This is a genomic window from Parahoeflea olei, from assembly GCF_001703635.1.
In the GTDB taxonomy this organism is placed as follows: domain Bacteria; phylum Pseudomonadota; class Alphaproteobacteria; order Rhizobiales; family Rhizobiaceae; genus Hoeflea; species Hoeflea olei.
The window spans coordinates 348,595-405,478 of the sequence record NZ_LQZT01000023.1 but is presented as its reverse complement, the minus strand read 5'-3'; the positions used below and the strand labels follow the sequence as shown (position 1 = coordinate 405,478).

Genomic DNA, 56,884 nt, shown 5'->3' with positions numbered 1-56,884 from the left:
ACATGATTGCAGGAATCCGTCAGTGATCGCCCTGGCACCACCAGCCGGGGCCACCGGCGCTGGTCCCCGCGCCGTGCCGCGCACGCCAAACCGGCACCGCGGGCACGCCCACGACACAAGCCGCGGCGAACCGAGGCCGCGCCGGGCCAAGGGCCGTGGTTCGGAGCGCCAAGGGCCGTAATTCGGATCACACGTGGAAGGTGCGGAGCCGGCCCAGGCAGGGCCGTCCCCGGAGAGGATCAGGCTTTCGGCTTGCGCTTCAGACCGCCCTTGCCGCCATCGGCGGTGACGCGGCGCGTGACATCGGCGAGCGGGTTCTTGGCGCCCTTGCGGTGCGGCTTCGCCGGTTTTGTGTCGGAAACCGCGGCGGCTCCGGCCGCGGGCTTGTCGCGCTTGGGCTTCTTGTCCTTGGCGTAGGGCTTCTTGTCCTTGTCGAAAGGCTTCTTATCCTTCGCATAAGGCTTGTCCCTGGCGGGCGCGCCGTCGGACCGGGCCTCGCCCCTGAAATCGGCCTTAGCCGGCCGCGCGGGCGGTGCGTCGTCATAAGGCCATTCCCCGGCCCCGCCTGACCGGTCATCGCGGGCCGATGGCTTGCGGTCGGCGTAAGCATCGTCGCGCGGCGGACGGTCGTCGCGCTTGCGGCCGCCGGTGAAGGGGCGCTTCTTGGCATAATCCGGCTTCGCCTTCTGGCGCGGACGCTCGTCGTCGCCGGTGCGCGCAGGCCGCTCCGGCCGCTCGGGGCGGGCGGCCGGGTCGAAGTCCCTGTCCCTCTGCGGCCGTGGCGCGCGCGCCGGGGCTTCGGGCACGCCGTCGAGGCGGGTGACGGTCACGTTCTTCTCGATCTTGCGGGTCGGGCCGATCTCGGATTCGAACCGTGCCGCGGCGGCACCGGCGATCTCGACATGGGTTTCGACGTCGTGAATACGGATCGAGCCGATCTCGGCCTTGGTGATGTGGCCTGCGCGGCACAGCATCGGCAACAGCCAGCGCGGCTCTGCGGCCTGCTTGCGGCCGAGCGAAAGCGAGAACCAGACCGCGTCCTTGATCGGCTGATGTTCGCGCGGCGCGCGCTCGGGATAAGTGCCGCCCGGCGCCGTGGCTGGGCCGTCGTCGATCAGTTCCTCGGGCGAGGACCGGCCGGCGCGATGCAGGCGCACCAGCGCGGCCGCGACCTTCTCGGCACCATGGCGCTCGATCAGCGCGGCGACCATCGCGGTCTCCTCTCCGGCGATCTCTGCCTCGAAAGCCGGATCGGCCATCAGCCGCTCGTCGTCGCGGACGAGGATTTCCGCGGCCGAAGGCGGGCGCGCCCAGGTGGCGGCGATGCGCGCATCCGAGAGCAGCCGCTCGGTGCGGCGGCGGGCGTTGTAGGGCACGATCAGCGCGGACACGCCCTTGCGCCCGGCGCGGCCGGTGCGGCCCGACCGGTGCAGCAGACTTTCGGGGTTCTTCGGCAGATCGGCGTGGATCACCAGTTCGAGACCCGGCAGGTCGATGCCGCGGGCGGCGACGTCGGTGGCGACACAGACTTTCGCGCGCCCGTCACGCAGCGCCTGCAGCGCGTGGGTGCGTTCGGTCTGGCTCAACTCCCCCGACAGCGCCACCACCGAAAAACCGCGGTTCGAGAACCGGGCGGTCAGGTGGTTGACGGTGGCGCGGGTGCTGCAGAAGACGATGGCGTTCCGGGCGTCGTAGTAGCGCAGCACGTTGATGACGGCGTTTTCGCGGTCGTTCGGCGCAACCGAAAGCGCGCGGTATTCGATGTCGAGATGCTGCTTCTGCTCGCCGGCGGTGGTCACCCGCACCGCCTTGGTCTGGTAGCGCTTGGCGAGATTGGCGATGCCGGACGGCACCGTCGCCGAAAACATCAGCGTGCGGCGCGGATCGGGCGCCGCATCGAGGATGAATTCGAGATCGTCGCGGAAGCCGAGATCGAGCATCTCGTCGGCCTCGTCGAGCACCACCGCGCGCATCGCCGACAGATCGAGCGAGCCGCGTTCGATGTGGTCGCGCAGACGACCGGGCGTGCCCACCACGATATGCGCGCCGCGCTCGAGCGTGCGCCGCTCGGTGCTCATGTTCATGCCGCCCACACAGGTGGCGATGCGGGCGCCCGCCTCCTCGTAGAGCCAGGAAAGTTCGCGCTCGACCTGAAGGGCCAGCTCGCGGGTCGGCGCGATCACCAGCGCCAGCGGCGCCTCCGCGCGCGCCAGGCCCTCGCCCTCACCGATCAGCGTCGGCGCGAGCGAAATGCCGAAGGCGACGGTCTTGCCCGATCCGGTCTGCGCGGAGACCAGAAGGTCGGCGTCGCGCAATTCCGGGGCCAGCATCGACTCCTGAACCGGAGTGAGGGTTTCATAGCCGCGTTTTGCCAGCGCCCGGGCAATCGCCGGTTCAATGGTCGCAAGGTCTGTCATGTCGGATCTTTCGGACTTCGAGTTCTGGCCCGCCCATGCGGGCGCCATTCGCGGGAGAACTCCGGCGACGGCCTTTGCCGCTTCATAGAGCAGAACGCCGCAATAGGAAACGGGGCCGGGCAAGAAAGTTGCCGCGCGGCCACGGGCGCATGCGAAGGCTAAGGCGCGCGGGCCTTATCCGTGCCGGCGGGCGGCTGCAGGCAGAGCACTGCCAGCGCCGTCAGCGCATAGGCGAATACGGGGTAGGTGAGCGCGATGTCGAGCGCCCCGGGCCAGGGGTCCGGGGCAAGCCCCGCGCCCTGCGCCCGCATCAGGCTCGAGAAGAACAGATGCCCCATGACCGCCACCCCCAGCGAGCCCCCCACCTGCTGGAACGACTGCACCCCGCCCGAGGCCGAGCCGGCATCGCGATCGGGCACGCTGGCGAGCGCCAGTTGAAACAGCGGTGAAACCGCGGTGCCGAGCCCGAGCCCGGCGAGCAGCAGCGGCGGCAGCAACAGCGCCGTGTCCAAAGTCTCGCCCAGCCCCGCAAGGACAAGCTTGATCCAGACCATCGCGCCGGCGAGCATCACCGACCCGAGGAAGATGCGGGGCCGCTGCCAGCGCTGGGCGAGCTTGCCGGAGATCATCGAGGCCACGAACACGCCGAGCGAGAACGGCACCGTGGCCAGTCCAGATTGCAGCGGCGTGAGCCCGTAGCCCGTCTGCAGGAACACCGCGAGCACAAGGAAGAAGCCGGGAACCGAGGAGAAGAACAGGCTGGTGACCAGCGTGCCGACCATGTAGTTGACATTGGTCATCAACGCCACCGGCAGCAATTGCGGGCGGCCGGCGTCAGCCTGACGGGCCTGCCAGCGCGCGAAGGCCCAGGCGGCCGGCACGGCGGCGGCAAGCATCGCGAAGCTCCAGCCGGGCCAGCCCAGTTCGCGCCCCTCGATCAGCGGAAACACCACCAGCAGCAGCGTCAGGGCCGCGAGCAGGATGCCGCCGATGTCGATGCCGACATCGGCGTTGCCTTTCATCACGGGTATGAATTTGAGGCCGGCCAGGACCGCAAACAGGCCGACGGGAATGTTGACGAGGAAGATCGGCCGCCAACCGAGCCCCATCAGGTCGGCATTGATCAGAAGCCCGCCGATGAGCGGACCCAACACAGCGGCAAGGCCCGAGGTGACGCCGAACAGCGCGAAGGCGGCGGCGCGCTCCCTGGGCGGAAAGATCACCTGTGCGATGGCGAGCGTCTGCGGCGTCATCATCGCTCCGCCCACGCCCTGGGCGAAGCGGGCGGCGATCAGCGTCTCGATGCTCGGCGCAAGCCCGCACAGGGTGGAGGCAAGCGTGAAGGCGCCGACGCCCAGCAGGAAGATGCGGCGACGGCCGAGCATGTCGCCGAGCCGGCCGAGCGGCAGCAGGCCGACCGCAAAGGCCATCAGATAGGCCGCCACCACCCATTCGATCTGCGAACTGCTGGCGCCGAGTCCCGCCTGCAGGCTCGGCAGCGCGACATTGACGATGGTCACGTCGATCAGGTTCATGAAGCCTGCGATCAGCAGGACGGCGAGCGCGATCCAGCGGCGCTCATGGTGTTCGTGGCGGGCGTCTGCGTGGGTCTCAGCTGCGGTCATGCGGATCCGGACTCCGGTCGGTTTCGCCGAGACCTAAACCCTCCCCCGGGCGGCGGCAAGACGGCCACCCGCCCTGCCCCGCATCGAACGCGAATTTTCGTGCAATCCGGCGATCCGCAGCGGCTTTTCGTCCGGTGCGAAAGCTGCGTCGGGAACCAAGGCGCTGCCGCGGCGTTAATGTGGCATGAAAAAGATCGCTCTCATCTCCGCTGCAACCGTCCTTGCCCTGGGCGCGGCCGCCATAGCCGCCGACACGGATGGCTTGCCCCGTCTGGCAGCCCTGGACGGCTCCAACTCCACCGCGTCTCTCACCGCCATAACGGTCGGCAAGACCGCGCGGCTCGACGCCGAGCCGGTTGCCGCTCGCCGCCCTGACCGGCAGCATGGCCCCCAGATCCGCGTCGTCTCGCCCGACAGGATGCGTGCGAGTTCCTGCGCCACGGCAAACTGGCCCTATTACCCGCCGGAATGCCTGAAGCAGGCCGAGCCCCTGAAGCAGACCCAGACGGCGAGCCTCTGACCGCCCTTCAGCGAAGGCGGGATGCGCCTCCAGATCCCGCCTTCGCCTTTTGTCCGTGACGCGACGCGCGCTTTTCTCGCGCCCTCGCACTTCCCTTTCCGCCCTCTCCTGCCACGGCTCACGTCCGCTCCCCCGCATGCCGCGGTGACAGACCCCGTTGTCAGCCGCAGAGAATGCTGCTTGTCTGCGGCATGGCCTTCACCCTTCGCCAATTGCAGTATTTCGTCGCCGTGGCCGCCCAGGGCACCGTTTCCGGCGCGGCGCAAAACCTCTCGATTTCGCAATCGGCGGTGACCGAGGCGATCCGCGAGCTTGAAGGCGATCTTGGGGTAGAACTGTTCGAGCGGCATTCGCGCGGGCTCACCATCACCCACAAGGGCCACCAGTTCCTGCGCCATGCGACCAAGATCCTGACCGACGTCTCCGATGCGCGGCGCAGCTTTTCCGGCGACAAGGAGACCATGACCGGCACACTCAATCTGGGCGTGACCTCGCTCGTGGCAGGCTATGTTCTCTCGGACCTGCTCGCGCGCTATCGCCGCGCCTTTCCCGGCGTCACCGTCTCGGCGATCGAGGACAATGGCGACTATCTCGAACACCTGCTGATCGGCGGCGAGCTCGATGTGGCGGTGATCGTGATCTCCAACCTGCGCAACCGCATGGCGCTGCAGACCGAGATCCTCGAGGTCTCGCCCTACCGGCTGTGGCTGCCGCTCGGCCACCGGCTGGTGCCTGCCGAAAGCATCACCGTGGCGGACGTGGCCGAGGAACCGGTGATCATGCTCACCATCGACGAGATCGAGGAAAGCACCGCCAAGCTCCTGAGCGCGATCGGCTCGCGTCCGAAGATCGCCTTCCGCACCCGCTCGGTCGAGGCCGTGCGCAGTCTGGTCGCCACCGGCGCGGGCGTGGCGCTGCTGCCGGACCTGGTCTACCGGCCCTGGTCGCTCGAAGGCGACCGGATCGAAAGCCGCGATGTCTCGGGAAGCCTGCCGATGGTGCAGGTCGGCGTGGCCTGGCGCCGCGGCAGCGAACTGACCCAGACCGCCCGCGATTTCATCGGGTTGTCGCAGGCGCAGCGGGCCGTGCGCCAGCGCTGAGAGGCATCGAAGACCTATGGCGCCGCTTTTGCGCGCGCATATGGCGGATCTGCGCGCCAGCAACAAGCGATGGCGACGACCGGACGTGGCCGCGGGCACGGGTGGACGCCTGCCAGGGGACGGGAGATCGCCGCCTTCTGCTATCGGTTTTTCCGATAATGCCTTTCTGACAAAAGTATTTGTGTAGGCAGGGGCAGCGTATCACTCTTGGCTTCCGACGCCGGCCGTCATCTTGGCGGCGGCATTCAGGGGAGCTCAATCAAATGAAAAAGATACTGAACGCATGCACCGCGATGGCGCTGGCGCTGTCGGTAACGGCGCCGGGACTTGCCTCGGCCGAGATGATGACGGAGGTCGGCCCCGGCGAGGGCCAGGTCAACATCGTCGCCTGGGCCGGCTATATCGAACGCGGCGAAACCGACAAGGCCTTCGACTGGGTCACCAAGTTCGAGGAAGCCACGGGCTGCAAGGTCAATGTCAAGACCGCCAACACGTCCGACGAAATGGTGGCGCTGATGAACGAGGGCGGGTTCGACCTGGTCACCGCCTCGGGCGACGCCTCGCTCAGGCTGATCGCCGGCAAGCGCGTGCAGCCGATCAATGTCGATCTCATTCCCTCCTGGTCGACCGTCGACGACCGGCTCAAGGACGCGCCCTGGCACACCGTCGACGGCGTGCATTACGGCACGCCCTATATGTGGGGGCCGAACGTGCTGATGTACAACACCGAAACCTTCAAGGAAGCGCCCACCTCCTGGAACGTGGTGTTCGAGGAAATGGACCTGCCCGACGGCAAGACCAACAAGGGCCGGGTACAGGCCTATGACGGCCCGATCCACATCGCCGACGCCGCGCAGTACCTGATGTTCCACAAGCCCGAACTCGGCATCAAGAGCCCCTACGAGCTCAACGAGGACCAGTACAAGGCCGCGCTCGACCTTTTGCGCGTGCAGCGCACGCTGGTCGGCCGCTACTGGCACGACGCCTTCATCCAGATCGACGACTTCAAGAACGAGGGCGTGGTCGCGTCCGGCTCCTGGCCGTTCCAGGTCAATCTCTTGAAGGCCGACAAGGCACCCGTGGCCTCGACCATTCCGCAGGAAGGTGCGACCGGCTGGGCCGACACCACGATGATGCATGTCGACGCCGCCAACCCGAACTGCGCCTATCTGTGGATGGAGCATTCGCTGGCTTCCAACCTGCAGTCCGACCTCTCGGTCTGGTTCGGCGCCAACCCCTCGGTTCCCGCCGCCTGCACCGATGGTCGCGGCATGCAGACCGCCGAAGGCTGCACCGCAAACGGTCTCGATGATTTCGACAGGATCCGGTTCTGGACCACGCCGGTGAGCAAATGCGAAAGCCAGGGCGAATGCGTGCCCTACTATCGCTGGGTCTCCGACTATATCGGCGTGATCGGCGGACGCTGATCCGCTCACGCCATGACGGCGCCGGTTCTCCTGCCCCCGGGGTGGAACCCGGCGCCGGACACCTCTCCTTCTTGCAACCGCCCGCCCGGCTTTGGCCGCCTGTCCGGCTCGGAGCGCGGCGACTGATCCGGATCCGCGATGCCCCATGCCGTTTCATTCCAGAAGGTGTCCCGCCATTTCGGCAGCGTCCGCGCCGTCGACGCGGTCGATCTTGAGGTCGAGCCCGGCGAGTTCTTCGCCATGCTCGGGCCGTCGGGGTCGGGCAAGACCACCTGCCTCAGGCTGATCGCCGGCTTCGAACAGCCGACCTCCGGCCATATCGAGATTTTCGGCGAAACCGCGGAGGGCGTTCCGCCCTACCGGCGCAACGTCAACACGGTGTTCCAGGACTATGCGCTGTTTCCGCACCTGAACGTCGCCGACAATGTCGCCTACGGGCTGATGATCCGCGGCGTGGGCGGCACCGAGCGCCTGCGCGAGGCGGAAGCGGCGCTCGAGATGGTCAAGCTTCCCGGTTACGGCGCGCGCAAGCCGGGCGAGTTGTCGGGCGGCCAACGGCAGCGGGTCGCGCTCGCCCGGGCACTCGTCAACAAGCCCAAGGTGCTGCTGCTCGACGAGCCGCTCGGCGCACTCGATCTCAAGCTGCGCGAGCAGATGCAGGACGAGTTGCGGCTGTTGCAGAAGTCGCTCGGCATCACCTTCGTCTTCGTCACCCACGACCAGGGCGAGGCACTGTCGATGGCCGACCGGATCGCCGTGTTCAATCACGGCCGGATCATGCAGACCGGCACGCCCGAAGAGATCTACCGCCGCCCAAAGACCCGTTTCGTGGCCGATTTCGTCGGTTCCTCCAACGTGCTTTCCCCTGCCCTGACCCAGCGTCTGGGCGGTCCGGCGGAATGGGCGAGCCTGCGCCCCGAGGACATCCGCCTCAGTACCGAAGGCGCCGAAGCCGTGGTCACGGCCACGAGTTTCCTGGGCAGCGCTACCCGCGTGACCCTCGACCTCGCGGGCGAGAAGCTCACCGTGCTGCACCCCGCAGGCGCACCCGTGCCGGCACCCGGCGCAAAGGTGCGGATCGCCTGGGACAAGGCCGCGCTGCACCTGATGGGTCCCGAGGCATGAGCGCGAGCGCACTCAAGGCCACCGCCATCCTGCCCGGCCGCGGCGGGATAGGTGGCGCGCTGTCGGATGCGTTCTGGCGCAAGCCGACACTGTTGCTGTTCGTGCTCTTGACGCCGCCGCTCCTGTGGCTCGGCATCATCTATCTCGGCAGCCTGTTTGCGCTGCTGGTGCAGAGCTTCTTCTCGATTGACGAATTCTCGGGCCTGGTGGTGCGCGAGTTCACGCTCAAGACCTATGGCGAACTCTTGCGCCCCGCCAATCTCGACATCATCGTGCGCACCCTCACCATGGCGGCCCTCGTCACCATCGCCTCCGCCATCCTCGCCTTTCCGATCGCCTATTTTGCCGCGCGCTACGCCAAGGGCCGCTGGAAGGCAGTGTTCTATCTCGGCGTGATGCTGCCCTTGTGGTCGAGCTATCTGGTCAAGGTCTATGCCTGGAAGCTGATCCTCGCCAAGGAAGGCATTTTGACCTGGATCTTCGATAAACTGCACCTGACGGTGCTGATCGACAGCTGGCTGGCGCTGCCGGTGGTGGGCGGCAATTCGCTGTCGGTGAGCCCGACCGGCACCTTCCTGGTTTTCGTCTATGTATGGCTGCCATTCATGATCCTGCCGGTGCAGGCAGCGCTGGAACGGGTGCCGTCCAACCTGCTCGAAGCCTCCGCCGATCTCGGCGCCGCCCCGCGCCAGACCTTCCTGAACGTGCTGTTGCCGCTGGCGCTGCCAGGCATCATCGCCGGCTCGATCTTCACCTTTTCGCTCACGCTCGGCGACTACATCATCCCGCAGATCGTCGGCACCTCGCATCTCTATATCGGCATGGCCGTCTATGCGCATCAGGGCACGGCGGGCAACATTCCGCTCGCGGCCGCCTTCACCGTGGTGCCGGTGGTGATCATGGGCATCTATCTGTGGCTTGCCAAACGCGCGGGGGCCTTCGATGCGCTCTGACCGACACACCCGGGCGCCGCTGCGCCTCAAGATCGCGGCCGGCATCGGCCTTGCCTTCCTGCACCTGCCGATCCTGTTGATCTTCCTCTACGCCTTCACCACCGAGGAGAAGAGCTACCAGTTCCCGCCGCCGGGCCTCACGCTCAAATGGTTCGCGGTGACCTGGAACCGGCCCGATGTCTGGGAGGCGCTCGGGCTGTCGGTGCGGGTCGCCTCGATCTCGACGGTGGTGGCGCTCACGCTCGGCACGCTCTGCGCGGCGGCAATTTCGCAGACCCGCTTCTTCGGCCGCGAGGCGATCTCGCTCCTGGTGATCCTGCCGATCGCGCTGCCCGGCATCATTACCGGCATCTCGCTGCGCTCGGCCTTCAATCTCGCCGAAATCCCGTTTTCGTTCTGGACCATCGTGCTCGGCCACGCCACCTTCTGCGTGGTCGTGGTCTACAACAATGCGGTCGCCCGGTTCCGGCGCATGTCCGGTTCGCTGATCGAGGCCTCGATGGATCTCGGCGCGGACGGTTTCCAGACCTTCCGCCACGTGATCCTGCCCAATATCGGCACCGCGCTGCTCGCGGGCGGCATGCTCGCCTTTGCGCTGTCCTTCGACGAGGTGATCGTCACCACGTTTACCGCCGGGCAGCAGGCCACGCTGCCGATCTGGATGCTCGAGGAACTGGTCCGGCCGCGCCAGCGCCCCGTCACCAATGTGGTGGCGATGGTGGTGGTGCTCGTCACCTTCCTGCCCATTCTTGCCGCCTATTACCTGACCCGGGACGGAGACCAGATCTCCGGACAGGGCAAATAACCTTACGGGAGACACGCCATGGATACCCAAATGCTGATCGGCAACCGTTTCGAGGCCGGGACGGAAGCGGAGGAGAAGATCTTCAATCCCCGCACCGGCGAGACCGTCCTGAGCCTCCCCGAGGCCTCCTCGGCGCAGATCGATGCGGCCGTCGATGCCGCCGAGAAGGCGTTCGCCAGCTGGTCGCGCACCACTCCGGCGCAGCGCTCGGCGTATCTCCTGAAGATCGCCGACCGGATCGAAGCGGAGGCCGACGGGTTTGCGGCGCTCGAAGCGCTCAATTGCGGCAAACCGATCAATGCCGTGAAAAACGACGAGATCCCGGCGATCGTCGACTGCTACCGGTTCTTTGCCGGCGCCGTGCGCTGCATGCCCGGCAATGCGGCCGGCGAATACATGGAAGGCCACACCTCGATGATCCGCCGCGACCCGGTCGGCATCATCGCCTCGATCGCGCCGTGGAACTATCCGCTGATGATGATGGCCTGGAAGCTCACGCCGGCGATCGGCGGCGGCAACACCGTGGTGTTCAAGCCCTCCGAGCAGACGCCGCTGACCGCGCTCAAGCTCGCGAAGATCATGGCCGAGATCCTGCCCGAGGGCGTGGTCAACGTCATTCTCGGCCGCGGCGAGAGCGTCGGCAATGCGCTGATCAACCATCCGAAGATCAACATGATCTCGATCACCGGCGATGTCGCCACCGGCAAGAAGGTGCTGCAGGCGGCCGCCAAGTCGGTCAAGCGCACCCATCTCGAACTCGGCGGCAAGGCGCCGGTAATCGTGTTCGACGACGCCGATCTCGACGCCGTGGTCGGCGGCCTGCGCGCCTTTGGCTATTACAATGCCGGGCAGGACTGCACCGCCGCCTGCCGCATCTATGCCGGGCCCAAAATCCACGACAAGCTGGTGGCAGAACTCACCGGCGCGGTCGCAAGCATCCGCTACGACCAGGCCGACGACAGCGAGAACGAGATCGGCCCGCTGATTTCCAAGCGGCAGCGCGACCGGGTGGCAAGCTTCGTCGAGCGCGCCTCCGAGATGAAGCACATGGAAATCACCACCGGCGGCAAACCCGGTGCGGGCAGCGGCTTCTATTACCAGCCGACGCTGATTGCCGGCGCGCTGCAGAGCGACGAGATCGTCCAGCGCGAGGTGTTCGGTCCGGTGGTCTCCGTCACCCGTTTCTCGGATGCGGAGGAAGCGGTGCGCTGGGCCAATGAGTCCGAATACGGGCTCGCCTCCTCGGTCTGGACCAGGGACATCTCCAAGGCGATGAGCTGCGCCGCGCGGCTGCAATATGGCTGCACCTGGATCAACACCCACTTCATGCTGGTCAACGAGATGCCGCATGGCGGCATCAAGCAGTCGGGCTATGGCAAGGACATGTCGCTTTACGCACTTGAGGATTATACCGCGGTGCGGCATGTAATGATCGCCCACGGCTGACGGGCTGAGACCCGATCCCGGGACGGGCTTGACCCTCCCGGGAGAATGACGCAAGTCCGCCGGGGAAACGGCCGCAATAAGGGGCCAGAAACAACCGGAGACAGTCATGGCGCGTCCGCATTTTGTCATCACCATCGCCTGCGACGATCAGCCCGGCATCGTCGCGGCGATCACCACCGAACTGGCCGCGATCGGCGCCAACATTGCCGAATCGAGCCAGTTCTGGGACCGCCAGACCAACCATTTCTTCATGCGCATCGCCATCGAGACGCCGGACGGGGTGGATGCGGAGGCGGTCAAGCGCGCGCTCAAGGCGCCCGTGGCGCGCTTCGACATGCGCATCGACATCAACGATCTCGCCCACCGGCCGAAGATCATCATCATGGTCTCCAAGTTCGACCACGCGCTTCTGCACCTGATCTACCAGATCCGGGTCGGATGGCTCGACGCCGAGGTGGTGGCGATCGTCTCCAACCACGAGGACAGCCGCCGCGTCGCCGAGAACGAAGGCATCGACTTCCACTACTGGCCGGTGACCAAGGACACCAAGAGCGAGCAGGAAGAGAAGCTGCTCGAGCTTGCCACCAAGAGCGGCGCGGATCTCGTGATTCTCGCGCGCTACATGCAGGTGCTGTCCGACACGCTGTCGCGGCGCCTCTACGGCAAGGTGATCAACATACACCACTCGTTCCTGCCGAGCTTCAAGGGCGCCAAGCCCTATCACCAGGCGCATGAGCGCGGCGTCAAGCTGATCGGCGCCACCGCCCACTATGTCACCGCCGATCTCGACGAAGGCCCGATCATCGAGCAGGAAACCGAACGCGTGACCCATGCCATGACGGCGGACGATTTCGTCGCCGCCGGCCGCGACATCGAGGCGCGGGTGCTGGCGCGCGCGGTCAAGATGCATCTCGAATCGCGCGTCATGCTCAACGGCCACAAGACGGTGGTGTTCGGATAGACCCGGTGAACTGGGACGACATCAGGGTTTTTCTCGCCGTCGCCCGCGCCGGACAGATCCTCGCGGCCGCAAAGCGGCTCGGGATCAACCACGCCACCGCCGCCCGCCGGATAACCTCGCTCGAAACCGCGCTCGGCGCGCAGCTGGTGGTGCGCCGCACCAATGGCTGCGGACTGACCGGCGAAGGCGAGGCCTTTCTCGCCCATGCCGAGCGGATCGAGGCGGAAATGCTCTCCGCCCAGGCCAATCTCGGCCGCACCGACAGCGCCATTTCCGGCACCGTCAGGATCGGCGCGCCCGACGGGTTCGGCGTCTCGTTCCTCGCGCCGCGGCTCGGCGCGCTGACCGCCCGCCATCCGGATCTCCGGCTGCAACTGGTGCCGGTGCCGCGCAGCTTCTCGCTGCCCCAGCGCGAGGCCGACATCGCCATCACCGTCGAACGACCGGCGGAGGGCCGGCTGGTGGCGCGCAAGCTGGTGGACTATTCGCTCTCGCTCTATGCGTCCCGGGCCTATCTCGAAGCCCATGGCACGCCGGCCTCGGCCGACGATCTCAAGGCGCACCGGCTGATCAGCTATGTGGAAGACCTGATCTTCTCGCCCTCGCTGCATTTCACCCGCGAGATCCTGCGCAACTGGACGGCGCAGTTCGAAATCTCGAGCGCCACCGGGCAGACCGAAGCGGTGCGTTCGGGCGCGGGCATCGCGGTGCTGCACGACTACATCGCCGCCCCCGACCCCGCGCTGGTCAGGCTCCTGCCCGAACACCGGATCGAACGCAGCTATTTCATGGTTTACCACGAATCGGCACGCGACCTCGCCCGGGTGCGCACCGTGGCCGATTTCATCTCCGAAATCGCCCAGGCCCACCGGGCGGAATTTTCGCCCGCCGCCCGATAACTGGCGCGCGCCGGCAAAACCGCCCGATCCCGCCCCCAGGACTGGGGTCCAAAATGCAAAACGCCTGCCGGGACGAGCCCGGCAGGCGTCTTATGATCGTCGGAACATCAGGCCGGTGCTTGGGAGGAGGATCCCGGCTGGGAATGTTCCGACTACTGCCTCGCCGGACATTTGGGAGGAGGAGGAGGTGTCCGACGCGGCGTTGACCTACATATGATACACATCATGCTGCATTGCAATAGGGTTCGTAAGAAAACTTTAGTTTTCTGTAAATTTGCGTAAGGCGCTGCAACACGGAGTGTTTTTGACCTGAAGCTTGTCAGCGAAAAACGCCACCTACCCAAGATTGCGGCACCGCACAATAAAACCGGGGCACGCGGCCCCGGTTTTATTGGCGATCGTGCTGGCGGACGCGGTCAGGCGGTCTGGATGGCGCCGGGTCCCGGAATCGCGCTCGGCGGGCATTTGCCGGCGATGATCATGCCCAAGAGGTCGTCCTCGGAGGCTTCGGCGACCTTGACGGTACCCACGAGCTGGCCGTTCTTCATCACATTGGCCCGGTCACAGAGCATCTTGACCTGGTGAATGTCGTGATCGATCAGCAGGATGCCGATCCCCTCGGATTTGAGCTGCTCGATCAGTTCCGCCACCATCCGGGTTTCCTGCACGCCCAGCGCCGCGGTGGGCTCGTCCATGATCAGGATCTTGGCGTTGAAATAGACCGCACGCGCTATCGCGACAGATTGCCGCTGCCCGCCCGAAAGGCCCGAGACCGGCGTGTGGAAGCGCCGGAAATTGGGATTGAGGCGCTTCATGATCTTGCGCGTCTCCGCCTCCATCAACGCGTCGTCGACGAAGCCCAGCGGCGTCGTCAGCTCGCGTCCGAGAAACAGGTTGGAGGCCGCGTCCAGATTGTCGGCCAGAGCCAGATACTGGTAGATCGTCTCGATCTTGTAGCTGCGGGCGTCACGCGGGTTGTTGATCGACGCCTTCTTGCCATTGATGAAGATCTCGCCGCCGTCGCGCGGCAATGCGCCCGACAGCATTTTCGTCAGCACCGACTTGCCGGCGCCGTTGTGACCCAGCACCCCGACCACCTCGCCGGGATACAGATCGATGGTGACATGGTCGACGGCCTTGATGCCGCCGAACGACTTCTGCATGTCGCGCATTTCCACGAGAGGCGTTGTCATGTCTTGTCTCCCGTCCGGCGCCGGTAGAGGATGTCGACGAAGACGGCAAAGACGAGCACGATGCCGACCACGATGTTCTGGTAGGGCGCATCGACGCCGACCATGGCCATGCCCGATTGCAGGCTCTGCATGATCAGCGCGCCCAAGATCGCACCATAGATGGTGCCCATGCCACCCGACAGGGCGGTGCCGCCGATCACGGCCGCCGCGATCACGCGCAGTTCGTCGAGCGTGCCTATGTCGTTGGAATGGAAGGTCTGGCGCGACGAGGCCACGACTGCGGAGATGGCGCACAAGACGCCCATGATCGCGAAGATCTTGACGGTCAGCAGACGCGTGTTGATCCCCGCCAGTTCCGCCGCCTCCGGGTTGCCGCCGGTGGCGAAGATGTAGCGGCCGAGCCGCGTGCGCCGGGCAATCAGCGTCATGATGAAGGCGATCAGCAAGAGCAGCAGCACCGAGATCGGAAGGCCGTAGCCCTGAACCAGGCCTTCGGGCATGGTTTCGCCGCGCGCCTCGAACAGCCGTTCGAGCCGGGCGGTCGGGATCTCATAGGCATTGAGAACCGCCACCAGGCCGACGATCGCCGCGGTGGCGACGCCGCCCAGCACGAACTCGGCCCAGAGCGGCTTGACGGGAAACTCGTGCAGCACCCGGTTCCGGCGCGACTGGAAGATCGCGTAGAACGCGCCCAGCACGGCCAGCGCCGCCACCACCCAGCTCCAGGTTTCGCCGAGCGTGCCGTTGATGCCGCCGAACAGCTGGAAATTCTCGTCGAGCGGCCCGATGGTCTGGCCGTCGGTCAGGTGCCAGGCGACGTTGCGCCAGACGAGGAAGCCGCCGAGCGTGACGATGAAAGCGGGAATGGCGAGATACCCGATCAGCCAGCCGTGGAAGGCGCCGATCACCAGCCCCGTCAGCACGCCGACCAGAATGGCAATCGGCATGGTCGCGGGGTGGTTGAGCCCCAGGCCCAGCCATTCCGGCGTGACCAGCGTCTGCGTCATCGCCATCATCGCCGAGCAGGTCGCCAGCAGCGAGCCCACCGACAGGTCGATATGGCGGGTGACGATGACGAACACCATGCCGGTGGCCATGATCGCCACGGATGCGGTCTGGATGGTCAGGTTGAAGATGTTGCGCGGCGTCATGAAACGCCCGTCGGTGAGGAAATTGAAGATCAGGCAGATGACGACGAATGCGCCAATCATTCCGATAAGTCGGGTGTCGATTTCGAGCGCCGCGAAAAAGCCGCGTGGCTTGGCCGGCGGTGGCGCTGCGGGAGAAGTCTCTGTCATGGCCGTCATCCGGGTAGTGAGCATCACAACGTCCCCATCCGCAGGGATGGGGACGTCAGGTGCGAAGCGTTCAGGTGAACGATGGGATCAGTTGCAGGGAGCCGGTCCGCCGGACACGCCCTGGCAGAGGTCTTCCTTGCTGATCCAGCCGGCATCGACGACGGTCGCGAGGTTGTCCTTGGTGATCGGAACCGGCGACAGGAACATGGCCCACATCTTGGTGCCCGACGGCGAGGTCCATTCCTGGGCGCCTTCGATGTCCGACATGGCCGTGCCGTCTGCGAGCTTGACCGCGATTTCGCCGGCATTCTTCCCGAGATCGCGGGCGTCCTTCCAGACGCTGACGGTCTGGGTGCCGTTGGCGACGCGGTTGAGCGCGGCATGGTCGCCGTCCTGGCCGGACACCGGAATGCCTTCCATGCCCTGGGCGGTCAGCGCTGCGACAGCGCCGCCGGCGGTGCCGTCATTGGAGGCGACCACGGCATCGACCTTGTTGTCGTTGGCGGTCAGGATCTGCTCCATGTTGCGCTGGGCGTTGGCCGGAAGCCAGCCGTCGGTATAGGCCTCGTCGACGATCTTGATGTCGCCGGCGTCGATGGCAGCCTGCAGCACTTCCTGCTGGCCGCCGCGCAGGAAGTCGGCGTTCGGATCGGTGGGCGAGCCCTTGATCATCACATAGTTGCCCTTGGGGGCTGCGGCGAGAACGGCGCGGGCCTGCATGCGGCCGACTTCGACGTTGTCGAAGGTCAGGTAGAAGGCGCGGCTGTCCTCGATCAGGCGGTCATAGGCGATGACCGGAATGCCTTCGTCCGCGGCGGCGGTGACGGCCGGGATGATGGCCTGGGTGTCCTGCGCCAGAATGATCAGCGCGTTGACGCCCTGCGACATCAGGCTTTCCACGTCCGAGATCTGCTTGGCGGCGGAGGACTGCGCGTCGGTGGACACATAGGTGTCGCCGGCGGCCTCGATGGCGGACTTGATCGCGGCTTCGTCGGTCTTCCAGCGCTCCTCCTGGAAATTCGACCACGACACGCCGATCTTCTTGCCTTCCGCCGAGGCCACGCCGGCCATTGCGGCCGTCATGACGACGCCGGCAACAAGGGTGCTCACTAGTTTTTTCATCCTAAACCTCCCAAGTGCATGTTCGATGCACCTTACAATCCTGCCCGGCATTCAGGCGCCAGGTACGCCTCTCAAAGGCTATTAATTCAAGCCTCAAAAAAAATCGTGACTCAAAAGCGCTTGCATGTCAACATGACACAAAGTCTAGTCAAGTTGTTGCAATGCAACGTAATTTTTGCACTGCACCCGGACTGTAGGGAGGCATGCCGGGAAAATGACGATGGTGCTTCGTTCGGACGACATGCGACGGCGAAACCGGCTGCGCATCATCCAGATCGTGCGGCGTGGCGGAACCGTGAGCCGCGGCGAAATCGCGCAGGCCGCAGCGCTCAGCCCCGCCACCGTCTCGACCATTTCGGCCGAACTGATCGCCGAGGGGGTGCTGGTCGCACGCAGCGCCGAGACCGGCGCCCTGCCCGGTCGCGGACGGCCGAGCGTCGGGCTTTCGCTCAATCCCCGCTTCCGCCACGCGGTGCTGCTCATCCTCAAGATCGGCGAGGTCCATGTCGCCATCGTCGACTATGCCGGCAGCCTGATCGCGCGCCAGCCTTTCGATCTCGACATGGCCGGGGTCTCGATGGAGGAGTTCCGCCGCACGCTGATCACCGAGATCCGCCAGACGCTGGAGGCGAACGGGATATCGGCCGCGCAGCTCGGCGGCATTTCCATCGGCGTGCAGGGGACCACCGACAGCGCCGGGCTCCGGCTGCTGCGCTCGCCGATGACGCCGCACACCAACATCCCGATGGCCGACTGGCTGGAAGAGGAGTTCGGAGCGCCGACGCGGCTTGCCAATGACTGCGACCTGATAGCCCGGGCGCTGAACTGGCGCGATCCCGAGCGCTATTGCGACAATTTCGCCGCGATCCTGCTTGCCCACGGCGTCGGCATGGGCCTGTTCCTGCGCGGCCGCATCATCAACGGTACCCAGTCCTCGGGCACCGAATTCGGCCATATGCTGCACCAGGCCGGCGGCGCGCTGTGTCGCTGCGGCGCGCGCGGCTGCATCGAGGCCGCCGCCGGCGACTACGCGATCCTGCGCCATTTCAGGGGCGACCCGCCCGACCTCAAGCCCGACCGCCACGTCGAACCATCCGAGATCGTCTGGATCGCCGATGCCGCCCGCAACGGCGATCCGCTGGCGATCGACAGTTTCGCCGCCGCCGGCCGGGCGCTGGGATCGGGGCTGGCCGGCCTGTTCGCGCTGGTGGACCCCTTCCGGGTGGCCTTTGCCGGCCATGGCGCCGCGGCCTTCGACCTGATGGAGCCGGCCCTGCGCGAGGTGTTGCGCAATTCGAACGCGGCTGCGGCGCAGGAGATTCCGATCGATCTCTTTGTCGACGACATGCCGCTGATCCTCGACGGCTGCGGCATCGGCGCGCTTGCGGAGATCGACGCCACCCAGGCCGACAGGGTGTGGGAGACGATGCGGAACGGATGACCGGGCGCGGCGCCCAGCCGGGAGCGGTGACGCGGGGAGCGCGCCGGGCCGGCAAGCGGAGGCGAGCCTCACGGCCGCCTGCCCCGGGGCGAGGCCGCGCCGCGAGCGAGACGAAGGGAGGACAGGCATGACTTTGCGCAAGATGGGGTTCCGGGCGGTCTCGCTCGGCATTTTCATGGGGGTCACGGCCCTGGCGGCGGCGGACGAGCCATGGGCCGAACGCACGCGCGAACTCGACGCGCTTGCCCGCCTGCCCTCCGGGGTGCTGTCGAGGGCGGAGCTCGACGCGCTCACCGAGATCGGCAAGGCGCTGTTCGAGGCCAATTTCACCACGCTCGACGGCGTCGGGCGGCCGGAAGCGACCCAGGCAATCGATCCCACCCGCCGCAAGCATCCGCGCGAGCAGGTGTTCTTTCGCACGGCGGGGCCGGACGCGGGGTCCTGCGCCGCTTGCCACAACAAGCCCGCCACCGGCGGCGCCGGCGATTTCGTCACCAACGTGTTCGCCTCGGAAGGTTTCGAAAGCGCGGATTTCGATTCGCTCGATCCGCAATTCTCCAGCGAACGCGGCACCAACCACCTGTTCGGCGCAGGCCTTGTGGAACTGCTTGCGCGCGAGATGAGCCACGACCTGCAGGCCATTCGCGGCGAAGCGCTGCGCCAGGCCCGCGCCGGGGGCGCGACCGTGCGGCTGAAGCTCGAGACCAAGGGCGTGGAGTTCGGCTTCATCTCCGCCGATGCCGACGGCTCGGTCAATCTCGATGAACTCGACGGCGTCGACACCGACCTCGTCATCCGCCCCTTCACCCAGAAAGGCGTGATGACCTCGCTCCGGCAGTTCACCGTCAATGCCATGAACCAGCACCACGGCATCCAGGCGGACGAACGCTTCGGCGCGCGCTGGACCGGATCGGACGACTTCGACGGCGACGGCAAGGCGCATGAAATGTCGGCGGCCGCCGTCTCGGCGCTGGTCGCCTGGCAGGCGACGCTGCCCGCCCCGACCCGCCAGGTCCCACAGGTCGAGGGCTGGGCCGAGGCCGCCGAGAGGGGCGAGGCGAAGTTCACGGCCTTCGGCTGCGACAGCTGCCACCGCCCGGCGCTGCCGCTCGAAAGCCTCTCCTTTGCCGATCCCGGCCCGTTCGACCTCGCCGGCACGTTGAACGACGGGCAGGTGCCGGAAACGGCGGTCTACGATTTCTCGCTCTACGACTGGGCTGCCGCCCTGCCCCGCGACGACCGCGGCCGTGTGCTGGTACCGCTGTTCGGCGATCTCAAGCGGCATGTGATGACCGACAACCAGATCGACGCGCTCGGCAACGAATTGCTGGCGCAGCGTTTCGTCGAGCGCAACATCTTCCAGACGGCCGAACTGTGGGGCGTGGGCTCGACCGGCCCCTATGGCCACCGCAATGATTTCAGCACGCTCGATGAGATCATTCTGGCCCATGGCGGCAACGGGCGCGCGGCCCGCGACGCCTATGCCGATGCCGCCGAGGCCGACAAGTCGGCCGTGATCGCGTTTCTCAAGACCCTGGTGATCCTGCCATGAGCCCCACCCGTTCCCTTCTCCGCGCCCTCCCCCTTTTCGGCACGCTTGCGCTCGCCGCCCTGTGCGGCCCCGCCGCGGCGGAGACCGGCTTCACTTCCGATGTGCCGATCCTGCACGAGGAAGCGCTCGAAGCCGGCATCGATCACAGCTACACCGGCGGCTGGGAGTTCTTCGTGGGCGGCGGGGTGGCGAGCTTCGATTGCAACGGCGACCGCCGCCCCGATCTGGTGCTGGCAGGCGGCGCCTCGCCTGCGGCATTCTACGTCAACGAAAGCCCGACCGGCGGCGCGCTCAGGTTCCGCCGGCTCGACACCGGGCTCGACGCCGACGACCTGACCGGTGTGCTCGGCGCCTATCCGATCGACATCGACAACGACCGGCACACCGACCTGGTGCTGCTGAGGCTGGGGCGCAACCTGGTGCTCAAGGGCGGGCCCGACTGCTCCTTCGAAAAGGCCAACCGCAGCTTTGCGATCGATGGCGGCCGGGCCTGGTCGACAGCGCTGTCGGCGACATGGGAAAAGGACAACCGCTTCCCCACCATCGCCATCGGCAATTATGTCGACCGCTCGGCGCCGGGCACGCCGTTCGGCACCTGCGAACCCAACCAGTTGCTCAGGCCCCGCCCGGGCGAGACGCCCGATTACTCCGAGCCGCTTGCGCTCGAGCCCGGCCACTGCGCGCTGTCGATGCTGTTTACCGACTGGAACCGCTCGGGCAAACCCGATCTCAGGATCACCAACGACCGGCAATATTACCGCGACGGCGAAGAACAGCTCTGGCAGATGGCCGAGGACCGCCCGCCACGGCTCTACACCAAGGCGCAGGGCTGGCAGCGCCTGACCATCTGGGGCATGGGCATCGCGGAAACCGATTTCGACGCCGACGGGCTGCCGGAATACGCGCTCACCTCGATGGGCGACACCAAGATCCAGAAGCTCGACGAGGAGGCCGGCGAAGACCGGCCGACCTATCGCGACATTGCCTTCGAACGCGGCGCGACCGCGCATCGCCCCTACACCGGCGGCGACCACAAGCCCTCGACCGGCTGGCACAGCCAGTTCGCCGATATCAACAACGACACGCTGACCGACCTGTTCATCGCCAAGGGCAATGTCCAGGCCATGCCGGATTTTGCGAGTTTCGACCCGGACAACCTGCTGATGGGCGGCTTCGACCAGGCCTTCCACGAAAGGGGCGAGGAAGCCGGCGTCGCATTGCCCACGCGCGGGCGCGGCGCGGTGATCGAGGATTTCAACATGGACGGCATGCTCGACCTCCTGGTGGTCAACCGCGAGCACCCGGCGAGCCTGTTCCGCAATCTGGGGGCTGCCACCGACTGGGGCCACCGGCCGATGGGCAACTGGGTGAAGATCGAACTCGACAACGGCAAGATCAATCCCGCCGCCGTCGGCGCGCTGGTTTCGGTGCGCACCGGCACGCGGACCCAGACGCGACGCCTCCAGATCGGCGGCGGCCACGGCTCGGGGCATGCAGGTTTCGTGCATGTGGGCCTGGGCGTGTCCGAACGCGCCACCATTCGCGTGCAATGGCCGGACGGGGAATGGAGCCACCCCTACCGGGTGTTTGCCAACCAGCATGTGCGGATCATCCGCGGCGAGGCCAATGCCCGCTACTGGTACCCGGCCACGCCGTAAACCGCGCCGACCGCGAATCGCGCGGGCGGCACCGGAGGCGGCCGCTCAGTCGATATAGCCGTTGCGCATGGCGTAGGCGACGGCCTGGGTGCGGTTGACCGCGCCCACCTTGCGGGCGACATTGTTGAGGTAATGGTTGACGGTGTGCTCGGACAGATCGAGGATCTGGCCGATCTCGACCGAGGTCTTGCCCGCCGCGGTCCAGAGCAGGCACTCGCGCTCGCGGTCGCTCAGCGGCGAGGCCGTCTTGACCGGCTTGGCCGAGACCTCCCGCAGTTTCTCGTGGATCAGATGCGCATAGAGCGTGAGCTCGGCCGATTCGGTAAAGCCCATGGCCGGGCGCTGGCCCATGAAGCTCACGGCCGCAGGACCATGCTCCGGATCGTAGAGCGGGACGACGAACCAGCAACTGACATCGGCATCGATCCGTGCCGCATCGGCGAGCGCCTTCACCCCCGGGGGCAGACTGCCGCCATCCTGAAACCGGTATTCGCTCGGCACGGAGGTTTCGCGGATCACCGCCGCCAGCGGATTGACGGCGGTCGTGGCGACATCCTCGCATTTCTGTGTGAATTCGGACGGAACCGAGGTGATGACCACCGACTCGGAGAACGGCCCACCCGCGGATCCGGGCCTGTTGGCGACGAGAAAATACCTGAACCCGAACAGGCCGGTGATCTCCCGCAGAAAGCGGAAAATGTCGAACTGGGAGACGCATTGCGCCAGGCGTGCGCGCACCAGTTCCATGTCTTGTTCCCGGGGCGCTTGCGCCGTCAATGCTTCCCCCGCGGCGAGGACACCGTTCGCTTCATGTTTTCGCATAATCGAGCATCTATCCAAACCGGACTGCTGAACCCCATTGCGAAGGGGCCGTCTGGCCCCCCCGCTCTTTCACTCCGGTCCGGGTTGAAGCGCGATCTCGCCCGATCGCGGCCTGCAACCAGCCGGCCCCCTCCCAATCACTCTAATAAAGACTATCCTAATTTCGAACAAATGCAAAACATTGCTGCCCAGATACTTTCGTATTGTCGCGATCCACCGAAAGGCCCTACTGTTCTGGCAGGAAGAGGAAATCACAAAGGGACGACTATGCTTGGATTGATGCAGGAATGGCCGCTGCTTTGCCACAAGGTGATCGACCACGCAGCGCTCTATCACGGCAACCGGGAGGTGGTATCGCGGTCGGTGGAGGGGCCGTTTCACCGGACGAGCTACAGCGAGGTGCGCGCCCGCGCGCTCAAGCTCGCGCAGCGGCTCGACCGCGATGGCTACGGGGTCGGCGACCGAATCGCCACCATGGCGTGGAACACCTGGCGGCACCTCGAGAGCTGGTACGGCATCCTCGGCATCGGCGCGATCTACCACACGCTCAATCCACGCCTGTTTCCCGACCAGATCGCCTGGATCATGAACGACGCCGAAGACCGGATGCTGTTCGTCGACCTCACCTTCGTCAAGCTCGCCGAGATGATCGCGCCGAAGGTGCCGAGCCTCGAGCGGATCGTCATCCTCACCGATGACGCGCACATGCCCGAGACCTCGCTCAAGAACGCGGTCTCCTACGAAACCTATCTCGGCGAAGCCGACGGCGACTTCACCTGGCGCGAGTTCGACGAGCGCACCGCGGCGGGCATGTGCTACACCTCGGGCACGACCGGCGACCCCAAGGGCGTGGTCTACACGCACCGCTCCAACGTGCTGCATGCGATGGCCGCATTGCAGCCGGACATGCTCAACCTGTCCTCGCGCGACCGGCTGATGCCGGTGGTGCCGCTGTTTCACGCCAATGGCTGGTCCACCGCCTTTTCCGGTCCGATGTCGGGATGCGCGATGGTGATGCCCGGCCCCGGCATGGACGGTGCCTCGATCTACGAGATCCTGACCCGGGAAAAGGTGACCATCACCGCGGCGGTGCCGACCGTCTGGCTGATGCTGCTTCAGCACATGGAAAAGCACGGCGGCGCGCTCCCCGATCTCACCCGCGTGGTGATCGGCGGATCGGCCTGCCCGCGCGCGATCACCAAGGCCTTCCAGGACGATTACGGCGTCGACGTGATCCATGCCTGGGGCATGACCGAAATGAGCCCGCTCGGCACGCTGTGCTCGATCAAGCCCGACTACAGCCATCTCGAAGGCGATGCCAAACTCGACCTGCAGACCAAACAGGGCCACCCGCCCTTTACCGTCGAGATGAAGGTCACCGACGACGAGAACGAGGAACTGCCCTGGGACGGCAAGACCTTCGGCCGGCTCAAGGTGCGTGGCCCCGCGGTCTCGTCGTCCTATTACAAGAGCCGCGGTGCAGAGCAGTTCGACGCCGAGAACTGGTTCGACACCGGCGATGTCGCCCATGTCGACCCCCATGGCTACATGCAGATCACCGACCGCGCCAAGGACGTGATCAAGTCCGGCGGCGAATGGATTTCCACGATCGAGATCGAAAACCTGGCGGTCGGCCATCCGGACGTGGCCGAAGCCGCGGTGATCGGCGTGGCCCACCCGAAATGGGACGAGCGGCCGCTCCTGGTGGTGGTCGCCAAGGAAGGCCGGTCCCCCTCCAAGCAGTCGCTGCTCGATTTTCTCGACGGCAAGATCGCCAAATGGTGGATGCCGGACGACGTGCTGTTCATCGACGAGATTCCGCACACCGCCACCGGCAAGATCCAGAAGACCACCTTGCGCACCACGCTCAAGAACTACCACTTGCCGACCGCCTGAACCGGCGGCACAGTGGCGCGGCGTGCCGCTCCGGCCCGGGAGGCGTGTCCGGCAGGGCGCGCGCTTTCCGGTCCAGGCGGGAGGACCAGGCCACGCGGGAGGCGGTCGCTGCGACGACAGGCGGCGCCCGGAGGATGCAGAGCAGCTGCAGGAGCTTTGAATGCCCGAACAGACGACACAGTTTCACGACCTTGCAAACCAATCGGTTCTCATCACCGGTGGCGGCACCGGCATCGGCGCCGCGCTGACGGAGGGATTTGCGCGCCAGGGCGCGCGCGTGGCCTTCATCGACATCGCCGCCGGGCCGAGCCTGGCGCTGGTGGACCGGCTGGCGGGCGAGGTCGACCATGCGCCGCTGTTCATCGAGGCGGACCTGACCGACCTCGACCAGTTGCGCACCGCCTGCGCGCGGGCCGACGAAGCCCATGGCGCGGTCACGGTGCTCGTCAACAACGCCGCGCTCGACGACCGCCACGAATTCCTGGAGATGAGCAGCGACTACTGGGACGACAACCAGGCCGTCAATCTCAAGCCGGTTGCCTTCGTCGCCCAGGCGGTGGCGCCGGGGATGATCGCGGCGGGCGGCGGGGCGATCGTCAATTTCACCTCGACCTCCTACATGCTCAATATCGGCTCGATGCCGTCCTACACCGCAGCCAAGGCCGGCATCGTCGGCCTCACCAAGGGGCTCGCCGGCCGGCTCGGGCCGGACGGGATCCGCGTCAACGCGATTGCGCCGGGCTGGGTGATGACGGAGCGGCAGAAGCGGCTGTGGGTGACCGAAGAGGGACTTTCGGCGATGATCGAGCGCCAATGCCTCAAGCGGCCGATCGAGCCCGCGGACATGGTCGGCCCCTGCCTGTTCCTCGCCTCCCGCGCCTCGGCCATGATCACCGCCCAGGTCCTGATCGCCGATGGAGGCATGATGTGAGCACCTCACCCGCCCTCATCGCCGTCGACTGGGGCACCTCGAGCTTCCGGCTGTGGTTGATGTCGAGCGCCGGAACCGTGCTGGCCGAGCGGCGCAGCCAGGAAGGGCTCGGCGAGGCCGCGAGCCGCGGCTTCCAGGCCGTGCTCGATTCCCATCTCGATGCCCTTTCCGCGCCCGCCGGCCTGCCGGTGGTGATCTGCGGCATGGCCGGCTCCCGGCAGGGATGGATGGAAGCGGGCTATATCGACACGCCGGCGGAGCTTGCCTCGATCGGCCCGGCGGCGACCGTGGTGCCGGGCGCCACGCGCCGGATCATCATCCTGCCGGGGCTGGCCTCGCGCGCGATCGACGAACCCGACGTGATGCGCGGCGAGGAAACGCAACTGCTCGGCGCGCATCTGGAATTCACCGGCGGCAGCTTCTACTGCATGCCGGGCACCCATTCGAAATGGGTGCGCATGGACGGCACCCGGGTGAAAGGGTTCGAAACCTTCATGACCGGCGAGCTGTTCGCCACCATCAGCTCAGGCACCATCCTGAAGCATTCCACCGGCGGCGAAGGCCCCGTGGACGCCCATGATCCGGCGTTCCTGACCGGCGTGCGCGACGGCTGGACCAGGCCCGAGAAAACCACGCACCAGCTGTTTGCGATCCGCGCGGGACAGTTGCTGCACGATTACGGCCAGGATGAAGGCCGGGCACGCCTGTCGGGCCTGCTGATCGGCGCCGAATGCGCCGGCGCAGGCATTCGCGGCGGCGAACGCGTCGGGCTGGTGGCCTCCGGCGCGCTGCAGCGGCTCTATCGCACCGCCTTGTCGGAATGCGGCGTGCACGTGCACGACATCGACGCCGACATCGCGGCGCGGCGCGGGCTGGTCGAGGCCTGGCTTGCCTTCGCCGCCAGCAAGGGAGAACTCGCAAAGGCATGATCCGCATCAAATTCCCCCCCATGAAGCGCAGCCTGGTGGCGATCCTGCGCGGCATCACCCCAGACGAGACCCCGGCGATCATCGACGGGCTGGTCGAAGCCGGGTTCACCGCCATCGAAATCCCGCTCAATTCGCCCGACCCGTTCAAGTCGATTGGCATCGCGGTGCGGCGCGCGCCCGAGGGCGTGTTGATCGGCGCGGGCACGGTGCTGTCGGCCGAGGATGTCGACCGCCTCGCCGACACCGGCGGGCGGCTGATGGTGAGCCCCAATGTCGACGGCGCGGTGATCGAGCGCGCCATCTCGCACGGCATGGTGACGATGCCCGGCGTGTTCACGCCGACCGAGGCGCTTGCGGCCTGCGCGGCGGGCGCCTCCGCGCTCAAGTTCTTTCCTGCAAGCGTGCTTGGCCCCTCCGGCATCGCCGCGATCCGGGCGGTTCTGCCGAAGGATGTGAGCGTCGGCGCCGTGGGCGGGGTCGGCAATGCGGATTTCGCCGCCTATGCCAGGGTCGGCATCCGCACCTTCGGGCTCGGCTCCAGCCTCTACGCCGCCGGCATGGAAGCGGCGGAGGTGGCGCACCGCGCTGAAGCCGCGATCAAGGCCTATGACGCACTCGCGGAGGAAGCCGCATGACCGTCACCCCCATCGCCTTTTCCGGATCGAAGCTCGCCGCGCCTGCCTGCACGCTTGGCGAAGGCCCGACCTATGATCCCGCCACCGACACCGCCTGGTGGTTCGACATTTTGGGCCGCAAGCTCATCGAATACCCGCTGGAGACCGGGGCCGCGCGGGTGCACGCGCTGCCGGTGATGGCAAGCGTGCTCGCGCGGGTCGATTCCGGGCGGCAGGTGATCGCCACCGAGACAGGGCTTCATCTGCGCGACACGGCAAGCGGCCGCCTCGAGCTGATTACGCCGATCGAGGCGGGCACTGCGGCGACCCGCTCCAATGACGGTCGGGTGCATCCCTGCGGCGCGCTGTGGATCGGCACCATGGGCAAGAAGGCCGAAACCGGCGCCGGAACGATCTACCATGTGGCAAGGGGCAAGGTGACGGTGCTCTATCCCGGCCTCACCATCCCCAATGCCATCTGCTTTTCGCCCGACGGCAGCGTCGCCTATTTCGCCGACACCGGAAGCAACCGGATGATGCGCGTCGAGATCGATCCCGCGACCGCGCTGCCGCGCGGCGAAGCGGCGCTGTTCCTGGAGCATCGCGGCGAAGGCGGGCTCGACGGGGCGGTCTGCGACGCAGCCGGCACGATCTGGAACGCGCGCTGGGGCGCGGGCTCGATCGACGCCTATTCGCCCGAAGGCCGGCACCAGGCCTCGCTCAAGGTTCCCGCCACCCGCTCGAGCTGCCCCGCCTTCGTGGGCAAGGCGGCGGACCGGCTGATGGTGACGACCGCGCAGGAAGGCATGTCCGCCGAAGACCTGGCAAACGATCCGGATGCCGGCTCGACCTTCCTGCTCGACCATCCGGTCAAGGGCCGTTTTGAGCCGGAGTATCGGCTGTAGTTCGAGCTTTGGCGGTATTCCGCAGGGGCTGGGATCAATTGCGGCACTTATCTGTCAAGTCAGCTCTGGGCTTTCATCAAGCAGCATAGGGCCGGATGCGGTTCAATTCGCTGCCGATTTCCCGCCGGCGCTGCATCATGTCGAAATCCGCCTGGAGGCCGAGAAAAAAGCCTTCAGACATGCCGAAGAAGCGCGCGAGCCGCAAATCCGTATCCGCGGTGACCCCGCGCTTACCGAGCACGATCTCGTTGATCCGGCGCGGCGGCACGTGGACCGCGCGCGCCAAGGCATTCTGGCTGATGCCCATGGGCTTGAGAAATTCCTCGTTGAGGATTTCGCCCGGATGGGGATTGGGCAGCAACTCAGTAATGGTAGTCGACGATTGTGACATCTCCGGCTCCTCTTTTATCCCATCTAAAGCAGATACGCCATTGGCTGTTGATCCTGATGCTATACCAGCCCGACCAGTGTCCTTTCAAAGCTTCAAGACGATTCCCAGGCGGCACCCGCAGGTCGGAGATGGCCTGGGCCTGATTGAGCAGACGCAATTTGCGCAACGCCGTAGCCTGAATGTCGGAAGGAAGGCGGCGGCTTCGCGTGCCTTCCCAGATGAGTTCCGTTTCAGGATCGCCAAAGCCGATGATCATGGGGAACCATAACGCATTGCGTTATATAACGCAATGCGTTATATCTCACACCTCCTTCATCAACCGGAGCGCATCGTAGATTGCGGCATGGGTGTTGCGGGCTGCCACCGCGTCGCCGATGCGGAAGAGCTGGAAGGCGCCGGTGGCCGCTTCGCCCTTCGGGCCGCCGTTCAGCGCCTGCGGGCGGCCGGCGATGAAGGCTTCGTAGTCTACCTGGCCGCGATTGGACGACTTGGGCTTCAGCTCGAAATAGAGCTCGTCGAGCGGCAGGGTGCCGTGGTTGATGACCACCTGGTCGAACACCCTCGTCTTGGCAAGCGGCATGTAATCGCTGCCGATGACGGCCTTGAGCCGATTGCCGTCGCGCTCCACCGAGGTCAGGCGGTAGGTCACGGTAAAGGTCACCTCCTTGTCCTGCAGCGCGCGCATATAGGGCACCAGGTTCATCGCCATCACGTCGGGGGCGAAGCTGCGATCGGGCGTCATGATCTCGACCGTCGCCCCGGCATGGGCCGCCACTTCGGCGGCCTGCAGGCCGGCATGGTCGCCGGCATCGTCATAGACGAGCACGGACTTGCCCGGCTTGACGTCGCCGGAGATCAGGTCCCAGCTCGAGACCACCAGGTCGTTGCCGCTTTCAAGCACCTCGGTGTGCGGCAGTCCACCGGTGGCGATGACGACGACGTCCGGGTCGAGCGCGAGCACATCCTCGGCCTCGGCCCAGGTGTTGAAGCGGAACTCGACGTCGCGGGCGGCGCATTGGGCCATGCGCCAGTCGACGATGCCAATCATCTCCTTGCGGCGCGGGTTCTGTGCGGTCAGCCGGATCTGCCCGCCCGGATCGGGCTGCGCCTCGAGCACGGTGACCGTGTGGCCGCGTTCGGCCGCCACACGGGCGGCTTCGAGACCCGCCGGCCCCGCGCCGACGATCACCACGCGTTTCGACACATCGGCGCGGGCAATCGTGTGCGGCATCGAGAGTTCACGGCCCGTGGCCGGGTTGTGGATGCAGAGCGCATCGCCCGCCTGGTAGATCCGGTCGAGGCAATAGGTGGCGCCGACGCAGGGGCGGATGTCGTGCTCGCGGCCCTCGACGATCTTTTGCACCAGATGCGGATCGGCCATGTGGGCGCGGGTCATGCCGACCATGTCGAGCTTGCCGCTGGCGATCGCGTGGCGGGCGGTTGCGACATCCGGGATGCGCGCGGCATGGAAGGTCGGCAGCCCGACCTCGGCGCGGATGCGGCCTGCGAAATCGAGATGCGGCGCGGATTTCATGCCTTGGACGGGAATGACATCGGTCATCGCCGGATCGGTGTGGATCTGGCCGCGGATGACATTCAAGAAATCGACCTGGCCGGACGCCTTGAACATATGGCCGATGGCCACGCCCTCTTCCGCGCTGATGCCGCCCTTGGCGGTCTCGTCGGCGGTGTAGCGCACGCCGACCAGCAGCCGGTCGCCAACGCGCGCGCGGATGGCCGCCACCACGTCGAGCGCGAAGCGGGCCCGGTTTTCGAGGCTGCCGCCATAGGGACCGTCGAGCTCGTTGGTGAGCGGCGACATGAACTGGTCCATCAGGTGGCCGTAGCATTCGAGCTCGATGCCATCGAGCCCGGCTTCGGCCATGCGCTCGGCGGCGTCGGCATAGTCGCCGATCACTCGGGCGATGTCCCAATCCTCCATCTTCTTCGGGAAGGCCCGGTGCGCCGGTTCGCGCTGGTGGCTGGTCGACAGCGCCGGCAGCCAGTCGCCCTTGTTCCAGTGGGTGCGCCGGCCGAGATGGGTCAACTGGATCATCACCGCGCAGCCATGATCGTGGCATTCGTCGGCAAGCTTCTTCATCCAGCCGACGACGTCGTCGCGGTAGGCGAGCACATTGTTGAACACCGGCGGGCTGTCCTTCGACACTGCCGCCGAGCCTGCCGTCATGGTCATTGCCACGCCGGCCTTGGCGCGCTCCACATGATAGGCCCGGTAGCGGTCCTTGGGCATACCGTCTTCGGGATAGGCCGGCTCATGACTGGTGGTCATGATGCGGTTCTTCAACGTCAGGTGCCCGAGCCGGTAGGGCTCGAGCAGCGGATCCTTGACTTGCACCATCGGCGGGACTCCTCGGGTTCGGCCGGGCGGAGATCGCGCACTCCGCTCAGGTTGTCAGGCTCACTGGCACTCCATCGTGGAGACGCTCCAGGATTTGTCGGGGGCGGCGATGTCGGCGACCAGCCAGCCGGTTGCGCCCTTGCGCAGCGTCCAGTCGACCTGGGTCGGCTGGCCGAAATTCTCGAAGCGGGCGCTGACCCTGGCGGTATCGCCCTCGACCGTCTCATCGAGTTTCAGGGTTGTGGCGATTTCGTCCTCGTCGAAATCCTGCGCGTCGACCGCGAAGCCGAAATCGATGCAGACGGTCTCGTCGCGGTCCCAGGCGGCATCGGCGGCGTTCAGGAAATCGAGTGCGGGGCTGGTGAAGCGGTCGCGGCTCGCAACGTCCACTTCCGCGCCGATATTCTCGTAGAAATACCGCACCGCCTCGGCGGGCTCGCCGGCGACGGCCGGTCCGGCTGCGATCGATGCCAACAGGGTCAGGATAGGGAACGTCTTGCGCATCTGGTACCTCCGGTTGATGTCCACCCCGTCAATACCATGCATCCGCCATCTGCGCTTTGGTCCGATCGACAAATTCCACAAGGGCCTCGTCAATGGCCGGATCCATCGGCGGGGCCTGGTAGTCGGCGAGCATCTGCTTCCAGCGCGCATTCGCCCGGGTCGCGGCGTCGGTGCGGCCGGCGATGTCCCATTTCTCAAAGGGCTCGTTGTCGGCGATCGCGGAATCCCAGAATGCGGTCTGGTAGTTCTCCATGGTGTGGGCGCAGCCGAGAAAGTGCTTGCCGACGCCGACTTCGCGGAAGGCGTCAAGAGCAAGCGTATTGTCGTCGACAACCACGCCCGCAAGATAGGAATGCAGCGCCCCGCAGAAATCGGCGTCCATCACGAATTTCTCGTAGGACATCGACAACAGCCCGTCGAGGAAGCCGGCCGAGTGCAGGATGAAGTTCGCCCCGCAATGCACCGCCGAGAGCATCGACATGGTGCCCTCGTTCATGGCCTGCGCGTCGGGCAGCTTGGAATTGGAGAAATTGCCCGCGCATCGCAAAGGCAGGTTGAGCCGGCGCGCCAGTTGCCCGATCACCATCGAGCCGATTGCAGGTTCGGGCGTGCCGAAGGTGGGCGAGCCCGACCTCAGCGACATCGAGGAGAGGAAATTGCCGAAGATCACCGGCGCGCCCTTGCGCTCGAGCTGGGTGAGCGCGCAGCCCGCCATGGTCTCGGCGAGTGACTGGGCGATCGCGCCGGCATTGGTGACCGGGCCCATGGCCCCGCCGAGGATGAACGGCACGATCACCGCCGCCTGGTTGGCCCGCGCATAGGCGCGAAGCGCATTGGTCATGGTGCCGTCCCAGACCAGTGGCGAGTTGACGTTGACATTGCCCAGGATCACGCAGTTGCGATCGACGAAGTCGCGCCCGAACACGATGCGCGCCATTTCGATATTGTCCTCGGCACGGCTCTCCGCCGTCACCGAGCCCATGAAGCAGCGGTCGGAATATTTGAGATGGCTATAGACCATGTCGAGATGGCGCTTGTTGACCGGCACGTCCACCGGCTCGCAGATGGTGCCGCCCGAATGGTGCAGCCAGGGGCTCGACTGGGCGAGCTTGATGAAGTTGCGGAAATCCTCGATGGTGCCGTAGCGGCGGCCCTTGTCGAGGTCCATGACGAAGGGAGAGCCATAGGCCGGGGCGAAGACGACATTTTTGCCGCCGATCTCGACACTGTTGGCGGGATTGCGCGCATGCTGGGTGAAGCTCGGCGGCGCCGATTTCAGGATCTCGCGCAGCATCCCGGGCTCGAACCTGACGAGCAGACCGTCGACATCGGCGCCGGCGGCCTTCCAGTGCTCGAGCGCCACCGGGTCATCGCGGAATTCGATGCCGATTTCCGCAAGGATCCGGTCGGCGGCGGCCTCGATCCGACCGAGGCTCTCCTCGCCGAGAATGTCGTAGGTCGGGATGTTGCGCACGATATAGGGCGCGGCCCGATGCGGCAGCGCGGAGGTCCGCCCCGAGGACCTGCGACCGTCGCGGCCGCCCGATCGTTCCCGCCGCGCCGTGCCCGCCGAAGGAGCGGCCATCCTGTCTGTCGCCTCCATCGGCGTGTCCGTCGTATCCATGGGGCATCCTCCTCCGACCCGGCCGTGCGAACCATGACTCTAGGAGCGCGACAGCAGCATGTAACGCTGGAAAATTCTGGGGCTTTGGATAAGCTAGGCTTATGGATAACCTCCGCCACCTGCTGCCGTCGGCCGGCCATCTGATCGTCTTCGAGGCGGCCGGACGACATCTGGGCTTCACCCGGGCGGCGGAGGAGCTGGGCATGACCCAGGCTGCGGTCAGCTACGCCGTGCGCGCGCTCGAGCGCCAGCTCGGCACGCCGCTGTTTCACCGCGCCCACCGCAAGGTGACGCTCACCGAGGCCGGGCGGATCTTCCATGCCGATGTGACGCTGGGCTTGAGCCATATCCGCAAGTCCGCCGAAGACCTGCGCGCGCGCGGCCGCGCGGCAAGCGTCACGCTTGCCGCCTCGACCGCCTTTGCCTCGCTGTGGATGCTGCCCAGGCTGCACCGGCTGCGCGACGAACTGCCCGACATCGACCTCAGGATCCAGACCTCGGACCGGGACCTCGACATCCGCAACGAGCCGATCGAACTCGCCGTGCGGGGCGGGCGCAGCGAGGATTGGCCTGACTATGACAGCGCCCTGATCGCACCTGAGGTGATCGAGGCCGTGGCAAGCGCCGCCTATCTCGAAAAGCACGGCGTTCCCGAAAGCGTGGCGCACCTGACCCGCCACAGGCTCATTCATCTCGAGGAGCCGTATCGCAGCGCCTGCGACTGGCGGCAATGGTTCCTGAGCGCCGGGGTCAATGCGGCCACGGCCAATCGCGGTCTGGCGATCAACGATTACGTGCTGGTGATCCAGGCGGTGATGGAGGGACAGGGGATCGCGCTGAGCTGGCAGCATCTGACCGCGCGGCTGATCGAAACCGGGTTGTTGCGCAAGGTGACGGGACACCGGCTGGAAACGGGCGCGGCATTCCACGTGATCTGGCCGAAGGCGCGGCCGCTGTCACCGCAGGCGGAACAGGTTCTCACCTGGCTGGCAAAGGAAGGCCGCAGCCTTAGCGGATGACGCCGTAGAGCTTGCTTGCGGACTTGGAATCCTGCAGCCCGGCGGCCTGCTGGACCTCGATCAGGCTGAAGCTTCCGGGGGCATCGACGGCCTTGCCGTAGAGCCAGCCCTGCCCCGTCTTGCACCCGAGCGCGCGCAGCTTTTCGGCCTGCTCTTCAGTCTCGATGCCCTCGGCGATCACCTTGAGGTTCAGCCCCTCGCACATGGTCAGGATCGCGCGCACGATGTGCTCGGCGGACTTGTCGACCGTGATCTCGTTGACGAAGCTGCGATCGATCTTGACCTTGTTGAAGGCAAAGTCGCGCAACCTGCCCAGGCTCGACTGGCCGGTGCCGAAATCGTCGAGCGACACGCGGATGCCGACGGCATGGAGTTCGTTGATGACCTTGGCGGCGACTTCGGGGTCGCTCATCATCGCCGTCTCGGTGATTTCCAGTTCGAGCCGGCGCGGGTCGAAGCCGACCCGGTTGATCACCGCCAGCACATTGAAGGCCGTCGCCGGATCGATCAGCTGCGCGGAGGACAGGTTGAACGACAGGAACAGGTTGCTCGGCCAGTGCCGGGCCGTTTCCGCGGCCTTCTTGAGCAGGGTCTCGGTCAGCGAATCGATGAAGCCGCGTTCCTCGGCAAGCGGGATGAACACGCTCGGCGAAACGACGCCCAGTTCGCGGTCGGTCCAGCGCGCCAGCGCCTCGAAGCCCTGGATCGCCCCGTCGGCGAGATTGACGATCGGCTGAAAATGGCAGGCGACCTCGTCGGCGATGATGGCCCTGCGCAATGCCTGCTCGATCTGCGTGCCGCGCCGGATCTCCTCGGCGATTTCCTCGGAGTAGATGGTGATCTGTCCCCGGCCGCGCCGCTTGGAACGGTAGAGCGCGGTATCGGCGCTTTTGAGAAGCTCGGCAAACTGCTCGCCGGCGAAGGGATAGACGGCAAAGCCGAAGGAGGCCGACAGGCGCACATTGCGGTCGCCCAGGTCATAGGGCGCGGACAGCACGTCCTTGAACATGCGACCGATCTTCTCGGCGCCCTTCTTTTCGAACACCAGTGGCAGGATGAAGGCGAATTCGTCGCTCTCGATGCGCGCCACGAAGCCGCCATCGGGCAGACAGGCGCGCAACCGGTGGGCCACCTGGCACAGGATCTCGTCGCCGGCGGCGTGCCCGAACAGATCGTTGATCGGCTTGAAACCGTCGATATTGGCGATGCCGATCGTGAAAGGCGCCGGATCATCCGCTCTCTCGGAAGCAAGCTTGCGGATCTTGTCCATCAACCGCCTGCGGTTGCCGAGGCCGGTCAGCGGGTCCGTATAGGCCACCGCCTGCGGCGTATGGGAGATCGGGTCTATGGCGTCGTCATCCTGGGTCATAAAAATCTGTCGTGTCCGCACGCATGAATATAGGCTCAACCATCCGACAGATATCTTAAGATTGTCCTATAATGGGCCCGCAAGAAGATATCGGTGCATTTCAGCCAGAAAAATACGTTAACCGAGCAAAATCAGCCTGTCGGGACTGTCGACCCACTTCCGGATGATGGTTTCGAGCTTTTCAGGACTGACAGGCTTGGACAGATAATCATCCATTCCGGCAGCAAAACAGCGTTCCTTGTCGCCGCTCATGGCATGGGCGGTCACGGCGATGATCGGGACATGCGCCTGGGTGTCCGCGCAGGCGGTCTCAGCTTCGCGGATCGCCTGCGCCGCCTGCAATCCGTTCATCACCGGCATCGACACATCCATCAGGATCAGGTCCGGCACCGCCGCCCGCCAGGCGGCCACGGCCTCCTCGCCATTGGACACGATGCGGAAATCGACGCCGATGCCTTCGAGGATCTTTTCGAACACGATCTGGTTGACATCGTTGTCCTCGGCGACGAGCACCCGGACCCGCCTGGACGGCGGCTCGGCGGCGGGCGACTGGTCCTGTCCGCCCGTCACGACAGGCGCCGGCGGGTCCCGGTCCTCGCCAGCTGCGGGGACCGCCGGGAGCCGCGCCGCCTCGGGCTGCGGCGGGTGCGAGGCAGAAGGCACAGCCGCCGCCGCAGGTGCGCTCACGGTTTCGGAAGATCGTGAATGCTCGCGACCGAGGCACACCTCGATCGCCTGCCGGAGCATGGGGTGGGCGGTGGTGCGCGCTGCGGGCGCAAGACGGCGGGCCAGTTCGGGCGTCGTCTCGATGCGGCCGAGCGACAACCGCATCGATCTGAGCGTGTCGAGAAACGCCAGCGCCTCCTCCGCGTCGGCGATGGCGATGGCATCGTGCCCGGCGGCAACAAGTTCCGCAACGCGGCCCGCGGCTCGCTGCGGAACATCATCGAGAATGAGGATGCGCTGGGGTGCCCCGGATGGCGGCGGATTGGCGGCGGTCAGGGTCTTGGTCTTGCCGGCGCTGGTCGTGCTCTTGAGATCGTACCGGGAGGTAATGTCGGGATCGCGCCGCAGCCCCTGCGGCAAGGCACTGATATCGTCGAACGACACGGTGACATAATACTGTCCCGGCGTACCCGAGCGACGCGCATGGGTGATGGCGTGAATGACCGATCCGTCCACGCGGTAGATGTCCTCGACCGCGTCGAAGGGCTCGCCGGTTTCGAGCACACGGCGCTCGGCCGCCTCGAACCGGGCGGCAAGGTCCGGCGCGACGAGATCGCCCGCGGTGCGGCCCAGGATCTGGCGCCAGTGCAACCCGTTCACCTGGCAGAAGGCATCGTTGACGATCACGTAGCGCAGGTCCTGGTCCTTGACCATCACCGGATTGACCAGATTGTCGAGAATGTGCTGCGCCAGTTCGGCCTGCTGCCGGATCGCCGCCAGTTCCGCATCCTGGCGTTTCTGCTCGGAGACGTCCTGGATGGTGGAGACCAGGATGCCGTCCGGCAAACGCCGCTTGCACATCTTGATCCAGCGTCCGTCGGCGAGTTTCTCGACGCTTTCATACCGTTCGCGCCAGTGCAGGGCGATCCGCTCGGCGATCCAGTCGTCGCGCGAGATCGAGCGCATCCGGCCGTTGAGCGAACCGAGCACGCGCGCGCCGGCATCGTGGGTCTGGTTCAGGAGATCGCGCAGCCGTGCACCGGGGGTCAGGACTTCGGGTGAGACATCGAAGAAAGTGCGGAACTGGGGGGTGACGGCGATCAGCGTATCATTGCGGTCATAGATGATGATGGCGATATCGAGCGCAGACGCCAGACCCTCGATGGCCTTGGCCTCGAAACATTGCTTCTGGGTCTCGGTGTCGCTCGACGTCATATCAGTCCAAATCCGGTTCCGGGACAGTCGGCCAGCCTTCGGGCGAGTTGGACTGCAGTCCACACGCCTTCCCGACCCGTCCCGGCCGGGCTCCGCATCGGCGGGGTCCGGCACCACAGCCAGAAGGCGTGGACAGACGATGGCACAGGAGGGTTAAATCACGCTTAACCACAGCGGGCGGTTGTGCGATTGCGGGGCACGCGGCCGCTGCCGCCGCGTGCCGCGGGAAGAGCGGGACAGGCAGGGCTCGGACGGCTGGGCAGGACGGCCACGCGCCCCGGTTTATCCACGTCAAAGCGCGGCCAAGCATTGCGCTCGGGGGCGAATCCGCCAACATGGCCCGATGCGCATTCACCAACTGCCCGAGACCCTGATCAACCAGATTGCCGCCGGCGAAGTCATCGAGCGGCCCGCCAGTGTCGTCAAGGAACTGGTCGAGAACGCCATCGACGCCGGCGCGAAACGCATCGAGATCGCCACCGCGGCCGGCGGGAAGGCGCTGATCCGGGTGATCGACGACGGTTCCGGCATGGATGCCGAGGATCTCGCGCTGGCGGTGCGGCGCCACTGCACCTCCAAGCTCGACGAGCGGCTCGACGATATCCGCACGCTCGGCTTTCGCGGCGAGGCACTGCCCTCGATCGGCTCGGTGGCGCGGCTGACGCTGCGCTCCCGGCCGGGCCATGCGCCGCATGCCAACGAGGTTTCGCTCGCCGGCGGCGTGCCCACCCCGATCAAGCCGGCGGCGGCCAATCCCGGCACAACGGTCGAGGTGCGCGACCTGTTCTTCGCAACGCCCGCGCGGCTCAAGTTCCTCAAGTCCGATCGCGCCGAGACCGCCGCGATCACCGAGGTGGTCCGCCGTATCGCCATCGCGTTTCCCGCCGTGCGCTTCACGCTGTCGGGCCCGGACCGGGCCACGCTCGACCTGCCGGCCGTGGGCGAGGATCGCCTCGCGCGCATCGCCCAGGTGCTGGGCGGCGAATTCGCGGCCAACACCATAGCCGTCGACGCCGTGCGCGAGGATGTGGGGTTGATGGGCCATGTCGGACTGCCCACCTGGAACAAGGCCAATTCGCTCGCCCAATACGCCTTCGTCAACGGCCGCCCGGTGCAGGACAAGCAGATCCTGTCGGCGATCCGCGCCGCCTATTCCGATACGCTGCCGCGCGGGCGCTATCCGGTCGCGGTGTTGTGGATCACGCTCGATCCGGCGCTGGTCGATGTCAACGTGCACCCGGCCAAGGCCGATGTCCGGTTCCGCGATCCGGGCCTGGTCCGGGGCCTGATCGTCGGCGCCATCCGCCAGGCACTGACCGAAGGCGGGGACCGCGCCTCGCCCTCAGCGCGCCTTGGCCTCGCCGGCGCCTTCCGCGCGCCCGGCGGGGTTGGCGGCGCGCCCTTTGCCGGGACGGCCGCGCGCCCCTCCTTCGCCGCCGCGTCGGGGCTGCCCCGTGGCGGCTGGCAGCTTGGCCTGTCACCGTCCCGCCCGCTCGAGCCCGCGGCCGCGGGCTTTGCCGAACCCGACCAGCCGGAGATTTCAGGCGCGCTCGCGCCTTCGGCGCGGATCGGCGAGAGCGCCACGCCCGACCCGGCGCTGCAGGCGCATCCGCTCGGCGCGGTGCGCACGCAGATCCACGAGAACTACATCGTCGCCCAGACCGAGGACGGGCTGGTGATCGTCGACCAGCATGCGGCCCATGAAAGGCTGGTGTTCGAACGGATGAAAACCGCGCTGCGGGCGGGCCGGGTGCCCTCGCAGCTTCTCTTGCTGCCCGAGATCATCGACCTGCCGGAGGACGACTGCGACCGGCTCGCCGAACGCGCGGCTGACCTCGCCCATCTCGGGCTGGTGCTCGAGCGCTTCGGCCCCGGGGCGATCGCCGTGCGGGAGACGCCGTCGATGCTCGGCGACACCGACGTGACCGGCCTGATCCGTGACCTTGCCGACGAAATCGCCGAATGGGACAGCGCCGACGGCCTGACCGAACGGCTCGAAGCGGTGGCCTCGACCATGGCCTGCCATGGCTCGGTGCGTTCGGGGCGGCGGATGCTGCCCGAGGAAATGAACGCGCTGTTGCGCGAAATGGAGCGCACACCCGGGTCGGGACAGTGCAATCACGGCCGGCCCACCTATATCGAGCTCAAGCTCAGCGACATCGAGAAACTGTTCTCCAGGCGCTGAGATCCGCCCATTCCGCCTGTCGCCGCCGCGTTTGCACAATGTTGCTTTTTCGGTGGCGAGGCGGCATACAACTCATATGCAAACGGGAGCATATCGACATGAATCGCTTTGAAGGCCCCGGTGCGCGGCCGGCGAAAATACGTTACCTCGACGGGGATTTTCAGATCCTGATGCCCGGAAGCCATGTCGTCTGCGCGATGACCGGCGAAATCATCCCGATCGACCAACTCAAATACTGGAGTGTCGAACGGCAGGAGCCCTATATCGACGTCAAGGCTGCGGTCGCGGCCGACCAGCGCGCGGGTCTGGTGCCGGCCAGCCGGTCCTGAGCGTCGTCAGGCTCCGCTCTGGCGGCGCTTGAACGCGGCAATGGCGGCATCGATGATCGCGCCCGGGACATCCGGGCTGTCGAACGCGAGTTCGATGTCGAGTACGGCGGATTTTTCGGCAAGCTCCAGCGCCCGGCCATGGCCCGAAAGAAGCCGCACATGATCCTTTGAGGTGGTGACCAGGTCGAGCCCGTAGAGCTCGGCCTGCGTCAGCAGATCCTCGATCTCGTCGCCGGTGAAATGGTGATGGTCGGGATAGCTGCGCCGCTGCGCCAGCCGGATGCCGGCCTCTTCCAGCGTCGCGAAGAATTTCTCGGGATCGCCGATGGCGGCGAAAGCCAGGCAGTTGCGGTCGCGCAGGCGGGCGGGCTCGCGCGGCACGACACGGGCCAGGTGGATCGGCTTGGCCGCGCGCGCGGCGAGCCGGATCATCGGATCGGCGCCGCCGCCCTCCCCGATCACCACCAGGCCATCCGAATGGCGCACCTGGTCGATCACCGGCGCGCGGACGGGGCCTGCGGGAAACACGCAGCCATTGCCCACACCACGGCGCGCATCGACCACCAGCAGCGCCTGATCGAACACCAGCCGCGCGCTCTGGAACCCGTCATCCATCAGGATCAGGTCGGCGCCTTCGCGCACCAGCAGTTCGGCGCCCTCGATGCGGTTGGCGGACACCACCGTCAGCGCCGTTGCGGCCAGAAGCATCGGTTCGTCGCCGACCAGGCGCGCGGTGTCATGGGCCACGTCGACCACCTTGGCGTGGCGCACGCCGCCGCCATAGCCTCGCGACAGGAAGCCGGGCTTGTAGCCGTGTGCGATCGCCGCAGCACCCAGCGCCAGCGCGGTCGGGGTCTTGCCCGAGCCGCCGACCGTGAAATTGCCGATGCAGATCACCGGAACCGGAACCGCCTTGCGCACCCGCTTGTCCATGATGCGGCGCGCCACCCGGCCATAGACCCAGGAAAACGGCGCAAGCAGCGCCGACTGGAGCCCGCGAGCCTCCCACCAGAACGGAGGCGCCTCGCTCACCATTGGCCGCCCGCCCGGGACTCCGTGTTCTCGTCGTCGCGCGGCAGCAGCCGGGCTTTCACGGTCAGCGGGTTGATATAGGGCTCGAGCGCGTGGATGGTCGCCTTGAGCGCGCCGCGCATGTCGCGCAGGGTCTTCTCGCCGCCTTCGGCCATGGCCTCGCAGGCCTGCGGATTGGACAGCAGGTAATGCACGCCCTTGGCCAGCATCTCGCCGTCGCGGACAAAGCGCGCGCCGCCGTTCTTGAGCAACTTGGCGTAGCTTTCGCGGAAATTCTCGACATTGCTGCCCGACAGCACGGCACAGCCGAGCATCGCCGGCTCGAGCGGGTTCTGGCCGCCGCCGCCCTTGAGCGACTTGCCCACGAAGGCGATTTTCGTGAGGTTGAGAAAGAGCCCCATCTCGCCGATCGTATCGCCGAGATAGACATCGGTCGACGGCTCGATCAGGTCGCCGCGCGACCGGCGGGCGACGCTCAATCCGCGGCCTGCGAGCATGGCCTCGATCGCATCGGCGCGATCGGGATGACGCGGCACGAGAATGGTCAGTTGCTGGTGGCGCGGCTTGAGCGCGCGGTGGACGGCCGCCACGATCTCGTCCTCGCCCTCGAAGGTGGAAATCGCCGCCCAGGTGGCGCGATTGCCGATCTGGGCCTGCAGCTTGACCAGTTCCTGCTGGTTCCAGGGCGGTGCCGCGGTATCGACCTTCAGATTGCCGGACACCGTGACCGGGCGGGCGCCCAGCGCCAGGAAGCGCTCGGCGTCGAGGTCGGACTGGGCGATGACATGCGACAGGTTTTCGAACAGCGCATCGGCCAGGCTCGGCCGCTTGCTCCAGCGCGCGAAGGAGCGGTCGGACAGCCGGCCGTTGACCAGCACCTGCGGCGTGCGCCGGGCGCCGAGTTCGAGAATGGTCATCGGCCAGATCTCGCTTTCGGCGATGATCGCCAGGTCGGGCCGCCAATGGTCGAGGAAGCGCGAGACCGCGGGCTTCAAATCAAGCGGCACATATTGGTGGATCACCGTGTCGCCCAGACGTTCGCGGGCGACGCCCGCCGAGGTGACGGTGCCGGTGGTCAGCACCACCGAGATGCCGCGGCGCCGGACTTCCCTGATCAGCGGCACCACCGCCGTGGTCTCGCCCACGCTCGCGGCATGGAACCAGACCACAGGACCTTGGGGGCGGTCGATCTTGGCGCGGCCGTAGCGCTCGCTGCGGCGCGACCGCTCCTCCTTGCCCTTGGCGGCGCGGATGGCGAGATAAGGCCCGAGCAGCGGGTAGAGACTCGCACCGAACCAGCGGTAGCCGAACAGCGCCCATCGTGCCCAGCCCCGGCTCATGGCACGATCCCCACAGCGCGCTGCGCTTCATCGGTGACGCGGTTGAGTTCGGCGGTCACCCGCGCCCGTGCCTCGGCGATTTCCTGCTTGTCGGCCTTGGGCGACACATAGATCGGCGGCCCCATGCGGCCGCAGCGCACGCCGAACGGCAGGTTGATGGTGGTCTTGTCCCAGGTCTTTTCCAGCACCTTGCGGCGGCTGGTGGCAAGCGCCACCGGAATCACCGGCCGTCCCGAAATGCGCGCGAGCGTCACCACGCCTTCGCCCGCCTGGCGCGCCTCGCCCTTGGAAATGTCGGCGATCATGACAACGCTTTCGCCGCGCCTCAAGGCATCGCGCAGGGCGATCAGCGCCCGCACGCCGCCCTTTTCCGCCACCATCTTCGGATCGCGTCCGCCGGAGCCGCGAATCACCACGTGGCCCGCGCGCTGAAGCACGCGCGCATTGATTTCCGCGTCGGTGCTGCGCGAGACCAGGGTGACGAAGCTGCGACCGGGCGGGCCGCCATAGGGAAGCAGCAGGTGCTGGCCGTGCCACAGCGTGATGATCGCCGGCCACTCCTTGTTGAGCAAGGTTTCCCAGTCGCTGGAGGTGCCGTTGTCGCGGTTGGTCCGCCACACGGCGCTCAGGATCCAGTGGATCAGAAGCGAGCCGATGCGCTGGACCGATTCGGACCGCAACAAGGTCTTGCCGAGACGGCGACGGCGCTGCTTGCCGCTAAGCTTCCCGAGCTTCGGCGCGTGTTCGGCGTCCGGTTTGGTCATAATGTCTTTCGTCCGGCCCTTAAGACGCGGTTTTGCTGTCGTCGTGCGGATCGAGCATACGGTGCAGGTGAACGATGAAATAGCGCATGTGGGCGTTGTCCACGGTCATCTGCGCCTTCGATTTCCAGGCCTGGTGGGCCAGGGCGTAGTTCGGATAGATCCCGACGATGTCGAGCGCGTCGAGATCCCTGAAATCCATCCCGTTGAGGCTCTTGAGTTCACCGCCAAAGACGAGATGGAGAAGCTGTTTTTTTTCGGTATCGGCCATGCTTTCGCTCCAAGATTAAACGCTGCCGCCAATCACAGCGCGGGTTTGCGGCAATTCCCGCGAAAGGTCAATGCCCGTCGGACGGCTCGAGCATGGCCAGCAATCCGGGCGCCTGGGCACGGGATGCCGCCAGCAACAGCCCGCGCGAGGGGTCGGGATGATTGTAGGCCATGGGTTCGCCCCTGTGGTCGAACAGCACGTGACCGGTTTCGCCCAGCAGGGTGTCGGCGGCCGCCAGATCCCATTCGCTGGCCCTGGGACGGATGAAGACCCCGTCGAGACTGCCGCTGGCAACGGCCGCCACCCGGAGCGCGAGCGACGGCCCTGCGGGCACATTGTCGAGCGAGGCCACCGCCTCCGGGCTCATGTGCCGGGCCACCGGCTCGGGAACCGCGATGCGCAGCCGCGCCCCCGGCTCGCTGCCTGTGTCGCGCGCAAGGCTCACCCCGTTCAGAAACGCGCCCCCGCCCGCACTGGCATGAAACACCTCGCCGCGCGCGGGCGCCGCCAGCACCCCGGCCACCGGCCTGCCGTCCTCCACCAGCGCGATGCTCACGCACCAGTCCGGCCGGCCGGACACATAGGCGCGGGTGCCGTCGATGGGATCGACGATGAAGACGCGGCGGCGGCCGATCCGGTCGGCCGTGTCCGCCCGTTCCTCCGACAGCCAGCCATGGTCTGGCCGCGCGGCAAGCAGCATGTCGTGCAGGAGCCGGTCGATGGCAATATCGGCTTCCGAGACCGGCGAACGGCCATTGTCCTTGTACCAGACTTCGGGATCCTGCCGGAAATGCGCCATGGCGATATCGGCGGCGCGGCGCGATGCCTCGAGCATCAGCGCCAGGTCGGCGGCCGGATCGCCGCCAGCAGCCTCAGTCCCCCGCAAGCGTCATGCCTTCCACGGCAATCGTCGGCGCCGCGATCGAGTATTTCGGATCGATGTCGTCGGCGAGCACCATGCGCTTGAACATGTCCTTGAGATTGGACGCGATGGTGACCTCGGAGACCGGATGGCTGATTTCGCCATTCTCGATCCAGAAGCCCGAGGCGCCGCGGCTGTATTCGCCGGTGACCTGGTTGACGCCGTGGCCGATCAGCTCGGTGACGTAGAAGCCGGTGCCGACCGAGGCGATCAGTTCTTTCGGCGTCTGCCGGCCCGGAGCGACGATGACATTGGTCGACGACGGCGACACCCCGCTGCCGCGGCCTGCCCGGCCATTGGTCGCAAGCCCCAGCTCCCGGCCCACGGAGGTGGTCAGGTACCATTGCTTGAGCACACCGTCCTCGACCATCACCAGCGGGCCGACCGAGACGCCTTCGCCATCGAAGGGCCGCGAGCCCGAGCCGCGGCGGACGAAGGGATCGTCGACCAGCGTCAGCCCGTCGATGGCGATCTTCTGGTCCATCCGGTCCTTGAGGAAGCTGGTCTTGCGGGCGACCGCGGCGCCGTTGATGGCGGAGACCAGATGCCCGATCAGGCCGCGCGAGGCGCGCGGGTCGAACACCACATTGACATTGGAGAGGGTCTTGACCCGGCGCGGATTGACCCGGGCGGCGGCCCGCTCCCCGGCTCTCCGGCCGATTTCGCGGGCGGGATCGAGATCGCCGAAAAACACGCGGCTGTCGAAATCATAATCGCGCTCCATCTTGGCGCCACTGCCGGCAATCACGCTCACCGAGCGCGAAAAGCCCGAGCGCTCGAAGGCGCCGGAAAAGCCATGCGAGGTGGCAAGCACCATTCCGAACAGCCCGGCGCCGGCGCCCGCGCCGATCGAACTTGCGACCCCTGGCACCTCCAGCGCCGCCGCCTCGGCTTCCTTCGCCGCCTCGATCAGGCTTTCGGCGGGTGGTTCGGTGGCATCGAAAAGATCGAGATCGGGCCAGCTTTTGGCGAGCATCGCGGCATCGGCGAGACAGGCATGGGGATCTTCCGGCGACACCCGCGCCATTGCCACGGCGCGTTCGGCAAGGGCTGCTTCATCGGCGCCCTGCCCGGCCTGGACGACCGCCACCCGCTGGCCCACGAAGACCCGGAGACTGAATTCGTCGGCTTCGGAGGATTCGGTATTTTCGACCGCGCCGTTGCGCACCGAGGCGGAGCGGCTCTTGCGGCGAACCACCAGCGCATCGGCCTGGTCGGCGCCGGCCGCGCGGGCCCGTCCGATCAGTCGCTCGGCGGTCGACAGCAAGCCTTCATTTTGTCTGGATTGGTTCATGATTTTTAGCCTTTCACTTGGCTCTCATGTATTGTCCCGGCGGTCAACCATCAAGTCCGGGATGCGCAAGGCGGATTTGAAACCCCAAAAGGAGCCTCCTGAATGGCCGCAGCGGAAACCAGCCTTTATACGGAAGGCCTCGTCCTGCTGTGCGCGGCAGTGCTGGCGGCACCGCTTTTCAAGAAGATAGGCCTTGGCACGGTGCTCGGCTACCTCGCCGCGGGCATTGTCATAGGCCCCGTGTTCCGCTTCATCCGCGACGGCGAGGAGATCCTGCATTTCGCCGAACTCGGGGTAGTGCTGCTGCTGTTCATCATCGGGCTCGAGCTCAAGCCTTCCCGGCTCTGGCAGATGCGGCGCGACATCTTCGCGCTTGGGGTTTCCCAGGTGGTCGTCACCGCCCTTGTGATCTTCGCCGCCGCCTTCCAGTTCGGCGGGCAGCCCTGGGGCGCGGCCATCATCATCGGCTGCGGGCTGGCCCTGTCATCGACCGCCTTCGACATCCAGATCCTCGAGGAACGGGGCGACCTCAACACCCGCTACGGCAGCCGCTCCTTCTCGATCCTGCTGTTCCAGGATCTGGCGATCGTGCCGATCCTGGCGCTGGTGCCGCTGGTGGCCCCGGTGACTACCGGGCACACCGGCTCCACGTTCAGCGACTTCGGCATCGGCGTTGCCGCCATCGCGGCCCTGCTGCTGGCCGGCCGTTACCTGCTCAATCCGCTGTTCCAGGTGATCGCGGGCACCGGCGCGAAGGAGGTGATGATCGCCGCGGCGCTGTTCGTGGTGCTGACCTCGGCCATGCTGATGCAGGTGGCCGGCCTGTCGATGGCGATGGGCGCCTTCATCGCCGGCGTGATGCTGGCCGAATCCTCCTACCGGCACGAACTGGAAGCCGACATCGAGCCGTTCCGCGGCATCCTGCTCGGCCTGTTCTTCATCGCCGTGGGCCTGTCCATCGACCTGAAGGTGATTGCCGGCAACATCCTGCTGCTCGCCATTGCCGTGCCGGCGGTGATGGCCATGAAGGGACTGGTGATCTACCTCGTCTGCCGGCTGTTCGGCTCGAGCCGGACCGACAGTGTCCGCATCGCCGGCCTGCTCGCCCAGGGCGGCGAATTCGGCTTCGTCATTTTCAGTGCCGCAGCGGCCGCGGGCGTGTTCACCCCGGCAACCGCATCGCTGCTGGTGGCGATCGTGATCATCTCCATGGCGCTGACCCCGCTCGCGACCATGCTGGTCAATGCGGTGCTGCGCCACGAGAAGGCCGACCACATGGACGAGGACTTCGCCGGCGCCGGATCGGACGTGCTGATGATCGGGTTTTCGCGCTTCGGCCAGATTGCCTCGCAGATGCTTCTGGCCGGCGGGTCGGACGTGACCATCATCGACCATTCGGCCGACCGAATCCGCTCGGCCTCGAAATTCGGCTTCAAGATCTATTTCGGCGACGGCACCCGCAAGGACGTGCTGGTGGCCGCCGGCATCAAGCATGCCAAGATCGTCGCCGTCTGCACCCAGAAGAAGGAAGTCACCGACAGGATCATCGACCTGATCCAGGCCGAATTTCCCAATGCCCGCATCTTCGCGCGCGCTTATGACCGCACCCACACGCTGTCGCTGCGCGCGCGCGGCGTCGACTACGAAATCCGCGAAACCTTCGAATCCGGCATGGTGTTCGGCCGCAAGACGCTCGAGGCGCTGGGGATCCCCGAAGACCTGGCCATGGAAATCAGCCACGACGTGCGCAAGCGCGATGAGGAACGGCTGGCGCTGCAGGCGGTGGAGGGCATTCTGGCCGGCAGCGACAAGCTGCTGACGCGCCCTGCCACACCGGAGCCGCTGATGAAGCCCAAGCGCGAATCCGAACGCTTGGACAAACCGCTCGATCCCGCCATGCCGCTCGACGACCCCGCCTGAGCGGACGATCGTCAGGTGAGCCCGCCCACCAGCAGGAAAGCCAAGCCATGACGCCGTTTCACCTCGCCTTTCCGATCAGCAGCATCGATGAGACGCGCCGCTTTTACGGCGAGGTGCTCGGCTGCGCGATGGGCCGGTTCACCGAGAGCTGGATCGATTTCGACCTTTACGGCCACCAGATGTCGGGCCATGTCCGCGCCGATACGGGAGCGTCCGCCGCGGGCGTGGTCGATGGCCAGTCGGTGCCGATCCCGCATTTCGGCGCCGTGCTCGCGATGGCGGAGGGGAAGGCGCTTGCGGCACGGCTCGAGGCGGCCGAGGGCATCGACTGGATCCTGAAACCCAGCGTGCGCTTTGAAGGCCAGCCGGGCGAACAGGCCACGCTGTTCATCCGCGACCCGTCGGGCAATGCGCTCGAATTCAAGGGCTTTGCCGATCTCGGCCAGGTCTTCGCCACGTGAGCGGCCCCGGAGCAAGCGAAGCGACGGAGCCGGCGGACCCGGCCTCGCCGCGTCGCGAAACCGGCACCTTCGTCACCGGTTCGATCATGCGCCATGTGGTGGTCATGACCGCCACCGGCTCGATCGGCCTGGTGGCGGCCTTCGTCGTCGACGCGCTCAACCTGTTCTACATCTCGATGCTCGGGCAGCAGGAGCTGGCCGCGGCGATCGGCTATTCGGGAACGCTACTGTTCTTCACCACCTCGGTTTCGATCGGCCTGTCGATTGCCGCGACCGCGTTGACGGCGCGGGCGCTCGGCCGGGGCAATCGCGGCGAGGCGCGCGAGATCGCCGGCGCCTCGATCGTCTACATGCTGGTGCTGACAACGATCACCGCCGCCGCGGCCTGGCCCAGTATCGGCTTCCTGGTGCACCTGATCGGCGCGCGCGGCGAAACCGCGGCGCTGGCCACCGAGTTCCTGCAGATCGTGATCCCGTCGATGCCGGTGCTGGGCGTGGGCATGTGCCTGGCCGCGCTCCTGCGTGCCACCGGCGATGCGCGCAGGGCGATGTATGTGACGCTGAGCGGGGCGGCGTTGACGGCGGTGCTCGATCCCCTGTTCATCTTCGGCTTCGAGCTGGGGATCCACGGGGCCGCGATTGCCTCGGTGATCTCGCGCTTCGCGCTGATCGTGGTCGGGTTCCATGGTCTCGTGCGGGTCCACAACCTGTTGGCGCGCCCCTCGCGGGCGGTGCTGCTTCGCGACTACCGGCCCTATCTCGGCATCGGCCTGCCGGCGGTGATGACGCTGGTCGCCACGCCCGTGGGCAATACTTTCGTCACCGCCACCATCGCCGCCCATGGCGACGCCGCGGTCGCCGGATGGGCGGTGGTCGGGCGCCTGATCCCGCTCGCCTTCGGCCCGCTGTTCGCGCTTTCGGGCGCTGTCGGGCCGATCCTGGGACAGAATTACGGCGCCCGGCGCTATGACCGGCTCCGGCGCACCATGCGCGACAGCCTGGTGTTCATCCTGATCTATACGCTGGTCGCCTGGGCGATGCTGGCCTTGTTGCGCAACCAGATCGCCGATCTCTTCGGCGCCACCGGCGAGGCACGCGAGGTGATCGTGTTCTTCTGCCTGTTCGTGGCGGCAAGCTTCATCTTCAACGGCATGCTGTTCGTCGCCAATGCCGCCTTCAACAATCTCGGCTTCGCGCTATATTCGACCGTGTTCAACTGGAGCCGGTCGACGCTCGGGGTGATCCCGTTCGTCTGGCTCGGCTCGACCTGGTATGGCGCCACCGGTGCACTCGCCGGCTTCGGGCTCGGCGCGGTGGTGTTCGGCCTTGCCGCCATCGTCGTCTGCTTCCGGGTGATCGGGCGGATCGGCGACAGCGACGGTACGCCGCCGGATCCCTCCCAGACGATCCGCACACCGCCGGCGGCGCAGTCGCCCTTCACCAGCGGCAAGGCCTCGACACTCTGAGCGTTTCGCCGGGGTGGTGGTTCAGGATGCGTCGTAGAAGGCGAAGGCGGCGTCGAGGTCGCGCTTGAGCTGCTCGGCGATCCCCCTGGAATCGGCCAGGATCTCCCTGGCCTTGAGGAAATCGAGAACCCGGTACTGGTGAACCTCCGGCCGGAGCAGGATATGCGGCGGGAAGGCGTGGCGCTTCATTTCGATGATCGACTGCATCATCAGCTGGCTCGAGCCGAACATCATGTCGATGGTCGAGGGCGTCTGTCCCGGCGCGCCCGCGGGCAGGCCCACGACATCGACGCCGATGATGATGTCGGCAAGCCCGGCGAGCTTGTCGAACGGCACCGGATTGAAGATGCCGCCATCGATCATGATACGGTCGCCGATCAGCACCGGGCGAAAGACGGCCGGGATCGCGGCGGAGGCGGCGATGGCGGCGCGCAGATCGCCGCTCTCGCAGACCACCTCGCGATGGCCGTAGTAATCGGTGACCATGATCTTGGTCGGAATCACCAGCTCCTCGAAGCTGCGGGCCATGTTGTCGGGCAGGAAGGCTTCGAGAATGCGCTCGACATTGAACTGGCCGAGCCGGATCCCGTTTTCCATGGCATCCTTGACCCCGCGCGGCCGCGCCGCCTTCCAGATCCGTCCGAGCGCGGTCGAAGGCTTGCCGATGGTTTCGAGCGTATGGTCGCGAATGTCCTTGCCGGAAATCCCCGACGCCATGGCGGAACCCATGATCGCGCCGATCGACGAGCCCGAGATCGCAACCGGCCTGATGCCCATCGCGTCGAGCGTTTCGATGATGTGGATATGAGCGACGCCGCGCGCGCCGCCGCCACCGAAGGCCACGGCAACGCTGGGTCCGGAGGCCGCTTGCGACGCGGCCCTCGGCGAGGCGGCGACACCGCCGCGGCTGCTGCTATCAGGATTATCCATGGTCCGGACCGTTTTCCGTCACGCTCGGTTCCGCCGCCGGATCACCGGAGGCGGGCGCCGCATCATAGCGGAAAATCCGCATGACCGTGTCACCAAAAGAGCGCGTTTCGAGAAGCGCGAACGGCGCACCCGGATCGGGCTTGGCGGCGGCCTCCTCCTCGAGCACCACCAGCGCGCCGGGGGCGAGCCAGCCGCCCTGCGCGGCCGCGGCGAGAGCTTTCTCGCCCAGGCCCCTGCCATAGGGCGGATCGGCGAAGACGAGCTCGAACCGGCCCATCGTGCCCGATGCACCGAGCTTGGTGGCGTCGCGGCGAAACAGCCGCGCCCTGCCCTGCAGGCCGAAACTCTCGATGTTCTTCTGGATGACCCCGCGCCCCTCGACCCCGCTTTCCACGAACAGGGCGGAACGGCAGCCGCGCGACAAAGCCTCGATCCCCACCGCCCCGGTGCCGGCGAAAAGATCGAGCACCCGCGTGCCGTCGAGCGCCTCCGGATAGGCGTGGCTCAGGATATTGAACAGGCTTTCCCGGCTCCGGTCGGTGGTGGGCCGGATGGCGAGCGATTTCGGTGCGGCAAGGCTCCTGCCGCGAAACTCACCGCCGACGATCCGCACCGGGTCCCCGTCCCTTGGCCGAAGCCGGCTTGCCGCGCGCCCCGCCCGATGGCGGCTTTCCGCCACCCTTGCCGGGGGCTTTGCCGAAGCCCGCGCCCTTGCCTGGCCCCTTGCCGAAGCCTGCGCCCTTGCCCGAGCTCCGTCCCGTCTCCTTGCCCGCTGCGTCGCGCGGCTTGGCGCCCGGACCCTTAGCGGAGGTGCCGAAACCCGGCTTGCCGCGCGGCTTGCCTGCCTCCCGGCCGGCATCCCGGCCAGGCCCGGCCTCGCGGTCGTCCCGGTCGGGCCGTGGCTTGGGGCGCCCCTTCGGGAAACTGCCGCGACGGGTCTCCGCACGCGCATCGGCGCCAGCAGGCTTGCGGTCCCGCGACTCAGATCCGCGCTCCGTTTCCGCCACGGGACGGGCGCCGGGCGCCATCCAGACATTGGAAGCGCGGCTGCGCTGGATGAAGCCGCGCTTGGCGGGCTTCGCGCCGGGGGCCTCGTCGCGGCCGCGTCCGTCTTGTGGCTTTGCTGCAAACGGCTTGCGCTCCGCCCGGTCGCGGTCCCTGCCCGCGCCCCTGGCGTCACGCGGCCCGTCGCGACCCGGCTTGGTGTCGAGCCGCGCGCGGGCGCGTTCGGCCTTCTCCGAACTCGAGATCCATTCGCGCTGCGCCGGCTTGGCCGCGGGCTTCGCCTTGGCGTCCGGCTTCTTCGGCGGCAGATGCTCGCTCAGCGGCGCATCGAAATTGGCGCCCGATTCCTCGATCATGCGGTCGCCCAGCTGCTCGCGCAGGGTGCGGCTCTTGATCTCGACCACCTCGCCTTCGCGGATATCGCCCAGCTGGAACGGTCCGAAGGAGATGCGGATCAGGCGGTTGACGTCGAGCCCGAGCGCGCCGAGCACGTTCTTGATCTCGCGGTTCTTGCCCTCGCGCAGGCCCATGGTGATCCAGACATTGTGCCCCTGCTTGCGGTCGAGCGTGGCCTCGATCGCACCGTAGAGCACGCCGTCGACGGCGATGCCGTCCTTGAGTTCGTCGAGCCGGGCCTGGTCGATGTCGCCATGGGCGCGCACGCGGTAGCGCCGCAGCCAGCCGGTCTGCGGCAGTTCCAGCGTCCGCGCCAGCCCGCCGTCATTGGTCAGCAGCAACAGGCCCTCGGTGTTGATGTCGAGCCGGCCGACGGTCAGCACCCGCGGCAGGTGCGCGGGTAGCCTATCGAACACGGTCTCGCGGCCTTCGGGATCGCGGTTGGTGGTCACCAGCCCGGCAGGCTTGTGGTAGATCCACAGCCGCGTGCGCTCGATGCCGCCGATCACCTCGCCATTGACCTCGATCCGGTCGCTCAGCGACACCACGACGGCGGGGGTGTCGAGCACCTTGCCGTTGACCTTGATGCGCCCCTCGGCGACCATGCGCTCGATGTCGCGGCGCGAGGCCACGCCCGCGCGGGCCAGGATCTTGGAGATACGGCCGCTCTCTGAGGCCGATTCGGCTGCGTCGGGCGCCGGACTGGAAGCGGGCGTTTTGCCGCGTTTGGGCTTGTCTTGCTCGGTCATTTGTTGTTTGCCTGCCTTCACAGCGGTAACCGCGTCGTCACGGACGCGCCATGGCTGCTGATAGGTTCGGTTTCGCAGTCGCCTGGTCGGACCCGTCTGATCCGACAGGGCCATTCCATGGCTCTCTATCAGGTTGGGCGGGCCGGGTTAAGGGGTTTCATCGGTGCTCGTCAACTGTCCGGACGTTTCATGATCGGCAAGGGGTATATGGAGCTCGCGCTCGAGGAAGCCCGCGCCGCGGCAGACCGCGGCGAAGTGCCGGTGGGCGCGGTGATCGTGCGCGACGGCGCGGTGCTGGCGCGGGCCGGCAACCGGACCCGGGAGCTCAACGACGTCACCGCCCATGCCGAGGTGCTGGCGATCCGCAACGCCGCCGCCCGCCTCGGCAGCGAACGGCTGACCGGCGCCGATCTCTATGTCACGCTCGAACCCTGCACCATGTGCGCCGCCGCGATTTCGTTTGCGCGGCTGCGGCGGCTCTATTTCGGCGCGGAAGACGAGAAAGGCGGCGCGGTGACGAGCGGCGTGCGCTTTTTCAACCAGCCCACCTGCCACCACGGCCCGGATGTCTATCCGGGCCTGGCCGAAGGCGATGCGATGCGGCTGCTCAAGGACTTCTTCAGGGACCGCCGGTGACGGGACGCCGAGTGGCTTACCAGGGCCACCAGCTGCGGCTGCCGGAATTGGCCTTCTTTGCCTCGGCCAAGCGACGCCGCTCCTTGACCTTCTCCGGTTCGCCCAGATCGCCCACCGGCGCGGTCTCGGCAGGCTGGCGATAGGTCAGCGGCGGATCGGAAAGATAGCGGCGGCGGTCGGAATAGGCGCCCTGCTGGATCTTGCGCCCTTCCTTGAAGGCCTGGCTCTGCTTGGTGGTGTTCAGCGTCTGCATCGGCGTCGGCGGACCGTCTGCCGCGCCTCCGCCGGTCGGGCCCGTGCGGCCGTAGCCGGTGCTCGTGCGCCGGGCGAGCGGCGACGAGAAGGTGCTGCCGGAGCCGTTGGCATCGGCCTCGGCCACCAACCGCTTGCGGGTTTCCTCGGGCGATTCCACCCAGGCCGGGTTGTTTTCGACGACACTGGGCTGCGGCGCGGGAAGGTTTGCGGTATCGGCGGGTTTGACGATCGCCGGACGCGGCTTGTACTCGATGCCGGCGGCCTTGTCGCTGCCGCCGAGCGAGGCGATGCTGCCCAGATCGTCAAACAACTGCTCGGTCGACGACTTGTCGGTGCCGTAGGTCGGCCCCAGGCAGCCGGACAGCGTCACGCTTGCCGCAATGAGTGCGCCAATGGTCACGCCGGCGCGATACTCTGTCTTCATTGTCATGCAGTCGATCCCGTCTCAGACAGTCGGTTTAACGATTCACAGCGCTTGTCGCCGTACAATCCGGCCTTTTTCAGGCAGGGTTTTACCGGATCAACTGCACAAGAGCAATTGACCCGGCAAAATTCGCCGGCACAAGGCAGGGTTATCCCCCTGCCCGCTAGATCCGGCCGAGCGCCTTGAGTTCGCGCAGGGCGGCGGCATCGCGGGCCGAGACCTCCGGAAACTCCAGATCGGAGCCGACATCGTCGGTGATCCGCCAGGACCGGGCGCATTTCTTCCCGCTTGCCAGCGCCGGAACCACCGCCACCGCGCCAATCTCGTCGATGCGGAAGGCATCCTCGGGGCCGGCGGTGGTTTCCACCCGCATTCCGGAGGTGATGCAGACCTCGGCGAAATCGGTGCCGCCGACGGCCTCGACCAGCGCCGGATCGGTGATGTGAACCACCGGGGCCGCCTCGAGCGAGGAGCCGATGCGCTTTTCGCGACGTTCGATCTCGAGCGCGCCCGAGACCACGCGGCGGACCGTGCGGATCTTCTTCCACTTGGCCGCCAGCGCGTCGTCGCGCCATTCGGCCGGCACGGCGGGGAACTGTTCGAGATGCACCGATTCGGCATCCGGATTGCGCGACAGCCAGGCCTCTTCCATGGTGAAGGGCAGCATCGGCGCGAGCCAGGTCACGAGGCAATCGAAGATCTTGCCGATCACCTGCAGCGCTGCGCGGCGGCGCAGGCTCGACGGCGCATCGCAGTAGAGCGCGTCCTTGCGGATGTCGAAATAGAAGGCCGACAGCTCGATATTGGAGAAATCGGTGAGCGCACGGGCGATCCGCTTGAAATCGAAGGCGTCGTAGCCGTCGCGCACCAGCTTGTCGAGTTCGGCCAGCCGGTGCAGCATCAGCCGCTCGAGCTCGGGCATGTCGGCCGCAGCGATTTCGTCGCCCGCGTCATGGGCCAGCGTGCCGAGCATCCAGCGCACCGTGTTGCGCAGCTTGCGGTAGGCGTCGATGCTGGTCTTGATCACGGTCTGGCCAAGACGCTGGTCTTCCCAGTAGTCCGTGTTCATCACCCACAGACGCAGGATATCGGCGCCCGATTCCTTCATCACGTCCTGCGGGAACACCTGGTTGTTCAGCGACTTCGACATCTTGCGCCCGTCCTCCGCCATGGTGAAGCCATGGGTGATGACGGCGTCGTAGGGCGCGCGGCCACGGGTGGCGCAGCTTTCGAGCAGCGAGGAATGGAACCAGCCGCGATGCTGGTCCGAGCCTTCGAGATAGACGTCGGCCGGCCATTTCAGATCCGGCCGGTCCTCGAGCGTGAACGCATGGGTCGAGCCCGAATCGAACCAGACATCGAGAATGTCGGTGACCTGGATCCATTTCGGATCGCTCGCGAGATCGCCCAGAAAGCGCGCGCGCGCGCCTTCGGCAAACCAGGCGTCCGCGCCTTCGGCCTCGAAGGCTTCGAGGATGCGGGCGTTGACCGCCTCGTCGACGAGCACGTTGCCGTCGACATCGGCGAAGACGGCGATCGGCACGCCCCAGGCGCGCTGGCGCGAAAGCACCCAGTCGGGCCGGTCCTCGATCATGCCGCGCAAGCGGTTCTGGCCGGAGGCCGGCACGAAGCGGGTCTCGTCGATGGCCTTCAGCGCGCGGCTGCGCAGCGTCGAGCCGTCGCCGAAGTCCTTGTCCATGTAGACGAACCACTGCGGCGTGTTGCGGAAGATGATCGGCTTCTTCGAGCGCCAGGAATGCGGATAGTCGTGCTTGAGCCGGCCGCGGGCAAACAGGTTGCCGGCCTCGATCAGGGCGGTGATGACGGCCTGGTTGGCGTCCCCCTTCTTGCCCTTGTCGTCGATCACGCGCGCAGGCCCGCCTTCGCGGTCCGGCCCGAGGCCCGGCGCGTCCTTGGTGTAGTAGCCGGCGTCGTCGACGGTGAACGGGATCGCAGCCGAGATGCCACGCGCTTCGAGATCGCGCGCCGCATCCATCCAGGCCTCGAAGTCCTCGCGGCCGTGACCGGGCGCGGTGTGCACGAAACCGGTACCGGCATCGTCGGTGACATGATCACCGGCGATCAGCGGCACGGGAAACTCGTAACCGCCGCCGAGGCCTTTCAGCGGGTGGGCGCAGGTGATGGCGGCGAGGTCGTCGGCCGAGACATCGCGCAGACGCCTGAACGCGAGCTTGGCCTTGGCGAAGCACTCTTCGGCGAGCGCATCGGCGAAGATCAGCTTCTCGCTCGGCTGCGGACCGAAATCGTTCTCCGCGGCCGTGACTTCATAGAGGCCATAGGCGATGCGGTTGGAGAACGAGATCGCACGGTTGCCGGGGATCGTCCAGGGCGTGGTGGTCCAGATGACGACGGAGGCACCGATCAAATGGGTTGGAGCGCGTAGGCCTATTTGGATCGTATTCTCAAAATGATCTGCCAGCTCCTTGCTCCCGGGAGCCACGCTAATTGCTCCTCCGGTCAATTGAACATGGACAGGAAACTTCACCCAGATCGTGTCGCTCTCGTAGGGCTGGTACTCGACCTCGGCCTCGGCGAGCGCTGTGCGTTCGACCACCGACCACATGATCGGCTTGGAGCCGCGGTAGAGCTGGCCCGTCTTGGCGATCTTCAAGAGTTCGCCGGCAATCCGCGCCTCGGCGTGGAAATCCATGGTCTTGTAGGGCTTGTCGAAATCGCCCTCGATGCCGAGCCGCTTGAATTCGCCGGACTGCACCGAGACCCAGTGCTCGGCATAGGCGCGGCATTCCCTGCGGAATTCGAGCATCGCCGCCGGCTCCTTCAGGTCGGGCTTTTCCTTGCCCTTGGAGCGGTAGTTTTCTTCCTCGATCTTCCACTCGATCGGCAGGCCGTGGCAGTCCCAGCCCGGCACATAATTCGAATCGAAGCCGCGCATCTGGAACGAGCGGGTGATCACGTCCTTCAGGATCTTGTTGAGCGCGTGGCCGATATGGATGTTGCCGTTGGCATAGGGCGGGCCGTCATGCAGCACATATTTCGGCCGGCCGGCGGCGGATGCGCGCAGCTTGTCGTAAAGCCGCATCTCCTGCCAGCGCTTGACCAGCTCCGGCTCCTTCTGCGGCAACCCGCCGCGCATCGGGAAATCGGTCTCGGGCAGGTAGAGGGTCTTGGAATAGTCGAGGGTTTCGGTGGTGTCGGTCATCATTTTACCAGTGTCTTGGCCGCCAGGACGACGGCATGTCGAGAAATATCATTCTGGAAGCCGGCCGGTTCGTTCAGGCACAGCGCAGATCCCGGACCTTCCCGCGCTTTGTTTCAAGCTGCGCAGAAGGCCGGGCCAATAATTCGCGGACCGATAAAACGAATGGTTTTCATGGCGCGGCTTTTAGCAACATGGCGTTCAGGAATAAAGCATCATTTGCATTCGCTTGCGGTTTTGGCCACATGCGCGTAAAATCTTGCGCAAATGGCAGGGAGATGACAATGACAAGCGCACTTCCGAAGCTGACCGATCACCCGGACATCTCCGAACTGCTTCATCAGGCAGCCCCCGATCAGACTGCCCGTCTTGAGGCCAGGTCGGTTGACCAGCTTGAGGCTTTCGGCTTCACAAGGGACGAAATTTATCGTCTGGTGGCGCCAAGGCGAACACTGGCAAGGCGCGCGGCCAACAATGAACCACTGACCCTGACCGAGAGCGACAGCCTGCGCCGGGTCATCCGGATCTGCGAAACCGCCAACCG

49 protein-coding genes (1 of these 49 cut by a window edge) are annotated in these 56,884 nt (G+C 66.5%); 25 read left to right on the top strand and 24 right to left on the bottom strand.

What is annotated here, in order from left to right; all coding sequences use genetic code 11:
- Positions 1-239: 239 nt before the first annotated feature.
- Together AWJ14_RS14685 and AWJ14_RS14680 are read right to left on the bottom strand one after the other, a co-directional pair.
- Entirely contained in the window at positions 240-2,417 is a 2,178-nt protein-coding gene (locus AWJ14_RS14685) for a DEAD/DEAH box helicase (RefSeq protein ID WP_066180700.1), read from the bottom strand.
- Between the two features lie 158 nt (positions 2,418-2,575).
- Positions 2,576-4,042, bottom strand: a complete 1,467-nt coding sequence (locus AWJ14_RS14680; RefSeq protein WP_066180540.1) for an MFS transporter — start codon at positions 4,040-4,042, stop codon at positions 2,576-2,578.
- A 184-nt stretch (positions 4,043-4,226) separates the two neighbouring features.
- On the opposite strand from AWJ14_RS14680, the gene AWJ14_RS14675 reads away from it, so the two are divergent.
- From AWJ14_RS14675 to AWJ14_RS14635, 9 genes are all read left to right on the top strand, one after another.
- On the top strand, positions 4,227-4,562 hold the full coding sequence (locus AWJ14_RS14675) for a hypothetical protein (RefSeq protein ID WP_066180538.1): 336 nt from the start codon (positions 4,227-4,229) through the stop codon (positions 4,560-4,562).
- Positions 4,563-4,753: 191 nt separating this feature from the next.
- Positions 4,754-5,662 (top strand): LysR family transcriptional regulator, encoded by a 909-nt coding sequence (locus AWJ14_RS14670; RefSeq protein WP_066180697.1) that lies wholly within the window; start codon positions 4,754-4,756, stop codon positions 5,660-5,662.
- 263 nt (positions 5,663-5,925) lie between these two features.
- Positions 5,926-7,089 carry an ABC transporter substrate-binding protein gene (locus AWJ14_RS14665; RefSeq protein WP_066180533.1) on the top strand — a complete coding sequence of 388 codons (1,164 nt, stop codon included), beginning with the start codon at positions 5,926-5,928 and terminating at the stop codon, positions 7,087-7,089.
- 138 nt (positions 7,090-7,227) lie between these two features.
- A complete protein-coding gene (locus AWJ14_RS14660; protein ID WP_066180530.1) occupies positions 7,228-8,214 on the top strand; it encodes an ABC transporter ATP-binding protein in 987 nt (328 codons plus the stop codon).
- Positions 8,211-9,167 carry an ABC transporter permease gene (locus AWJ14_RS14655; RefSeq protein ID WP_066180527.1) on the top strand — a complete coding sequence of 319 codons (957 nt, stop codon included), beginning with the start codon at positions 8,211-8,213 and terminating at the stop codon, positions 9,165-9,167. Before AWJ14_RS14660 ends, AWJ14_RS14655 begins: the two co-directional genes overlap by 4 nt.
- A complete protein-coding gene (locus AWJ14_RS14650; protein ID WP_066180524.1) occupies positions 9,157-9,972 on the top strand; it encodes an ABC transporter permease in 816 nt (271 codons plus the stop codon). Before AWJ14_RS14655 ends, AWJ14_RS14650 begins: the two co-directional genes overlap by 11 nt.
- Positions 9,973-9,990: 18 nt before the next feature.
- Positions 9,991-11,418, top strand: a complete 1,428-nt coding sequence (locus tag AWJ14_RS14645) for a gamma-aminobutyraldehyde dehydrogenase (protein WP_066180519.1) — start codon at positions 9,991-9,993, stop codon at positions 11,416-11,418.
- Between the two features lie 106 nt (positions 11,419-11,524).
- Positions 11,525-12,379 carry a formyltetrahydrofolate deformylase gene (gene purU / locus AWJ14_RS14640; RefSeq protein WP_066180516.1) on the top strand — a complete coding sequence of 285 codons (855 nt, stop codon included), beginning with the start codon at positions 11,525-11,527 and terminating at the stop codon, positions 12,377-12,379.
- 5 nt (positions 12,380-12,384) lie between these two features.
- Positions 12,385-13,278, top strand: a complete 894-nt coding sequence (locus tag AWJ14_RS14635; protein WP_066180513.1) for a LysR family transcriptional regulator — start codon at positions 12,385-12,387, stop codon at positions 13,276-13,278.
- Positions 13,279-13,694: 416 nt separating this feature from the next.
- On the opposite strand, the gene AWJ14_RS14630 is transcribed toward AWJ14_RS14635, so the two are convergent.
- From AWJ14_RS14630 to xylF, 3 genes are all read right to left on the bottom strand, one after another.
- Positions 13,695-14,471, bottom strand: a complete 777-nt coding sequence (locus AWJ14_RS14630; RefSeq protein WP_171904887.1) for an ATP-binding cassette domain-containing protein — start codon at positions 14,469-14,471, stop codon at positions 13,695-13,697.
- Positions 14,468-15,769: a sugar ABC transporter permease gene (locus AWJ14_RS14625; protein ID WP_066180694.1), complete on the bottom strand. Its 1,302-nt coding sequence runs from the start codon at positions 15,767-15,769 to the stop codon at positions 14,468-14,470. The genes AWJ14_RS14630 and AWJ14_RS14625 overlap by 4 nt, the downstream gene beginning before the upstream one ends.
- A gap of 87 nt (positions 15,770-15,856) precedes the next feature.
- Positions 15,857-16,891 carry a D-xylose ABC transporter substrate-binding protein gene (gene xylF, locus AWJ14_RS14620; RefSeq protein WP_066180507.1) on the bottom strand — a complete coding sequence of 345 codons (1,035 nt, stop codon included), beginning with the start codon at positions 16,889-16,891 and terminating at the stop codon, positions 15,857-15,859.
- 220 nt (positions 16,892-17,111) lie between these two features.
- On the opposite strand from xylF, the gene AWJ14_RS14615 reads away from it, so the two are divergent.
- The 3 genes from AWJ14_RS14615 to AWJ14_RS14605 all read left to right on the top strand — a co-directional run bounded on the left by AWJ14_RS14615 (position 17,112) and on the right by AWJ14_RS14605 (position 21,542).
- Positions 17,112-18,332, top strand: coding sequence for an ROK family transcriptional regulator (locus AWJ14_RS14615; RefSeq protein ID WP_171904886.1), 1,221 nt, complete (start codon positions 17,112-17,114; stop codon positions 18,330-18,332).
- Between the two features lie 127 nt (positions 18,333-18,459).
- A complete protein-coding gene (locus AWJ14_RS14610; RefSeq protein WP_066180501.1) occupies positions 18,460-19,884 on the top strand; it encodes a di-heme oxidoredictase family protein in 1,425 nt (474 codons plus the stop codon).
- Positions 19,881-21,542, top strand: a complete 1,662-nt coding sequence (locus AWJ14_RS14605; protein ID WP_066180498.1) for an ASPIC/UnbV domain-containing protein — start codon at positions 19,881-19,883, stop codon at positions 21,540-21,542. The genes AWJ14_RS14610 and AWJ14_RS14605 overlap by 4 nt, the downstream gene beginning before the upstream one ends.
- Before the next feature lie 45 nt (positions 21,543-21,587).
- On the opposite strand, the gene AWJ14_RS14600 is transcribed toward AWJ14_RS14605, so the two are convergent.
- Complete coding sequence (locus tag AWJ14_RS14600) at positions 21,588-22,289, bottom strand: LuxR C-terminal-related transcriptional regulator (protein ID WP_066180495.1); 702 nt, start codon at positions 22,287-22,289, stop codon at positions 21,588-21,590.
- A gap of 342 nt (positions 22,290-22,631) precedes the next feature.
- Between AWJ14_RS14600 and AWJ14_RS14595 the strand changes: the two genes are divergently transcribed.
- From AWJ14_RS14595 to AWJ14_RS14575, 5 genes are all read left to right on the top strand, one after another.
- A complete protein-coding gene (locus tag AWJ14_RS14595) occupies positions 22,632-24,260 on the top strand; it encodes a long-chain-fatty-acid--CoA ligase (RefSeq protein WP_066180492.1) in 1,629 nt (542 codons plus the stop codon).
- 160 nt (positions 24,261-24,420) lie between these two features.
- The gene (locus AWJ14_RS14590) at positions 24,421-25,191 is read left to right on the top strand and encodes an SDR family NAD(P)-dependent oxidoreductase (RefSeq protein WP_066180489.1); all 771 of its coding nucleotides are present in this window, start codon (positions 24,421-24,423) and stop codon (positions 25,189-25,191) included.
- Entirely contained in the window at positions 25,188-26,120 is a 933-nt protein-coding gene (locus AWJ14_RS14585) for a 2-dehydro-3-deoxygalactonokinase (RefSeq protein ID WP_083220282.1), read from the top strand. Before AWJ14_RS14590 ends, AWJ14_RS14585 begins: the two co-directional genes overlap by 4 nt.
- Entirely contained in the window at positions 26,117-26,755 is a 639-nt protein-coding gene (locus AWJ14_RS14580; protein ID WP_066180486.1) for a 2-dehydro-3-deoxy-6-phosphogalactonate aldolase, read from the top strand. The genes AWJ14_RS14585 and AWJ14_RS14580 overlap by 4 nt, the downstream gene beginning before the upstream one ends.
- Positions 26,752-27,639: an SMP-30/gluconolactonase/LRE family protein gene (locus AWJ14_RS14575; protein ID WP_066180483.1), complete on the top strand. Its 888-nt coding sequence runs from the start codon at positions 26,752-26,754 to the stop codon at positions 27,637-27,639. The genes AWJ14_RS14580 and AWJ14_RS14575 overlap by 4 nt, the downstream gene beginning before the upstream one ends.
- A gap of 76 nt (positions 27,640-27,715) precedes the next feature.
- Here AWJ14_RS14575 and AWJ14_RS14570 read toward each other — a convergent pair whose 3' ends face one another.
- The 5 genes from AWJ14_RS14570 to AWJ14_RS14555 are packed head-to-tail and all read right to left on the bottom strand — an operon-like array spanning position 27,716 to position 32,478.
- Positions 27,716-28,030, bottom strand: coding sequence for a HigA family addiction module antitoxin (locus AWJ14_RS14570; RefSeq protein WP_066180480.1), 315 nt, complete (start codon positions 28,028-28,030; stop codon positions 27,716-27,718).
- On the bottom strand, positions 28,002-28,286 hold the full coding sequence (locus AWJ14_RS21980; RefSeq protein WP_083220281.1) for a type II toxin-antitoxin system RelE/ParE family toxin: 285 nt from the start codon (positions 28,284-28,286) through the stop codon (positions 28,002-28,004). The genes AWJ14_RS14570 and AWJ14_RS21980 overlap by 29 nt, the downstream gene beginning before the upstream one ends.
- Positions 28,287-28,331: 45 nt before the next feature.
- Positions 28,332-30,389, bottom strand: coding sequence for an FAD-dependent oxidoreductase (locus AWJ14_RS14565; protein ID WP_066180476.1), 2,058 nt, complete (start codon positions 30,387-30,389; stop codon positions 28,332-28,334).
- A 60-nt stretch (positions 30,390-30,449) separates the two neighbouring features.
- Positions 30,450-30,893: a hypothetical protein gene (locus AWJ14_RS14560; RefSeq protein ID WP_066180474.1), complete on the bottom strand. Its 444-nt coding sequence runs from the start codon at positions 30,891-30,893 to the stop codon at positions 30,450-30,452.
- Between the two features lie 28 nt (positions 30,894-30,921).
- Positions 30,922-32,478: a trimethylamine methyltransferase family protein gene (locus AWJ14_RS14555; RefSeq protein ID WP_083220292.1), complete on the bottom strand. Its 1,557-nt coding sequence runs from the start codon at positions 32,476-32,478 to the stop codon at positions 30,922-30,924.
- A gap of 140 nt (positions 32,479-32,618) precedes the next feature.
- Between AWJ14_RS14555 and AWJ14_RS14550 the strand changes: the two genes are divergently transcribed.
- Positions 32,619-33,536, top strand: coding sequence for a LysR substrate-binding domain-containing protein (locus AWJ14_RS14550; RefSeq protein ID WP_066180471.1), 918 nt, complete (start codon positions 32,619-32,621; stop codon positions 33,534-33,536).
- On the opposite strand, the gene AWJ14_RS14545 is transcribed toward AWJ14_RS14550, so the two are convergent.
- Together AWJ14_RS14545 and AWJ14_RS14540 are read right to left on the bottom strand one after the other, a co-directional pair.
- Positions 33,526-34,905, bottom strand: coding sequence for a putative bifunctional diguanylate cyclase/phosphodiesterase (locus tag AWJ14_RS14545; protein ID WP_083220280.1), 1,380 nt, complete (start codon positions 34,903-34,905; stop codon positions 33,526-33,528). The two genes, AWJ14_RS14550 and AWJ14_RS14545, sit on opposite strands and share 11 nt — an antisense overlap.
- A gap of 117 nt (positions 34,906-35,022) precedes the next feature.
- Complete coding sequence (locus AWJ14_RS14540; RefSeq protein ID WP_066180469.1) at positions 35,023-36,786, bottom strand: response regulator; 1,764 nt, start codon at positions 36,784-36,786, stop codon at positions 35,023-35,025.
- A 343-nt stretch (positions 36,787-37,129) separates the two neighbouring features.
- On the opposite strand from AWJ14_RS14540, the gene mutL reads away from it, so the two are divergent.
- Positions 37,130-38,971, top strand: a complete 1,842-nt coding sequence (mutL, locus tag AWJ14_RS14535; RefSeq protein WP_066180467.1) for a DNA mismatch repair endonuclease MutL — start codon at positions 37,130-37,132, stop codon at positions 38,969-38,971.
- A 98-nt stretch (positions 38,972-39,069) separates the two neighbouring features.
- Positions 39,070-39,300 (top strand): DUF2093 domain-containing protein, encoded by a 231-nt coding sequence (locus AWJ14_RS14530; RefSeq protein ID WP_066180464.1) that lies wholly within the window; start codon positions 39,070-39,072, stop codon positions 39,298-39,300.
- 6 nt (positions 39,301-39,306) lie between these two features.
- On the opposite strand, the gene lpxK is transcribed toward AWJ14_RS14530, so the two are convergent.
- From lpxK to AWJ14_RS14500, 6 genes are all read right to left on the bottom strand, one after another.
- Entirely contained in the window at positions 39,307-40,335 is a 1,029-nt protein-coding gene (gene lpxK, locus AWJ14_RS14525; RefSeq protein ID WP_066180461.1) for a tetraacyldisaccharide 4'-kinase, read from the bottom strand.
- A complete protein-coding gene (gene waaA, locus AWJ14_RS14520) occupies positions 40,329-41,672 on the bottom strand; it encodes a lipid IV(A) 3-deoxy-D-manno-octulosonic acid transferase (protein WP_066180458.1) in 1,344 nt (447 codons plus the stop codon). Before waaA ends, lpxK begins: the two co-directional genes overlap by 7 nt.
- The gene (locus AWJ14_RS14515) at positions 41,669-42,436 is read right to left on the bottom strand and encodes a lysophospholipid acyltransferase family protein (protein ID WP_066180455.1); all 768 of its coding nucleotides are present in this window, start codon (positions 42,434-42,436) and stop codon (positions 41,669-41,671) included. Before AWJ14_RS14515 ends, waaA begins: the two co-directional genes overlap by 4 nt.
- Positions 42,437-42,455: 19 nt before the next feature.
- Positions 42,456-42,704 (bottom strand): DUF4170 domain-containing protein, encoded by a 249-nt coding sequence (locus tag AWJ14_RS14510; RefSeq protein ID WP_066180452.1) that lies wholly within the window; start codon positions 42,702-42,704, stop codon positions 42,456-42,458.
- A gap of 67 nt (positions 42,705-42,771) precedes the next feature.
- The gene (locus tag AWJ14_RS14505) at positions 42,772-43,590 is read right to left on the bottom strand and encodes a 3'(2'),5'-bisphosphate nucleotidase CysQ (protein ID WP_245304286.1); all 819 of its coding nucleotides are present in this window, start codon (positions 43,588-43,590) and stop codon (positions 42,772-42,774) included.
- Positions 43,577-44,920 (bottom strand): TldD/PmbA family protein, encoded by a 1,344-nt coding sequence (locus AWJ14_RS14500; protein ID WP_066180449.1) that lies wholly within the window; start codon positions 44,918-44,920, stop codon positions 43,577-43,579. Before AWJ14_RS14500 ends, AWJ14_RS14505 begins: the two co-directional genes overlap by 14 nt.
- Positions 44,921-45,022: 102 nt before the next feature.
- Here AWJ14_RS14500 and AWJ14_RS14495 point away from each other — a divergent pair, with 102 nt between their 5' ends.
- Genes AWJ14_RS14495 through AWJ14_RS14485 form a run of 3 tightly spaced genes read left to right on the top strand, consistent with a single transcriptional unit; the run spans position 45,023 to position 48,767 of the window.
- Positions 45,023-46,840, top strand: coding sequence for a monovalent cation:proton antiporter-2 (CPA2) family protein (locus AWJ14_RS14495; RefSeq protein WP_066180446.1), 1,818 nt, complete (start codon positions 45,023-45,025; stop codon positions 46,838-46,840).
- 47 nt (positions 46,841-46,887) lie between these two features.
- Positions 46,888-47,301: a VOC family protein gene (locus AWJ14_RS14490; protein WP_066180443.1), complete on the top strand. Its 414-nt coding sequence runs from the start codon at positions 46,888-46,890 to the stop codon at positions 47,299-47,301.
- Entirely contained in the window at positions 47,298-48,767 is a 1,470-nt protein-coding gene (locus AWJ14_RS14485) for an MATE family efflux transporter (protein ID WP_066180440.1), read from the top strand. Before AWJ14_RS14490 ends, AWJ14_RS14485 begins: the two co-directional genes overlap by 4 nt.
- A 21-nt stretch (positions 48,768-48,788) precedes the next feature.
- On the opposite strand, the gene AWJ14_RS14480 is transcribed toward AWJ14_RS14485, so the two are convergent.
- The 3 genes from AWJ14_RS14480 to AWJ14_RS14470 are packed head-to-tail and all read right to left on the bottom strand — an operon-like array spanning position 48,789 to position 51,847.
- Positions 48,789-49,697 carry a patatin-like phospholipase family protein gene (locus tag AWJ14_RS14480; RefSeq protein WP_066180438.1) on the bottom strand — a complete coding sequence of 303 codons (909 nt, stop codon included), beginning with the start codon at positions 49,695-49,697 and terminating at the stop codon, positions 48,789-48,791.
- The gene (gene rsmD / locus AWJ14_RS14475; protein WP_083220279.1) at positions 49,690-50,310 is read right to left on the bottom strand and encodes a 16S rRNA (guanine(966)-N(2))-methyltransferase RsmD; all 621 of its coding nucleotides are present in this window, start codon (positions 50,308-50,310) and stop codon (positions 49,690-49,692) included. The genes AWJ14_RS14480 and rsmD overlap by 8 nt, the downstream gene beginning before the upstream one ends.
- Positions 50,291-51,847, bottom strand: coding sequence for a pseudouridine synthase (locus AWJ14_RS14470; protein WP_066180436.1), 1,557 nt, complete (start codon positions 51,845-51,847; stop codon positions 50,291-50,293). Before AWJ14_RS14470 ends, rsmD begins: the two co-directional genes overlap by 20 nt.
- A 189-nt stretch (positions 51,848-52,036) precedes the next feature.
- On the opposite strand from AWJ14_RS14470, the gene AWJ14_RS14465 reads away from it, so the two are divergent.
- A complete protein-coding gene (locus AWJ14_RS14465) occupies positions 52,037-52,483 on the top strand; it encodes a nucleoside deaminase (protein WP_066180435.1) in 447 nt (148 codons plus the stop codon).
- Between the two features lie 16 nt (positions 52,484-52,499).
- On the opposite strand, the gene AWJ14_RS14460 is transcribed toward AWJ14_RS14465, so the two are convergent.
- Both AWJ14_RS14460 and ileS read right to left on the bottom strand, forming a co-directional pair.
- The gene (locus tag AWJ14_RS14460) at positions 52,500-53,168 is read right to left on the bottom strand and encodes a hypothetical protein (protein ID WP_066180434.1); all 669 of its coding nucleotides are present in this window, start codon (positions 53,166-53,168) and stop codon (positions 52,500-52,502) included.
- Between the two features lie 157 nt (positions 53,169-53,325).
- Positions 53,326-56,343: an isoleucine--tRNA ligase gene (gene ileS, locus AWJ14_RS14455; protein WP_066180684.1), complete on the bottom strand. Its 3,018-nt coding sequence runs from the start codon at positions 56,341-56,343 to the stop codon at positions 53,326-53,328.
- A 35-nt stretch (positions 56,344-56,378) separates the two neighbouring features.
- Between ileS and AWJ14_RS22240 the strand changes: the two genes are divergently transcribed.
- Positions 56,379-56,884 carry the 5' portion of an antitoxin Xre/MbcA/ParS toxin-binding domain-containing protein gene (locus AWJ14_RS22240; protein ID WP_139112660.1) on the top strand. The gene runs 154 nt beyond the window's last position, so 506 of the gene's 660 nt are visible here — the first part of the coding sequence; its start codon is at positions 56,379-56,381; the stop codon falls past the right edge of the window.

Excerpts from the sequence above, each read along its gene's own strand:
- AWJ14_RS14605 (WP_066180498.1), top strand. The coding sequence starts at position 19,881 with ATGAGCCCCACCCGTTCCCTTCTCCGCGCCCTCCCCCTTTTCGGCACG.
- AWJ14_RS14670 (WP_066180697.1), top strand. The coding sequence starts at position 4,754 with ATGGCCTTCACCCTTCGCCAATTGCAGTATTTCGTCGCCGTGGCCGCC.
- AWJ14_RS14560 (WP_066180474.1), bottom strand. The coding sequence starts at position 30,893 with ATGCGCAAGACGTTCCCTATCCTGACCCTGTTGGCATCGATCGCAGCC.
- AWJ14_RS14515 (WP_066180455.1), bottom strand. The coding sequence starts at position 42,436 with ATGACCAAACCGGACGCCGAACACGCGCCGAAGCTCGGGAAGCTTAGC.
- xylF (WP_066180507.1), bottom strand. The coding sequence starts at position 16,891 with ATGAAAAAACTAGTGAGCACCCTTGTTGCCGGCGTCGTCATGACGGCC.
- AWJ14_RS14590 (WP_066180489.1), top strand. The coding sequence starts at position 24,421 with ATGCCCGAACAGACGACACAGTTTCACGACCTTGCAAACCAATCGGTT.
- AWJ14_RS14660 (WP_066180530.1), top strand. The coding sequence starts at position 7,228 with ATGCCCCATGCCGTTTCATTCCAGAAGGTGTCCCGCCATTTCGGCAGC.
- AWJ14_RS14495 (WP_066180446.1), top strand. The coding sequence starts at position 45,023 with ATGGCCGCAGCGGAAACCAGCCTTTATACGGAAGGCCTCGTCCTGCTG.
- AWJ14_RS14595 (WP_066180492.1), top strand. The coding sequence starts at position 22,632 with ATGCTTGGATTGATGCAGGAATGGCCGCTGCTTTGCCACAAGGTGATC.
- AWJ14_RS14650 (WP_066180524.1), top strand. The coding sequence starts at position 9,157 with ATGCGCTCTGACCGACACACCCGGGCGCCGCTGCGCCTCAAGATCGCG.
- AWJ14_RS14685 (WP_066180700.1), bottom strand. The coding sequence starts at position 2,417 with ATGACAGACCTTGCGACCATTGAACCGGCGATTGCCCGGGCGCTGGCA.
- ileS (WP_066180684.1), bottom strand. The coding sequence starts at position 56,343 with ATGACCGACACCACCGAAACCCTCGACTATTCCAAGACCCTCTACCTG.
- mutL (WP_066180467.1), top strand. The coding sequence starts at position 37,130 with ATGCGCATTCACCAACTGCCCGAGACCCTGATCAACCAGATTGCCGCC.
- waaA (WP_066180458.1), bottom strand. The coding sequence starts at position 41,672 with ATGAGCCGGGGCTGGGCACGATGGGCGCTGTTCGGCTACCGCTGGTTC.
- AWJ14_RS14460 (WP_066180434.1), bottom strand. The coding sequence starts at position 53,168 with ATGACAATGAAGACAGAGTATCGCGCCGGCGTGACCATTGGCGCACTC.
- lpxK (WP_066180461.1), bottom strand. The coding sequence starts at position 40,335 with ATGGTGAGCGAGGCGCCTCCGTTCTGGTGGGAGGCTCGCGGGCTCCAG.
- AWJ14_RS21980 (WP_083220281.1), bottom strand. The coding sequence starts at position 28,286 with ATGATCATCGGCTTTGGCGATCCTGAAACGGAACTCATCTGGGAAGGC.
- AWJ14_RS14580 (WP_066180486.1), top strand. The coding sequence starts at position 26,117 with ATGATCCGCATCAAATTCCCCCCCATGAAGCGCAGCCTGGTGGCGATC.
- AWJ14_RS14570 (WP_066180480.1), bottom strand. The coding sequence starts at position 28,030 with ATGTCACAATCGTCGACTACCATTACTGAGTTGCTGCCCAATCCCCAT.
- AWJ14_RS14545 (WP_083220280.1), bottom strand. The coding sequence starts at position 34,905 with ATGACCCAGGATGACGACGCCATAGACCCGATCTCCCATACGCCGCAG.
- AWJ14_RS14645 (WP_066180519.1), top strand. The coding sequence starts at position 9,991 with ATGGATACCCAAATGCTGATCGGCAACCGTTTCGAGGCCGGGACGGAA.
- AWJ14_RS14610 (WP_066180501.1), top strand. The coding sequence starts at position 18,460 with ATGACTTTGCGCAAGATGGGGTTCCGGGCGGTCTCGCTCGGCATTTTC.
- AWJ14_RS14630 (WP_171904887.1), bottom strand. The coding sequence starts at position 14,471 with ATGACAACGCCTCTCGTGGAAATGCGCGACATGCAGAAGTCGTTCGGC.
- AWJ14_RS14490 (WP_066180443.1), top strand. The coding sequence starts at position 46,888 with ATGACGCCGTTTCACCTCGCCTTTCCGATCAGCAGCATCGATGAGACG.
- AWJ14_RS14680 (WP_066180540.1), bottom strand. The coding sequence starts at position 4,042 with ATGACCGCAGCTGAGACCCACGCAGACGCCCGCCACGAACACCATGAG.
- AWJ14_RS14565 (WP_066180476.1), bottom strand. The coding sequence starts at position 30,389 with ATGGTGCAAGTCAAGGATCCGCTGCTCGAGCCCTACCGGCTCGGGCAC.
- AWJ14_RS14555 (WP_083220292.1), bottom strand. The coding sequence starts at position 32,478 with ATGGCCGCTCCTTCGGCGGGCACGGCGCGGCGGGAACGATCGGGCGGC.
- AWJ14_RS14550 (WP_066180471.1), top strand. The coding sequence starts at position 32,619 with ATGGATAACCTCCGCCACCTGCTGCCGTCGGCCGGCCATCTGATCGTC.
- AWJ14_RS14600 (WP_066180495.1), bottom strand. The coding sequence starts at position 22,289 with ATGGAACTGGTGCGCGCACGCCTGGCGCAATGCGTCTCCCAGTTCGAC.
- AWJ14_RS14655 (WP_066180527.1), top strand. The coding sequence starts at position 8,211 with ATGAGCGCGAGCGCACTCAAGGCCACCGCCATCCTGCCCGGCCGCGGC.
- AWJ14_RS14625 (WP_066180694.1), bottom strand. The coding sequence starts at position 15,769 with ATGACAGAGACTTCTCCCGCAGCGCCACCGCCGGCCAAGCCACGCGGC.
- AWJ14_RS14575 (WP_066180483.1), top strand. The coding sequence starts at position 26,752 with ATGACCGTCACCCCCATCGCCTTTTCCGGATCGAAGCTCGCCGCGCCT.
- purU (WP_066180516.1), top strand. The coding sequence starts at position 11,525 with ATGGCGCGTCCGCATTTTGTCATCACCATCGCCTGCGACGATCAGCCC.
- AWJ14_RS14480 (WP_066180438.1), bottom strand. The coding sequence starts at position 49,697 with ATGGATAATCCTGATAGCAGCAGCCGCGGCGGTGTCGCCGCCTCGCCG.
- AWJ14_RS14675 (WP_066180538.1), top strand. The coding sequence starts at position 4,227 with ATGAAAAAGATCGCTCTCATCTCCGCTGCAACCGTCCTTGCCCTGGGC.
- AWJ14_RS14510 (WP_066180452.1), bottom strand. The coding sequence starts at position 42,704 with ATGGCCGATACCGAAAAAAAACAGCTTCTCCATCTCGTCTTTGGCGGT.
- AWJ14_RS14615 (WP_171904886.1), top strand. The coding sequence starts at position 17,112 with ATGGTGCTTCGTTCGGACGACATGCGACGGCGAAACCGGCTGCGCATC.
- AWJ14_RS14665 (WP_066180533.1), top strand. The coding sequence starts at position 5,926 with ATGAAAAAGATACTGAACGCATGCACCGCGATGGCGCTGGCGCTGTCG.
- AWJ14_RS14500 (WP_066180449.1), bottom strand. The coding sequence starts at position 44,920 with ATGAACCAATCCAGACAAAATGAAGGCTTGCTGTCGACCGCCGAGCGA.
- AWJ14_RS14530 (WP_066180464.1), top strand. The coding sequence starts at position 39,070 with ATGAATCGCTTTGAAGGCCCCGGTGCGCGGCCGGCGAAAATACGTTAC.
- AWJ14_RS14540 (WP_066180469.1), bottom strand. The coding sequence starts at position 36,786 with ATGACGTCGAGCGACACCGAGACCCAGAAGCAATGTTTCGAGGCCAAG.
- AWJ14_RS14465 (WP_066180435.1), top strand. The coding sequence starts at position 52,037 with ATGATCGGCAAGGGGTATATGGAGCTCGCGCTCGAGGAAGCCCGCGCC.
- AWJ14_RS14470 (WP_066180436.1), bottom strand. The coding sequence starts at position 51,847 with ATGACCGAGCAAGACAAGCCCAAACGCGGCAAAACGCCCGCTTCCAGT.